Source organism: Actinopolyspora mortivallis DSM 44261 (assembly GCF_000384035.1).
Taxonomy (GTDB): Bacteria; Actinomycetota; Actinomycetes; order Mycobacteriales; family Pseudonocardiaceae; genus Actinopolyspora; species Actinopolyspora mortivallis.
The window spans coordinates 3,715,398-3,762,920 of the sequence record NZ_KB913024.1 but is presented as its reverse complement, the minus strand read 5'-3'; the positions used below and the strand labels follow the sequence as shown (position 1 = coordinate 3,762,920).

Genomic DNA, 47,523 nt, shown 5'->3' with positions numbered 1-47,523 from the left:
GGCCTGTTTCTGCGGGGTTCGCATCCGGCTGCCGCAGCAGCCCCCGCAACGGATCGTGCCGGGCTGGCACCACTACTGCCCGGAATGTCTGTGCTTTCTGATCGCTGCCAGTGACCGCCCCCTGGCGAGCCCACTGAACACCTACGAGCCCTGGCTGTGCGAGCTGGCCGCGTTGGAGGGCGACGAGCCGGACACGGACGGCCCGGACGCGGAGGTCTTCTCTTTCTCGCGGCATATGTGGGTGGCCAGTGTGTACGAGTCCCGCTGGCATGCCTACCTGTCTTGGCGGGTTGTGGGGGCTTGGCCGGTGGGGTGTGTGGGCACGTGTGTCGTGGGGGGCCGTTTCATGGTCGGATCGCGGCGCGTGCTCTCCGCCAGTGGGGGCGTGGTCCGTGTGAGCCGTGTCCGCACGTGTTGGGGTATCTGCCCCCGTCGGTGGGGTGGCGGGGTGTTCGCCCGGTGAGTCGCTGGTCCGCACCGCCGCCGGGTGTGTGATCAGCCCGGTGCCGCCTGAGCTTCCCTCCCCCGTCAGGTGGCACCACCACCCCGGCCGGGCACCCCGAGCCCGGCCGGGGCGTGTCCCGTAGTCGAGACGTGAGCGAGGACGCCCCATGCTTCAACGGTTCGTGGTTTTTCTGGTCACGGTGGGAATTGTTTTCTATCTCGGGTACTGCGTCGGGCTGGACGGAACTCTGGGGTATCCGGTCTGGAGTCCGAACATCATGGTCCTGTTCGACCGGTGACCGGCGCACAGTCGGACACCCCGATGTGCAGGGAGCGCGTCCATGCCCCGACCCTCACCGGTGACCACGATCGTGCTGCGCGAATGCGCCGGAGCAGGCCTGGCCGTGGCCGGTTTCGCCTACAGCACCTGGGTCACCCTGATCATGCTGGCCGACCTGCTCGGCCACCTCACCCAGCCGGGCCAGATCCGGTTGGGCCAGCACGCCCTACTGGCCGGGCTGGACTGCCTGGCCTGGTGGACCGGCATCGCCGGACTCCGCCTCGGCCAATGGCGCGCCAAGAAAACCACCACCCTCGGCCTGGCCCTACCGGTGGTCTACACCCTCGAACTCACCCTGCTGGCCCTGGCCGTGCATCTCGCCTGACAACCCAGAGGCGGTGTCGTCTGGTGGGAGAGGGGCCAAACCATACCTCCCCAATCACGGGGTGACTTCATGGACAGGAGACCAGTCATGCTGGAGGAGATTCGCGGCCGGTTACAACAGGTCATCGACACCGCGCCCGCCGGCGAGCTGCAAGCCGTGCGGACCACGCTCGAGGAGCTGCGGGGACAGCTACACCAGGTCGCTGGGACCAGCACGAACGAGGACGTGCAGCAAGCGTTGCACCTGTTCGGTCTCGCGGTCGAGAAGGCCGGTGAGGCCGCGCAGGCAGTGATGCAGGCCGCCGAGCACGTCCGCTCGTTCTCCGCCGTGCTGTGAAAGAGGCCTGGCATGTCCCACGTGGAAGAGGTGGGCAACACCCTCGCCGCCGTGCTCGGACGAGTACCTCCCGAACAGCTGCACCGGGTGTGGGCCTGGATCGAGGAGTACGCCCTGCCCACCCTGGCCGAGATCGGCCCAGGCAGCAGCTCGGCCGAGCTGGCCCAGGCCGTGACGCTGTTCCAGCACGCCCGTGAGCTCGTCGACGAGGTGCTGGGGCTGTGCGGGCATTCCCACCAACACCTGGTGAGCTACCTCGCCACCCTCGGCATCAGCGGCGAGCAGCCCCCACCGAGCCTGCCGCACCCCTCCACACTGGGCCGCGTCCCCACCGACGCGGCCCGGGACCGCTCCTGGGGCGAACGGGTGCGCGAGCGGCTGCCCGACTACACCGGCGGACAAACCACCGGGCTGGTCTCCGACCGGGACGGCACCGAACTCACCGAAACCAGCGGACGCGAAGACATCTCCGAACGCGCCCGACTCACCCTGCACAACTCCCCCGTGTTCCCGGCCGACGACCGTGGTGCTCCCGCCGTGTACACCCACGTGGAAACGAAATACGCCCCACGGATGAAGGAACGCGGACAGACCTACGGCGTCATCGTGCTGAACAATCGTATGTGTCCCGGTAAACAGAACTGCGAGGCCGCCGTGGCCGCCGTGGCCGCGATTCTGCCTCAGGGGTCCACGTTGGTGGTATGGCAGCCCGGCGCGTCGCAGCCGAAAGAGATCCACGGAAAGGCCCGCCCATGACCGTAGCCACTGGCACCGTCGTCACCGCCATCCTCGGTCACGAGTTCCACTATGCCCGCACCCCCGAGGAAACCGCCGAGCTCGTCGAGGCCGTCCTCCGCACCCGGTACTCGCAGGTCTATGTGTGGGACCGGCCGTGCCTGTCGTTCGACCACGACGGTGGACCCCAGTTCCCCGGGGGGCACCGGATGCGCATCACGGCTGACTCCGCGAGAGGCTGGGTCGCCCTGAACTACATGGACGCCCGGCCCGGAACAGGGGAGCAGGGACAACTCGCCGACTCCCACAACCCGCAGGCCACTGCGGACACCCCGGCTTTGTTGTTCGACCCCGAGGGCGACCTGTGGTTCCCCGCCTCGGCCTCCCTGCCGCTCGACCAGGCACGCCAGGCCATCACCGAGTACTGCCGCACCGGACAACGCCCGAGCTGTGTGCAATGGCAACCCGGCTACTGGTACTGACCGCCGCTGCTTTCCGAACCAACAGTGATTCCCACAGCGGGAAAGTATTGTTAAGATCGCAGGTCACCAAGAGTGCTCCCCGCAGGCGCGGGGATGGACCTTGTTCGAGGGCTTCGCCGACGGTTTTCAGTTCGTGCTCCCCGCAGGCGCGGGGCCGTGGTGGGCCGGTTTTAGGCAAAATCGGGACATGTACCCCGCGTAGACGGGGGACTCGGTGGTTGGGGAGGGGAAGTGTGTGGCGACACGCCGGGAGGTTCCCAAGCCTCTGCTCGGCGTGTCGGTCACGGATCGGTCACAGCCGGGATGTGGATATCCCGGACATCCCTGCTCATCTGCCGTGGCGCCAGCCCTTCGGGGCTGGCGAGGATCGCAACGCGGGAGGCCCAGGAGCGGTCGCGGCCGTGCAGCTCGTGGCGCCAGCCCTTCGGGGCTGGCGAGGATCGCAACCGTGGCGGTGTCCCAGTCCCCGGCAAGCCAGGCGTCCCGGTGGCGCCAGCCCTTCGGGGCTGGCGAGGATCGCAACCGCACCCCCACAGGGGTCCTCGCGAACACCCCCACAGGTGGCGCCAGCCCTTCGGGGCTGGCGAGGATCGCAACGCGTTGGTGGCGCTGGGGCTGGTGCTGCTGTCCCGGTGGCGCCAGCCCTTCGGGGCTGGCGAGGATCGCAACCAGCTTTTGCGTGCTGACCTGGGAAAACTCGACCTTGTGGCGCCAGCCCTGCGGGGCTGGCGAGGATCGCAACGGGGAAGCGACGCTGTACGAGTACAAGAAGTGCACCGAGTGGCGCCAGCCCTTCGGGGCTGGCGAGGATCGCAACGGGTTCAGCCCGACCGTTTCCCACTTGGCGCCGCCCTGTGGCGCCAGCCCTTCGGGGCTGGCGCGGGTCGCAATCGGCCCGCTGGTCAGTGACCCCGGCTGGCCGGACTCACCCGGTGGGGCTGGGCTCGGTGACCCGTTCCACGACCCCTTTCTCCAGGGTGACCCGCACGCAGGCGGCGGCCAGTCGGGCCAGCTGGGAGTCGTCGACCAGCTCCGCCAGCCGCGCCGCCTCGGTGGGCAGCCCCACCCGTCCGGCACCGGTCAGCGCCTTCTTGTCGAAGTAGGGACGCAGCTCCGGCCACACCTCCTGCGCCTCGCGGCAGAAGATCTCGGCCCCCACCGGCCCCAGCCGGGGGAACTCCCGCAGTCCGGCGCGCAGCTCGCGGACGTCGCCGTCGGCCTGCCGCCGCAGCCGCCGCAGATCGCCCCCGTACTTGGTGCGCAGCAGCTCGGCCCCCTCACCCAGGGCGGTGGCGGTGCTCTCGTCGTAGCGCACGTAGTGCCCCCTGCCCAGGGCGTCCACCCGTTGCTGCCACCCGGCGGCCAGCATCCGCTCGGCAGTGCCGAACTCGGCCAGCTCCCGGCAGGCGGCCACCGCTATGTCGGCCTTGATCCTGGTGGACAGCAGCACCGAGAGCACCAGCAGGCGGTACAGCGGCGCGGGCTGGTCGCGCAGCACGATCCCCGCCTGGGCCGCGTAGGTGGTGCCCGCGACCTCCAGCAGTCGGGTGGCGGTCTCCCGTTCGGACATCACACCTCCCGTTCCCGCGTTCCGGAATCCTCGACAATCCTCGACGCCCACAGCGGTACCCGCTCCGCCAGGCGGGAACACGGAGCGGCGCCACCGCGCGGGCGCTAGCGCTCCTTGAGGCCGGGCAGCACCTCGTTGGCGACCTCCTCCAGGATCGACTCCCTGCCCTCGAACGGCGCCTCGGTGCGGGGCCAGTGCACCAGCACGTCGGTGAACCCCAGCTCGGAGGCCCGGCCCAGCACGTCCCGGAAGTGCTCGACGCTGGACAGCGCGTAGGACGGCCCCGCGTCGGCGTTGAGGTAGCGCGGCACCCGGCCCGGCACCCTGCCCTGCTCCCGCAGGGCCTCGTCGAAGCGTTCGGTGTTGTCCCGCAGACCACGCCACCAGGCGGCGCTCTCGGTGACCTCGGTTCCCGGCGGCCGTCCCTCGGTGACCCACCCGTTGCCGAAACGCGCGGCCACCCGCATGGAGTGGTTCCCCTCGGCGGCCACCACGAAGGGAACCCGGGGGGTTTGCACGCAGCCCGGCGCGCGGCGCGCCTCGACCGCCGTGTAGTACGTCCCGTGGAACTCGGTGCTGTCCGAGGTGAGGATGCCGTCCAGCAGTTCCACGAACTCCGCGAAACGCTCCACCCGCTGTCCCGCGGACAGTGGCTCCTCCCCGAAGACCCGCGCGTCGAAGCCCGGGCTGCCCGCGCCGAGGCCGAGCAGGAACCGTCCGTCGCTGACGTCGTCCAGCGCCGTCACCTCCCTGGTGAAGTGCACCGGATGCCGGAAGTTGGGGGAACTCACCAGCGTGCCCAGCTTGATCCGTGAGGTCACGGTCGCCGCCGCCGTGAGGGCGGGCACCGCGTCGAACCAGGGTTTGTCCACCAGCTCCCCCCAGCCCACGTGGTCGTAGGTCCAGGCGTGGTCGAAGCCGTACTCCTCGGCCATCCGCCACAGGGGTTCGGCGGCCCACCAACGATGTTCGGGCAGAATCACTATCCCAACGCGCACACACGTGACCGTATACGCTCACCCGCCTCGGCTACGAGAGGTAGGCGCCGCGTCGACGCAACGTGCGGCGACAGTGTTACGGATCGCGTTCCACGCACCCCGCTGCCCAGGCATCATGGGGGAGTGCGTCAACCGTGTCTCGTAGCCTCCGACCTCGACGGAACCCTGCTCGATCCCTCTGAGCGAGTGAGTGCCCGCACCGCTGAGCGCGCCCGGGCGGTGGACGCGGCGGGCGTGCCGCTGGTGCTGGTCACCGGGCGGCCTCCCCGGTGGGTGCCGCGCATCGTCGGGGAGCTGGGTGTGGCGGGGCCGGTGGTGTGCTCCAACGGGGCGGTGCACTACGACGCGGCCACCGACACCGTCGTGGGTTCCCACCCGCTCGGCCCGGAGACACTGCGCGCGGCCACCGGCGCGCTCCGGCGTGCCCTGCCCGGGTGCTCCTTCGGGGTGGAGCGTTCCACCGGTGCCGCGCGGGACCGCGTCGACGAGCAGTTCCTGGGCGAGCCGGACTTCCACCGGTGCTGGCCGAACCCCGACCTGCGGGTCGCCCCGCTCGAGGAGTTCGTGAACACGGCCGCCGACAAACTGTTGGTGCTGCACGAACACATGGACAGCGCCCGGATGGCGGCGGTGGCCGAGCGGGTGCTGGGGGACGGGGTGCGGGTCACCTACTCGACCGGTTCCGGGCTGCTGGAGCTGTCCGCGGCCGGGGTGGACAAGGCCAGCGGCCTGGCCCGGGTGGCCGGGCGGTTGGGTGTGGCCGCCGAGGACGTGCTGGCCTTCGGGGACATGCCCAACGACGTCCCGATGCTGGAGTGGGCTGGTCACGGGGTGGCCATGGGCAACGCGCACCCGGAGGTGCGGCAGACGGCCGACGAGGTGACCGCGGACAACGCGGCCGACGGGGTCGCCGCCGTGCTGGAGCGCTGGTGGTAACGCCACCCGTCACCGGGTGACGGTGCCCGTGGCGGGCCGCCCGGCGCCGGGGTGTTCTCCGCGTTCACCCGGCCCGGTCGGCCGCGTGCTCGCGGATCCGGTCGAGTCGCGCGTACAGGTGCTCGCCGGGGCAGGAGGTCTCGCCGACGTCGCGGTGGGAGAAGATCCGGGGCAGTCGCACCTCGGTGCCCTCCGGATACCTGTTGCCCTGGCCGCCGCCCGAGACGAGGGTGGTCCGCCCCAGCGGGTCCCTGCCGGTGGTGCCCAGTTTCCATCCCGCCACGTCCCCGGCGGCGCGCAACGCCCGCTCGGAGGGCACGGCGGTCCGGAAGTCGCCGATCAGCGCCACCCCGAAGGTCTGCGCGTTGAACCCCCGGGTGTGGCCGCCGACCACGTGCCGGTCCAACCCGTCGGTGCGGCCCTCGAACAGCGTGCCGCACTTGTCCACCAGCACCTGGTAGCCGATGTCACCCCAGCCCAGCTCCACCGCGTGGTAGTGGTAGATGCCCCGCACGACCCGGGCCGAGTCGGCGCAGGTGTAGTCGTTCGTCTCCACCGTGTGGTGGATCACGGCGGCCCGGGTGGTGGCGGCGTACTCCGGGGGCCAGCGCATCACGCTCTCGTCGGCTCCCCACTCGGCTCTGGTGACCACGGGTGGGCGGGGCCCGCGCGGTTCCGGTGCGGTCTCCACGGGGGTGGCAGCCGGGCTGATCGCGATCAGGCGCAGGCGCCCGGTCACGTCCCGACCCGCCCGCTGGGCCCGGATCCGGACGGTGGTGGTGGGGCCGATCCAGCGGGCCCGGGTCGCCGCCGGTGGGGCGGTGTCGGTCGGGGCGTCCCGCCCGAGTGGGGTCAGTCGCTGCCACTCGCCCGGCCCGTCCGGCCGGTGGGGGCGCAGGAGCATCCGGTCCGGGGCGGGGCCGCTCCAGGTGAGCGCCACCATGCTGAACGGTTTTTCGGTGCGCACGGTGCGCGTGGCGGGTTCGGCCCGACTCCTGGGGGCCGTGGACAGGTCCACCCGCTCGGCCGTGGTGCGGTCCGGGTCCGTTCGGGCCGGGTCCTGCTGTCGTTCCGTGGTCGCTGCCGTGAGCAGTGCCGTGGTGGTCAGCACCACGGTCGCGGTGGCCAGTGCGCGGAACATGCGGCACCTCGTTCTGCGGAACCGGTGGACGGTTGGTTCCGGCGAGTATGGGACCGGGGCGTGGTGTGCGCTCGCTGGACGCGGATCGGGAGGGGGGCTCGCGCCGCGGGCCCGGGCGGTGACCCGGCAGGGCAAGCGTGGTTCACCCGGGCGTGTGGGGAGCGAGGCCGTTGTCGTGACGCGGCGCAGTCCCCGCCGCCCGCGTGGTGGAACTCGTCAAGCTACCCTCGCGGCTGTGAGCTTCGGAGGCTATGACCTGATCATCGTAGGTTCGGGATTTTTCGGACTTACCGTCGCTGAACGTGCCGCCAGCCAGCTGAACAAGCGGGTGCTGGTGTTGGAGAGAAGGCACCACATCGGGGGGAACGCCTACTCCGAGGCCGAGCCGGAAACGGGAATCGAGGTGCATCGCTACGGTGCCCACCTTTTCCACACCTCGAACAAGCGGGTCTGGGACTATGTGAATCTCTTTACGGATTTCACGGACTACCAGCACCGGGTCTTCACCCGTTACCAGGGACAGATCTATTCGTTCCCGATGAATCTCGGGCTGATCTGCCAGTTCTTCGGACGCGCCTTCACCCCCGACGAGGCGAAGGCCCTGGTCGCGGAGCAGGCGGCCGAGATCGACACCGCCGAGGCCACCAATCTCGAGGAAAAGGCGATCTCGCTGATCGGCAGGCCGCTCTACGAGGCGTTCGTGCGCGGTTACACGGCCAAACAGTGGCAGACCGACCCCAAGGAACTGCCCGCCAGCAACATCACCCGCCTGCCGGTGCGCTACACCTTCAACAACCGCTATTTCAGTGACACCTACGAGGGCCTGCCGGTGGACGGGTACACCGCCTGGCTGCGTCGGATGGCCGACCACCCCAACATCGAGGTGCGGCTGGACACCGACTACTTCGAGGTGCGCGACCAGCTGCCCGAGGTGCCGGTGGTCTACACCGGGCCGCTGGACGGCTACTTCGACTACTCCGCGGGCAGGCTCGGCTGGCGCACCCTCGACTTCGAGACCGAGGTGGTGCACACCGGGGACTTCCAGGGCACCCCGGTGATGAACTACGCGGACGAGGAGGTCCCGTACACGCGGATCCACGAGTTCCGGCACTTCCACCCCGAACGGGACTACTATCCCAAGGACAGGACCGTGATCGTCCGGGAGTACTCGCGCTTCGCGGACAGCGGCGACGAGCCCTACTACCCGATCAACACGTCCGAGGACCGGGCGAAGCTGGAGACCTATCGCGAACTCGCCAAACGGGAGGCGAAGGAGCGCAAGGTGCTCTTCGGCGGCAGGTTGGGTACCTACAAGTACCTGGACATGCACATGGCGATCGGTTCGGCGCTGAGCATGTTCGACAACAAGGTTTCCCCCTACTTCACCGAGGGCCGCTCGTTGGACGGCTCGATGGAGGACTGACGTGACTGACCGGACTACCCCAGCCGAATCGGAACCGACGGGCTCACCGGCCACGGAGACGGAGCCCACGCCGGCGGAATCCCAGCGGGAACACGGCGAGGCCGGTTCCGCGGCGGAGTCGGCCCGGGAGCAGGCCGCCTCCGCGGAGGGAGGCGACGAGACGCCAGCTCCGGAGACGTTCGACTCGCCCGAGGCGGGGGAGAGCAAGCTGAGTGACTCGGCCACGGTACGTACCGGCCACCGGAAGGTGAGCCCCACCCAGATGTTGCAGCGGGTGCTGCTGCCCAGGGCCGAGGACCCGCTCGACGCCCGCCCGCTGTACCTGGACGAGCCGAGCGAGGTGTCCCAGCGGGCCACCGTGCTCTCGCGCCGCTCGGTGCGGATCCCGGCCAACTCCAGGGTCTCCTTCGCCTCGTACTTCAACGCCTTCCCGGCCAGCTACTGGAAGCGCTGGACCCGCCTGGACGAGGTGGTGCTGCGGCTGAAGGCACGCGGCTCGGGGCGGCTGGACGTCTACCGCTCCAAGCCCGACGGGGACGTCGTCCACCTGGAGGGCACCCGGGTGTCCTCCCCGAAGTCGTGGCGCTGGCTGGAGTTCCGGATCTCGCTCAGACCGTTCGAGGACGGCGGCTGGATCTGGTTCGACCTGTTCACCAACGAGGGCGAACTGGAGATCGACGAGGCCGCCTGGACCACCGACCTCGCCCTGCCCCGCCAGCGCGTCGTGGTGGGCACCACCACGATGCGCCCCGCCGACTGCGTGCAGACCCTGCGCACGCTGGGCGAGGACAGCCAGGTGCTCGACCTCGTCGAACGGGTGGTCGTGGCCGACCAGGGCGGGCAGAAGATCCGCGAGACCGAGGGCTTCGACGAGGCGGCCCAACGGATCGGGGACAAGCTGCACGTCATCGAACAGCCCAACCTCGGCGGCTCCGGCGGGTTCACCCGCGTGATGTACGAGGGGGTGTACAACTCCGACGCCGAGCAGGTGATGCTGTTCGACGACGACATCGCGCTGGAACCGGACGGGGTGCTGCGGGCCAACGCCTTCGCCCGTGCCTCGGTGCGCCCGGTCATCGTCGGCGGGCACATGCTCAACCTCCAGGCCCGCTCCCGACTGCACACCATGGGCGAGGTGGTCGACCTGGGCGCCGCGATGTGGCGCGCCGCCCCCGGAGCCGCCACCGACCACGACTTCGCCACGTACCCGCTGCGCAAGAGCAGCAAGCTGCACAAACTGATCCACTCCACCTACAACGGCTGGTGGATGTGCCTGTTCCCCCGCGAGGTCATCGAGAACACCGGACTGCCGCTGCCGCTGTTCCTCAAGTGGGACGACGCCGAGTACCACGTCCGGGCCGGGGAGCACGGCTACCCCACGGTCTCGCTTCCCGGGGCGGCGGTGTGGCACATGCCGTGGACCGACAAGAACGACGCCACGGACTGGACCGCCTACTTCCACACCCGCAACCGGCTGATCCTCGCCGCGCTGCACAGCCCGGACTCGGTGCGCAGGAACCTGCTCAAGCAGAGCTTCAAGCTCACCCTGCGGCACCTGTTCTCGATGGAGTACTCGACCGTCGCGATCCAGCTCAAGGCCGTGGAGGACTTCCTGGCGGGCCCACGGGGGCTGTTCGAGAGCCTACGCACGGCGCTGCCCGAGGTGCGCCGGATCAGGGAGGACTACGACGACGCGCGCACCTACTCCTCGGCGGGGGAGCTGCCGCCGCCCACGGCCGACCCGATCATGGCCGAGCGGCTGCTGGACCCGCCGGTGCGCACCAGCCGGATCGCGCGGCGTGCCTCGAAGGCGCTGCTGCACAACCTCAAACAGCCCTCCGCCGAGGCCCGGCGTCGTCCCCAGCTCAACATCCCCTCGCAGAGCGCGCGGTGGTTCCTGCTGGGCGCGCTGGACAGCGCCACCGTCTCCACCGCCGACGGCAGCGGGACCGCCTTCCGGCGACGCGACCCGGAGGAGTTCCGCAGGCTCGGACTCAGGGCCGTGGCAGACTACCGCAGGCTGGTCCGTGAGTGGCCGAGTCTGCGGGAGGCGTATCGTTCCGCCCTGCCGGAGCTGACCAGCCCGGAGTCGTGGAAGCAGATGTACGAGTGAGTGCGGCGGCCATCCGGGAGCGGCGGCGCCCGCCCGGAGGGAACCCGTTCCCGGATGGCCGTGTCGTCGAGTACCGCCCGCGGCCGAGAGCACGGAAGACCCCGCCGGTGGGCGCGACAACCTCCGTGCCGCCGCCCGAGAGGAAGCCGGAGAAGAAGTGGACGCAGAGCTGACCACCGCGCCCGCCGCCGACGAGACCGAGCTGGAGGACTCGCGGCGGCAGCCGCCACGCGAGGTCACGCCCGAGACCGTGGCCGTGCGGGGCGTGCAGGAGGTGCTGGCCAAGCAACCTGTGGTTACGGTCGCCAGAGGTATGTCGAAGTTCGGTGACCACGCGATCGGATGGCTGGCCCTGGGCGCGCTCGGGGCGTTGTTCGACCGGGGACGCCGTGCCGAGTGGGTGGCCTCGGCAGCCGGGGTGGCCGCCGCGCACGGCGCTTCCATCGCGGTCAAGCGGGCGGTGCGGCGCAGCAGACCCGGAGACCCGGGGGTGCGGGTGCTGGTGAGCACCCCGAGCAGGCTGAGCTTCCCCTCCTCGCACGCGACCTCGACGACGACCGCGGCCGCGCTCTACGGCAGGTTGCTCGGCCGTCGACTGAGCCCGGTCCTGGTGCCACCGATGCTGGTCAGCAGGCTGGTGCTCGGCGTGCACTATCCGAGCGACGTGGCCGCCGGCTCCACGCTCGGCGGTGTCGTGGCGTGGGGAGTACGTCGCCACCTCGAACGGCGGAGGAACCGTGGCTGACAACAACGAGACCGGTTTTCAGCTCGACGAGGAGCCCACCGCGTCCCCGGAACGCGGACACCGGGCCGAGGAACGGGACGAGTCGGCGGGACACGGCGGCACGAAGCTGGCCACCGAACCGGGCGCCGACGGAACGGGTGCCTCCACCAACGGCGGGGGGCCCACGCGGCAGACACGGGAGACCGAGCGGCGGATCGAGACCGACTCGGAAGGGGTCATCGGCTCCGAGGCCGGAGGCGAGGCCGCCGCGCTGGAGGACGACGCCCAGGCCTCCGGGAAACGGGAGGGCACGGACAAGGCCTCCGAGGCCTACCACGCGAGGGTGGTCGCCGCGGCGGGAACCCTGCCCGGGCTGCTCAACGGGCTGGTCCGCGAGCTGCGCCCCAAGCAGTGGGTCAAGAACATCCTCGTGCTGGCCGCCCCGTTCACCGCCGGGGCGCTGCTGCGGGGGCCGGTGCTGCTGGACGCGGCGATGGCCTTCGTGGTGTTCTCCATGGCCGCCTCCGGGATCTACTTCGTCAACGACGCGATCGACGTCGAGTCCGACCGGGCGCATCCCACCAAACGCAACCGCCCCATCGCCGCCGGGCTGGTCCCGCTGCCGGTGGCCTACGCCGTGTCCGGACTGCTGCTGGTCGGCTCGCTGGCCCTCTCGGCACTGGTGAGTATGCCGCTGCTGGCGGTGATGGCCGTCTACGTGGGCGTGCAGCTGGGCTACTGCTTCGGACTCAAACACCAGCCGGTGATCGACCTGTGCATCGTGGCCTCCGGCTTCCTGCTGCGCGCCGTGGCCGGGGGCGCCGCCGCCGGGCTGGTGATCACCCAGTGGTTCTACATCGTGGTGGCGTTCGGTTCGTTGTTCATGGTGGCCGGCAAACGCTACGCCGAGGTCAAACTGGCCAACGAGACCGGTGCCAAGATCCGTAAGTCGCTGCGGGCCTACTCCGCCTCCTACCTGAGGTTCGTGTGGGCGATCTCGGCGGCGATCATGATCATGTCCTACAGCCTGTGGGCCTACGACATCCAGCACCAGGACAACTCCCGGTGGGGGATCATCTCCATCATCCCCTTCGTGATCGGCATCCTGCGCTACGCCGTGGACGTGGACAAGGGAGTGGCCGGCGAACCCGAGGAGGTGGCGCTCAAGGACCGGGTGCTGCTGCTGCTGTTCGGGATGCTGGCGGGATTCCTGTTCCTGGCCTTCTACCTGTAGTCGTTGCCGTGGGGGAACCGGTTGGTGCCGGGGCGGGGAACACCGAACCCGGCCGGGACGTCGCGGGCACGGCCGGGTTCCGTGTCACGGGCTCACCCACCCTGGGGCGAGCGCGTGGTTCACTCCCGCTCGTCGACCACGGGCAGCGAACGTCCCCCGGTGACGCGGACGAGTTCGTCGTGGGTGGTGGGGAAGACAGTGCGCGGGGTGCCTCCGGCGGCCCACACACGCGGGTAGTCGGCCAGCGCGCCGTCCACCAGCGTCGGCAGCGGCTCGGGGTGGCCGAGGGGGGCGACCCCGCCGATGGCCTGCCCGGTGACGCGGCGCACCCGCTCGGGTTTGGCCTGCTCCAGCGGTGCCCAGCCGAGCTGTTCGGCCAACCACCGCGTGTCGACCCGGTGGCGGCCGCTGGCCAGCACCAGCACCGGCTGGTCGGCGGACAGGAACACGAGACTGGCGACGATGGCCCCGATCTCGCAGCCCAACGTGGCGGCGGCGTCGGCGGCGGTGCGGGTCGAACCGGACATCTCCCGGATCTCGCCGGGGACACCGACCGAGCGCAGCGCCCGGGCCACCTCCTTGCTGCGTTCCGGCAGCATCTCCTCCGGCGGGACGCTCGTCTCCGACTGCACCTGTGAACCTCCCTGGTCTCTGCTGGTCTCGGCCTCTGCCGGTTCGACCCGCGACGACGGGTGCACGTTAGCGCACCATACTGTTGTGGTGAACGATTCGAGTGGGCGTGGTGGCCGTGGTGAACCCCTCGTGCGGCTGTGGGGGCCGCCGGCGACGCGCTGGTTCACCGACGAGGACGTCTCACGCGAGGAACTGGCCGGGATCTTCGAGGTGGCCCGGTGGACGGGTTCGGCCCGCAACCGCCAGCCGTGGCGGCTGCACACCGTGCGGGAGGCCGGGCTGCGTGCCGAGCTCAGCCGCTGCGGGGACTACGCGCTGCACCTGCGGGCGGCGCCGGTGGTGGTGCTGCTGGCCCTGGACCGGCGCTGGGCCGACGCCGAGTTCGACGGGGGCAGGATCGCGCAGGTGATCATGACGGCCGCGCGGGCCGTTGGGTTGGGCAGCTGTCCCGCCACGTTCTTTCCCGCGGACAACGTCGAGCGGGTCACCGCCCTGGCCGGCTTCACAGAGCCCTGGTCGGTGCGGACCGGCATCGCCCTCGGCAGGCCCGCACCCGCGCCCCGGGGGCGCTCGGCGGTGCCCACCGGGCGGCTGCCGCTGGAGCGGATCTGGTCGGGGGAGTGAGAGGCGGTTCCGGTGGGCGTGGCTCAGTCCACCACGTGCGGGCTCAGGCCATGTGCTTTGTGCATGTCCTCGGCGAACTCCTCCTCCGGCGTAGCGGGGTACGTAGGCGTGCCACCAGGGGTGGTGTTCGGGGGCTGTGGCTTCGTCGTTCCGGGGACGCGGGTGGGGATTCTTTCCGAGAAACGAGACCGGTCTCCGGACGAGATGGTCCCGGCCGGGGTGAAGCGAGCTTCACCGGTCCGCCCCGCCGATCGGCACGGTCAGTCCTGTTGTGTTCGAGGGTCGCGGAATTCTTTCTTTTTCTTTCTTGTTTCCTTTACGAGGCTCACGACGGCGAAAGGGATGGTTAAAATGGTGATCACTGAAATTGAGGTGAAGACCGTGAGCTCCCTTGAGCTGAAAGTGCTCGTTCCTGTCAGCATCGCCGACAAAGGGTAAACGCCGTTTACTATCGATCCGATCACCAGTGAGATCAGGGCCATGGTTGCCGACAAAACCGGCCTGGGTTTCACGGGGAACCTTTCTGCTCGGATGTCGGTACGTTCGTGTCCGACATACTGGTTGTGAGGAGGTTTCGTAAACCGGATTTTCCGGCGTCACCGGAGGAGCTCTCCGATTCCGTGGTCGGGTTTTTGTTGGTCTTTGCCCGGTGTGTCCCACCTTCTCTCGGGGTTTCCCCTTCTTCTCATGACCACGACGAGGATTCCCTGTGAGGAAACAAGAATACCTCCGGTGAGGATCGTGTAGTAACCTTGCGACGCAGCAATAATTGCTGCCGCGTAATCCAGGATCATCGCCGCGAAGCCAAGTATTTATCCCCGTTTGAATCCGCTCACAGTCTCCCTTCCCGGTACGGAAGTGCGTGAGCTCGTGACCTGCCCCGTTGTTCGTGTCATGACCGACAGGAGCCGCACGTGGGTCCACAGGGTGCTAGTCCTGGGGCATGTGCTCCTCCCACAGATGGGCGGGAGGGCCGTGTACGGCGCGCACGAGCAGTTCGGTCGCGTCTCCCGCGGCGGCGGGCTCGTGTGGTCGCCAGCGGATCACTGTTTCCTCGTCGTTGGCTGTGGCCCAGGGGCGGGTGTCGCTGTACCACATTCCGCCTTCCAGGGAGGTCATTACGCTGTCCAACATCCGCTGGCGGTCTCTGTCGAGGGTGGGTATCGACATCCGTGCCCGGTGGTTGTCGGTGTCGAGCCGCAGGGTTCGCTCGGGGATCGCTGGCGTCGGTCCGCTGGAGACACGCGACCGGAGCTCGTCGGTCAGGGACCGCAACGTCTCCTCGGCAGTGGTGGGCTCGCAGCACCGCACGTCGGCGTGGACGACGACCCAGACCTGGGCCATGGTCTCCGTCATGTCACCGAGTACCTCCAGGAACTCCTCTTGTTCTTCCTCGGTGAGTTCGTCGGCGGGCGGATCGTCGAGATTCTCGGGCTCGTCGTCCTGTTCCCGTGAGGTGTCGTTCTCGACGACTCCGAGGGGATCGGCTCCGAGCCGGACGTAGATGCCCTCGGTTCGCCGGGCGGCGCCCGACTCCCGTTCGGGGTGATGGTCCTTCGCCATGACGAGAGGTTCGGATCCCCGCCGGTCGAGGACGACGCTGTCCTCGGCTAATCCGGAAAAGCGCGCCACCCGTCGGGCGACCGAGAGCATACTCGTCTCCGGGGCGACGTTCCCGTCTCCGGCGACGGTGTGGATCAGTGCCGCGTGATAGCCCTCTTCGGGGCGAGTCCCGGCGGGCAGCAGCTCGACCGCCTTCGTGTCCAGTTCGCGCAGTGGATGCCGTATCAGGCCGACGGCCGCGCTCAGGTCCGCCGCGGCCAGCCACAGTTGCAGACGCACCACCACCTCGTCCGGGCTGTGGGCGGTGTTCCGGAACACGGAGTGCACACGTGTGGCATCATCCAGAGCGTTCTCGCGGAGAGGGTACTCCGCTGCCACGTACTTCTCGCGTGCCCAGTTCGCGGTGAACCCCGAGATCGAGGACACGGTCACTCCCGCCTTCGGGAGGAAGCGGATCGGTGCCACCAGGTCGGCGAAAGTCCCTCCTTCGTCCTCGAAGATCTCGTAGCGATGCTCGGAGAACTCGAACCTTTCGAGAGCGGGGTAGGCGGCGGAAAGCAGGCATTCGCCGAGGGAGGAATCCTGATCTGTGAGCGACGGGGAAGAGATGTGCGAACTGAACCGAAGTGCGCTCCTCTCGTCAGCGTTGTATTCGGCACGCAGCGCCGGAAAACCGATCCCCTCGGCCAGAAGGCAAGATTTTTCCACGGTTTCGACCAGCGTGTCGGTGTCGGTTTCTAATTCTACCCACGTCACCACGTGGTTTTCGTCGAAATACACTGATCCTCCTGTAGAGCGGCTTGGATGAAGTAATGCGATATCGTCGTTTGAATATTTTTCCGATCGTATCAGGAATCGAGGCGCGGGAGGGCGCAGAGATGGTGGGCTACCGCGAGCCACCGGGGCGATGATGTCCCACCCCGGTGGCCCACAGGTCGGGAACCTCCGTCGTCAGTCCACCACGTGCAGGCTCAGGCCATGTGCTTTGTGCATGTCCTCGGCGAACTCCTCCTCCGGCGTAGCGGGGTACGTAGGCGTGCCACCAGGGGTGGTGTTCGGGGGATCCGGATCGGTTGTTCGTGCAGGATGGCTCGGAGGCGCTGGTCGGCCTCGGCGACTTCCCTACGCAGCCACTCGATCTCGGGGAAGCTGTTGAGCCGTGGGTCGTTCAGGGCGTCCTCGAGAAGGTCCCGGTTCTGGAGGTCGAAGGCGTACTCGAATTCGTTGTCGTCGTAGCCTTCCTCGCACAGGGCGACGAAGTTCTGCCAGTCGCTGAGTGCGTCCTCCGGATCATAAATCTTCTCTTCTCCCCGCCTGACGAGGAACTCGTGGAATCGTGTGGTGAAGTCCGCGCTGTCTGTCATGCTGTGTCTCCGGTGCGGTGGATGAGGGGTGCGGTTCGAGGTCGTGGGTGGATCCTGCCTCCCGCGAGTCCGGGTTCATTCGTTCGTGGACGAGGTGTTCGGAACCCATTTCAGCAGCATCCGCGCCGTCGTGCCGATCAGGATCGCCACGGGTCCCACGACGGCGATTCCTGCGGGTGCCGTACCGAACCTCCGAGAACGCCACAGCACACCAACGCCCAGCAGGTCGAGGACCGCCAGGGCCAACACCGTCCCGAATCCGGTTTTCGACAGAACCCCCGACGACTCATTGCGGTTCAAGGGAATTCCCGTTCTACGGGGAGATAATTCCGAGGTTCGTCTTCTCCTGGGATCTCGGATTGCAGGGCCGCCGGGGCAGCGGTGTGTCACCCCGGCGGCCCTGATTCAGGGACGATCAGCGCTCAGTCGACGACGTGCAGGGTCACTCCATACAGCTCCTGGATGTCCTCGGCGAACTCTCTTCCGCCGTAGTAAGGCACGTAGGCGCGCCACCAAGGGTGGTGCTCGGGGTCGTCGACCGGTTGTTCGTGCAGGATCCGGCGGAAGCGTTCGTCAATCTCGGCCACTTCCCGGCGCAGCCACTCAATCCCGGGAAGGCGGTTGAGCTCCGGATCGTCCAACGCCCGCTCGAGGATGTCTCGGACCACGATGTCGTTGTAGTACTCGTACTGGTTGTCGTCGTAGCCTTCCTCGCAGCCTTGGACGAACAAACGCCACCCTCTCAATACGCTTTCCGGTTCCGCCTGGTTCCAAGCACCTTTTTCTCGCAGGATTTCGATAAATCGTGATACGAATTCGTTTTCTTTGTTCATTTTATTTGCTTTTCAAAGTATTTTATGGGATCGTCTGGTTTGAAGAATATTTTTATTGTTCCGTCGGATTTCTTTACTCCGAAGTATCCAGTTTCTTTGTCCAAGCGAAGGATATCACCATTATTTCTTGTATGTTCTCGCACTGCTTTATTGGGGTTGTTCTTCAGTAGTTTCTGTGCTTCCTCTCTGTATTGACGTAAGGACATCATGGGCATGTCTGCATTGTCTTTTTCTTTGGCGATTTTTCCGTTTCTTTCTATCTTTATATTTCTGACATGTTTCAAGTAGTGCCGGAAAAGTGCTTTACCGGATCTGAACTCTGGAAGGTTTTTTTCCTGGAATTTTACAGGAACTCTCGAGATGTTCTTGGGTTCGCCTCTGCGTTGCAGGCCCATTGCTCTCAAGGCGGGTCTCAGGGCGGCCCTGAGCAGGCGTCCTACTCCGAGGCCTGCTTCTTTGGGGAGTGTTACAGAGACAACGTCAGATAGAGTAAGATTTTCTATTAGCTTGACCTTTAGATCATTTCCGCATGCCTTTGAATGGGAAAAGCAGTACGAGGTCAGTAGGGCTGCTGTGCCATCCTTTCCTTTCTCTTCGATGGTTTTCCAGTCTAGTCTGTTGTTGCCGATCCAGATATCCAGGTCGAAGGCCAGTGACTCGCAGGATCCGGTTCCGATGTTATCGGGAAGTTCTATCCCGTTCAGATAGCATGTCCCGTTCACCCTAGCGACTACGGTGGAGTTTTCGAACTGTTTGGCCGGGATTCCCTGTTCCGCCTCGCCGTTCTTGATGGCGTCGCGGATGGCTTGCTCTTCTTCGCGCTGTTTTCTCAGTGAGGTCTGTAGCGCCTCCAACGCGGCATCCGCTGCTGCTTTGGCATCTTGGCCCGCTTCGCGAGCGGATCGGCGTGCCCGGGAAGCCGCCCCGTAGGCATCACGAGAATAACTACGGGCTTCCTGAGCGGCACTGTTGGCCGTGGCCACCGAAACAGCCGCTTGTTCGGCTGAATTCCGGGCGTTCTCAGCTGACTTCTGCGCGGTTTTTGCCGCCCGCGCCGCTCTGTCCGCGGACTCTCGGGCTTCTCGTGCTGATTGTTGGGCCTGCTCGGCGTACTGAGCCGCCTGGTCTGCGGAGTCCTGAGCCTGCTGTGCGTACTGGGCCGCTTCCTCGGCCGCGTCCCGGACCTTGGCCGCTGACTGGGCCGCCTTGTATGCGTGTTGTTGTGCCTCAGCGGCGGCCTCCATACCGCGTTTCACCAGTCGCTGCATCTCGGCGTGGTGCACAGTGGCTCGGGAGTCGCGTTCCTTGGCCAGGTGCTGACCGACATCCAGGAAGTTCCGCAGGAACTCCGGTGGCCCGTTCAGCGCTGCCTGACCGGTGGCTTCCAGCCGTGGCCCGCCACTGTCCATGATGCGCAGCACATTGATGCGGTTGTCGTGCTCACGGGCCTCGTACTGGCCGTGCTCCAGAAACTTCTCGACGTCGGCATGGGTGCCGTCCAGGGCCTCGTTGGCCGCTTTCTTCACCGTCGGCCCGGTGGCGTTGGCCAGGATCTGGGTGGCACGCAGCCGGTCGTCGTCCTCTTCACCGGGATAGTCCTGGTTTCTCAGGAACTCCCGGAGTTCCTCGTGGGATCCTCCGAGGGCCTCTTTCGCGGCTTCGCGCAACGCTTTCGGCTCGCCGGTATCAACGATGTGGTTGACCCGTTCCCAGTCGTCCTGTTTCGCGGCGGCTTCTCTGCCATGGTTCACCCATTGCCGTATGTCGGCGTCGGTGCCGCTCAGAGCATGCTGGGCTGCCTGCTTGGTCCAGGGACCGCCGGTGGTCATGAGGTTGACCGCAGCCTGCCGTCCCTTGCGAACCACCGTTTCCGCATCGGCGTCCGGATCCGTGGCAGCGTCGAGGAGTCGCCGAGTTTCCGCGTCGACGCGGGTTTCCTCGGCCTCCTTCCACTCGGTGTGGTTCTGTTCCTCCTCATACCTCTCGGCGGCTTCCTTGGCCTCGGCGATGGCTTCTTGCTTGTTCGCGCGGATGCGTTGGGCTTCCGCTTCCCGGGCCAACTCGACGACCTTCTTGGCCTGCTTCGCCGCGTCCGTGGCCGTCTTCGCCGCCTCGATGGCCGCGTTGGCGTGCTGGGTGGCCCGTTGTGCGGCGTCCTCCGCTTCACCCGCGTGCTCAGCTGCCTCCTCGGCCGCGGCAGCGGCGTTTCGGGCGTGCTGGGCCGCTGAACCCACCACCCCCACCACCGCCACCGTCGGCGGTGGTGACCTGTCCGACGGAACCGGTCACACCGTCGACGTGGTCGACCTCGTGCCCCGCACCGACCGCAACCTGGTGCTGGCCAAGCTGGGCAGCACCGTCGAGGGGGTCACCCCGGTGCGGCTGAGCGAGAACGCCGCCTCCCAGGGCGACACCCTCCGCTCTGCCGGTTACGGTCGCACCGCCACCGAGTGGACCCCGGACACCCCCCACACCGGCACCTTCTCGGTGGAAGCCGTCGAAGGCACCTCCCTGAGCGTGCTCGGCACCAGCGAGCAGGACAGTATCTGCAAGGGCGACGCGGGCGGCCCGGTGCTGCGCCAGGTCAACGAACGGGTGGAACTGGTCGGGATCAACAGCGCCTCCTGGCAGCACGGCTGCTTCGGGGAGGACACCACCAAGCGTGGTGCCACCGTGGCCCGCACCGACGACCTCGTCGGCTGGGTCAACTCCGGCATAGTGGGTTTGTCTGCGCTCGGGAGGAAACACTCCATCAATGTGAGTTGGTTACCTACCGGTGGGCAGCAGTACCGTTTGTACGGTTCTACCAGTCCCGAGGTTCCTCTCCAGGAATCCAATCTATTAGTTACTACGAACGGTACTGATTTTACCCACAAAGCTCTCTCCGCAGGGCAAACTTGGTACTATCGAGTAGTTCCCTTCTATTCTAACGGAGCTGGAACACCTTCGAATATTGTTCAAGCTAAAGTTTCCTCCGAAACCGGAACCGATTTCAATGGTGACGGTTACGAAGACGTTGCTGCCTTCAGTGTTGATGATAGTGATGATATTAACATATCTAATTCCAATGGAAACGGATTCGAAAAAGAATTCAAAAAGTCCTCGAAGTTCGTGAGCGAAGCTCAGGACAGGCTGAACGGAGACTTTAACGGAGACGGAAAGTCTGATCTTCTCATCACTCGGGTTGCTGACTACTCCGCGATTCTTGTTTATGTTGCTCTTTCTGGTGATTCTGGCTTCGATGATTTTAAACTGTGGGGAACTGTAGGAACTATAAACAATATTAGAGTTGGAGACTTTAACGGAGATGGAAAAGATGACATAGTCAGATTTCATGGAATGTTGACAGGTAAGGCCTATGTTTCGTTGTCAGACGGAAGTGGATTTATGGATGAGGAGGTCTGGCATGACGATTTTGCGATGAGCTTCAAGCCTGAGATCCCCGCTGTCGGTGATTTCAATGGAGACGGCAAGGACGACATAATTACTTTCCTGCGTGGAGATGATGGTCGAGTCTTTGTTTCCGTCTCCGATGGCCAGAGTTTTATTGAGGATAATGCTCTTTGGCATAAGAGCTTCTGTCTCAGTACTTGTCGACCACTTCCGAGTATTCCTGCTCCTACAAGCTGATTATTTTTTCTGAAACAAAAATCTCGGCGGACATTTGTATAGATGGCCGCCGAGATTTTTATGAAATAAATTATATTTTGACATTTTTGTTGATGATTTTTCGTTTTTACATCTTGTAAGTTTTTCGAAATAATGTTCCTGGATGGTGTTTAATTTTTTATTAAAAAGAACGGGAACCCGAGTTTGTCTGAGAGTTTATTCGCTGGATTTTTCCGTGGTTGGGAAAATGGAGATTTTTATTTCTTGAAAAAGTATTAGTCAATGTTGAAACGGGGAGGTAGTTCGATATTCTGGATTTGTTATTCTTCCTGACTTGTTCGTGTATTTGTGTAACTCTCACGTGCCTTGTTTATGCGGCGCCAATGGGAGTACGAAACGAATTATGCTGAACTGTCCCTTTGGTGGGGCAATCCTTTCGGGATGTGTTCCTCCTGGGGGTGAGGATGTCGACGACGAGCTCAATGATCGTCGCGCGAGATTTATAGGTGCCATAATTTAGTTGGATATCCAAATAATTCTGTCAATATTTTCGATGAATTTTCCAGTGAGGATATTTTTCCTTATTTCTTCGTCGAATGCTGGACTTAAAGCAGCGGAACCCCTAGTTTTTGTCCGAGGGCGGATGGGCCGTAGGACGGTTGTTCAAAGGATCTCACCCGTAAGGCAGGCTATTACATTCGTTGGCCGAAGCTGGTGACGGATGGGAAGAGGAGGGAGTCGACGATGCGAACCCCACGCAGTACGTTCGTCGCGGCCGTGACCGTGATGTGTGGCTTGGCCGCCGTCGTTCCTGTGGTCGTGAGGAACTCGTGGGAGCTGTCCTCGTGGCTGGACGAATCGTTGCAGCTGACGAGTCTCGTACTGCTGGGAACTGGAGCGCTCGTGTGGCTCGCCGCGGAAAAGGGAAAGCCACGGTGAACGAGGCGTGTGGTGTTTCGCCGTCCCTCACCGCCCCGAGCGTGGCCGACGTGCCCCGCTGGGAAAACGAGACCGCTACGGTGCTGGCGAGAAGGACAACGAGCACGCACTCATCGGTACCTCCTGCTCCCACGGAGAGGTCCCGACCTCAGTAGCAGGAGTACTCCGGCAGCGGCTGGCCCGAGACCTTGCGCAGGGCCTCGGCCACCTGTTGCAACCACCACACGGCGAAACGTGCCGGGGTGGTGGGATCGCTCCAGTCCGCGGTCTTGTCGAAGTGCTCGTCGATGGGTGGCCGCCCGGGTCCGAGCACACCGTGCTCCACCCCGTAGGCGATGCGCATGTTGACCAGCACCCAGAACCACGCCTCCACCTGTTCGGCGGTGTGCAGCACCAACCGCTCCCCCTGGGGCGGCAGGGTGGACAGCACCAGCTCGGCGTCGTCGCGCAGCCTGCTGACCAGGTCGGCCTCCATCCAGTCCCGCAGCGCGTCGTCGTTCACCGGATCGCACCAGGTGTCCCGCAGCGCACGCAGCATCGTCGAGTCCAGCGGGGTCACCGGCAGCGGCAGGCGGAGCCGTTCACAGAGCCAGTCGTACTCGCGGTACTCGTCCAGTCTGCCCTGGATGATGTCCCGATACCGCGGCAGTGAAGCACGCAACCACCTGAACATGGTCGGATCGAACTCAGCGACCAGCCTGTTGTCCACAATGGAGCACTTCACGGTCATATCCGAGTCTCCCATCGCCCCGGCCCTGAATCCACCGTTGATTCTCGCAGCCGACTCGAAGGGAGTCGCAACCGGCGTCCACTGTGCTGGGAAGCGGGTTTTCCGCTTCGGAGAACATGTCCGGAAAATCCCGTACCGCGACGGCGAGCGGCATCCACGTGGTGCCGACCCCGTTGTCGGCCGCGTGGAATCGCCACCCGCCGTGCCGGAAACTCAGTAGCGGTGGGCGGTCGCCTCGCCCGTGGAGGCGTTCCAGTAGACGTAGCCGCCCTCGAAGTCACTGCGCCTGCCTCCGGGCACGCTGTACTCGTTGGACTCCGGATACCCCAGCCAGGAGGTCTCGGCCCCGAGGTTCAACCAGAGCCGGCGGATGGTGCCCCGCACCGAGTGTGCCCCCGTGTCCGGACTCCAGTACACCGAGGCTCCCGCGTGGTCCTCACCACGGAAGTGGGTGTAGACCCCGTCACCCTCGGAGGTGTCCGCCGTGTCCGAGGTGGGGTAGTCCAGCCGTCCCCGCTCGTAGCCGTTCTTGGCCCAGAACTGTCGTGGCGGCCCCCAGACGCCGTGCGCTCCGGTGTCCGGAGTCCAGTAGATCGAGGCGGTGCCGATCGCGTCGGTGCCCGCGAAGTGGTTGTAACGTCCCACCTCGTCCGGGGTGGTCTTCTCGTCGGTGGTGGGCACCCCGTAGGTGGCGTGCCGGCCCAGTTCCTCGTAGCGGTCGGAGATGGCGCCGTGCACCTCGTGCGCCCCGGTCTTCTCGGTGTGGTACATCCAGCCGTACTGGAACTGTCGGTAGGACATTCCGTTGACGTCGTACTCGGTGTCCACCGGATTGCCCAGCACCTCGCGGAGGTGCGGCTCGTTCCAGTACCTCTTCTCGATCGGGGTGAATTCCGCGGGGGAAACCTCGGGAGGCTGGAGCCGTTGCCCAACGTCGCCGCTGGCGGTTCCGGACAGCCCGAGGGAAAGGGTCGCCGCGAGCATCGTGGCGGTTCCCGCCGCGCTTTTTCGGAAGATCGAACCCTTGCGCAAGGTCACGGACACTCCTGTTCGTCTCGCCGGATCAGGACGAACACCAGAGTGCGCTTCCGTCGTCGAGAACCGTGGAACGAACACGGCGGAAAAATAAGGTTTTCACATTTTTTCACCCGTTCGGGAGAAAAAAGGGGCCTTCCGGGAGAGTCCCCGGAAGGCCCCACGGCTTCCCGGTGGGCGGCGGTTCGGGACTCACCGCGACCGGGAGCGGACGGGAAGGCAATTCCCGCCCGGCGGACTCACCAGGGCTGGTCCACGATCTCTCCGGAGTCGTAGTAGAAGCTGATGTGACCGCCCTCGAAGTGGTTCCTGCGGCCGATACCGTCCCCGAGATCGAACTCGCCGGTGGTGGGGTAACCCAGGTAGGACCTCTCCCAGCCCATGCTGGCCCAGTGGTCCCGGATGCCGCCGTAGATCTCGTGGGCCCCGGTACTGGGGGTCCAGTAGATCGAGGCCCCGCCGGCACCGTTGAAGTGGTTGAACCGGCCCCGACCGTCCGGGGTGCTGCGCTCGTCGGTGGTCGGGTAGCCCAGCACGCCGTTCGGGCCGCCCAAGTCGTAGTAACGCTTCCCGATCAGTCCCTTGACCGTGTGCACCCCGGTCTCGGGGCTCCACAGGATCCCGGCCGGATTGCCGTCGACCCCGGTGAACAGGTTGAACCGGCCGATGTCGTCCTTGTCGGCCAGCTCGTCGGTGAGCGGATAACCCATCGGACCGCGCTCCCAGCCGGTGGCCGCCCACTTCTCCCGGATCAGCCCCTGGACGAGGTGAGCACCCGTCTGCTCGGTCCAGTAGATCGAGGCGTTGTTCTCGAAGTGGTTGTACCGACCCTTGCCGTCCGGGGTGATCCGCTGGTCGATGGTCGGGTAACCGATCGGACCGTTCGGGCCACCGTACTGGCCCCACTTGTCCCGGATCTCGTCCCGGATCACGTTGGCGCCGGTCTCGGCGGTCCAGAAGATCGTGGCGTTGTTCTGGAAGTTGTTGAACGTGGCACGCTCATCGTAGGTGATGTAGGTGTCACTGATCGGGTAACCCAGCTCGTCCTGGGCACCCACCGAGCGCCACTTCTCCAGCAACGGACCGATGATCACGTGGGTGCCCGCCTCGGAGTGCGCGTAGATCGCGCTGGTCACCCCGTCGGCCCGGTAGACGAACTCGTTGTAGGCGGTGCCGTCCTCGGTGGTGAGCTCGTCGGTGGAGGGCACACCGAGGGCCTGGTGCCCACCGATGTTGAGGTACTTGTCCAGCACCTCGCCGAAGACGATGGTGACGCCGTACTCCGGCGTCCAGTAGAACCGCGCGTTCTCGTAGTCCTGGTAGCGCAGCGAGTCGTCGACGACGACCTCGTCGCCCTGGGCCGCGCCGACACGGTCCTTGGTCTGCTGATCCAGGTTCTCGTAGCGCTCCTGGATCTTCCCCTCGCCGGCGGTCACCTCGGCGGCGGCCGGCCCGTCCTGGGGAGCGCGCTCGGTCGCGGCCGCGTTGCCGGGAGTCTTCGGGGTTTCCCCGTACACAGGCCCCCGCAGGGAGTCGCCGAGGTCGGCGGAACTCCGCTCGGTGGTGGAGGGGCTGTGCTCCGTGGTGGAGGTCTCCTCGGCCGTGCTCTCCGTCGTGGACTCCGCGGAGCCTTCCACGTTCTCCGCCGTGGAGTCCTCCGTGGCCGACTCCTGCTCCGTGGTGCTCTGCTCGGCGGAGGTCTCCGGCGCGGAGCTGGTCGTGGTGGAGCTCGTCGGCTGCTTGCCGGAGTCGGTCTGTTCGGCGTCCTCGGCGACGGCCGGGGCGGCGGTGACCAGCGCGGCCGCCGTGCTCAGGGCGACAGCGTGTCCCACAAGGTTCTTGACCTGCACTAAATTTCCCCTTTCGATCTTCGATTCCATGATCGGACGAAAGGGGGACGTGTGTCTCGTTTTGTTATCGTTTCGCAGCCGAATTTACCCGTGCAAAGAATCCCTTTACGGGTGTAACGCGGTGACGTGAACAACAACCATTCGGTGTCACTTCTCGTCGTCGTCTTTGTTCTCTTCGCTGTCGGTTCCCGCGTTGTCGGTGATGTTCGGGTAGTCGTTGTCGGCCAGAGTGGGCAACCGTTTCCAACCCCAGCGAATCCGTTCGTGCACTTCCGTGTCGAATCGTTCCACGGGGTGGCGGTAACGCAGGACGTAAACATGTCCCCACTTTTTGCGTTCCGGACCGCTCGGACGCAGTTCCGCCGCCAGGCGGGTCTGTTCCCATTCCCGCGCGGTCTGCACCCAGGCACCACCCCAGGAGAGGTTGCTGATGTTGTCCGGCCAGGACGGGGGAAGCAGTTGGTCCACCGTCATCCGCACCCGAGGTGTGTCGGTGATCCCGTCGTCGATGCCGACCTGGTTGGCACACGGCCACTCGGCCGCCCCGATGTGGTTGGCCAGCACCGGGCGGTCCCGGGTGATCTCCGAGATCGGGCGTGCCGAGGTCAGTCGGGGTTCGGCGGCGGCGATCCAGGTGTTGGCGCCGGTGACCCTGTCCTCCAGTGCCACGCGCACCCCCTCGGCCCGTGGGGGGACCCGCGCGGTCAGCTGCTGCCACTCCCGCAACGGCATACGTGTGTCCGGGGACAGTTCCCGCGAGCCCAGCACCCGCCATTCCGTGTCCTCGACGGTGCCGAACTCCACACGCAGTCGCTGACCTCCCAGCGCCCCGGCCAACGGGACGGTCACGTGCGTGCCCGCGCTGCTCCGGGGAATCCGGTACCAGCCCGTGGTCAGTTTCCCGGTTCCGGTGCTGGTGCCGTCCGGCACGTCATCGTGCCAGAGCTCGGTGCGCCCGTCCCAGGGACTGGTGACCATCGGGACGGGACGGTCGGTACGGAAGTCCCCCTCCAGCCGGGGCGGCCGCTCGGGCGGGGTCAGCCCACGCTCCACCGGAAGCTGCACCTCGACCGCCTCGGCCAGCCCGCACCCGTCCCCGAACATCGTGCGCACCCCGGAGGAGGCGATCGTCCAGCCGGGCCACTGGTTAACCGGCGCGTAGGAGAAACTCGCCACCAGCAGCAGCACCCCGGTCAGCGAGGCCGCCCCCAGCACGGCGCGGTCCGGGCTGAGCGGCACCGTCCGCCCCCGGTGCCCCCGCCAGGCGCCCCACGCCAGGATCATCCCGGCCACGCCCAACCACACCAGGGGGTTGCGCAGGTACAGCTCGTCGATGTGCGGCTGGGTGTTGGCCGTGTCCGGATCCGGGTCCAGATGGTTGCCGAAGGGCTGGCCCGCGTCGGAGAAGGGGATCCACCAGGTTCCCCCGGCGTAGCTCAACGAGATCACCGCGATCAGCAGCACCAGGCTCGCGCTCAGGGCCACGGGGGCGTTCCGCCGGGGCAGCGGGGAACGGATCAGCGCGGCGGCCAGGAGCACCGTGGGTGCGGCCGCCACGGCGTGGAAGTGGTTGACCCACTTGGTGGGACTCAGGGACAGCAGGGCCAGCGCCACCACGCTGGTGAGGGCGCTGGCCAGCAACAGCCTGCGCACCGGATCGCGGCCCGCCCCGGATCGTCCGCTGCCCACCGCCACCACGGCGATCAGCGCGAGCGTGAGCAGCACCGGCAGCCGCCGGGCCCAGCCCGCCGTGTTCAGCAGCGTCTCGTAGTGCTGGTACTCCTCGTACCAGGAGTACGACAGGTAGTACCACTGGTGGACGTCGTAGGCCTCGAGCACGTCCCCCAGGCTCGCGTCGGCGAAACCGACCGGAACGATCACGCTGGCCGAGGCCAGCGCCAGCAGCACCGCCCCGATCCGCGCCGACCAGGGGCTGCCGCGCAGCCAGCGGAACAACCACGGCAGGCTCAACACCAGGGGAGCGGCGGCGACGACCCCCGTGGGGGAGGCGGTGACACCGAGCACGGCGCACACCGTGGCCACCGCCAGCATTCCCACCGAACGCCGCAGCAGCGCCACCTCGGCCAGTACCAGCGTGGCCGCCGCGCACAGCACGATCACCGGCTCGGGACGCAGCGTGGTCCCGTAGGGCAGGTACCACACCAGGTGCGCCACCAGCAGCGCCCACGGCACGATCCGCAGTCTCCCGGCCCGGCCCAGCACGGTGGCCAGCAGGATCCGCAGCAGGAACCAGGTGGCGATCCCACAGACGGTGGGAACCACCCGCATCCACCACAGTGACCAGTCCCCGAGCCATCCCCAGAGTTGCAGCAGGTACTGGCTGAGCACGAACGGGTTCTCGGTGACGTTGAACATGTAGACGAAGTTGCCGACGTACCCGCTCTCGACGGCGTTGCGCGCCATCATCAGGTACCAGCCGTCGTCCATGTTCGTCGGGCCGAGGAAGATCCAGGCCACCGAGACGAGCACCAGCACCGCGTCGGCCGCGCCGGGGCGGGGCACCCGCAGGCGCCGCATCGACCTGGTGCCGCCCCAGCGTCGCCAGGCCAGCACCAGGGTCGTCGCCAGGGCCAGCGCGTGGGCCAGCAGCAGCCCGAGCTTCAGCGCACTCGGCCGGGACTCGTAGCGCGCGTCGGTGTGCAGCCGCACCGACAGCCCCTCGGCTCCGGCGGTTCCCTCCGCGGCGGTCGACAGCTCCGCCACCTGCGGGGCGAGCAGTTCCGGCCGGTGCGTCAGCGTGGTGTCCCCGCGCGACAGCCGCACGCCGTCCCGCCCGGCCGTGATCCGGTAGGAGCAGTCCCCCTCCGGCACGGGTGCGCTGTGCAGCGTCTCGCCCGAGACCCGGACACGCACGGTGCCGTCCCCGGCGGTGACCGACAGCCCCTGCTGGCCGTCCGGGGGCTGGGTGCGCAGGACCGCCGCGCGTTCACCGGCCCCGGCGGCACCGTCGACCTGGCGCACCGCCGCGCAGGGGACCACCGCCTCCAGGCTCAACGGGCGGTAGGGCGACAGCGGCACCACCGTGGAGACGGGGGGTTCCCCCTCCTCCGGCCAGGTGATCACGGGGTCGTCCACCCGCACCGGGGCGAGCACCGCGAGGGCCCCCAGCAGCACCGTCAGCCCGGCCAGCAGCGCGATCCGCCGGTTCCCACGCCGCGTGTGCCCGCCGTCGCTGGTTCCGGGGTGGGTCTCCGATGTGGGTCGTGCCGGTGGTGATTGGTGTCCCATGCCCAGTGGTCTTCCGGCCGGCCGGTTCGTCGACCGCGCCGCGGGGCCCGGTCACGATCCTGGCGAGGTTGTCGGGTGGTGTCGCCCGCCCGGGGCGGGGTTTCCCGGTACCGCCCGGGGCGGCTTCAGAAGGGGAGTCTGCGGAACACCGCGCGCGGCAGGTGCCGCAGCACGCTCATCACGTAGCGGAACTGGGCCGGGGCCCACACCAGTTCCTTGCCCTTGCGCACGGAGTCGACGATGATCCGGGCGACCTGCTCGGGGCTCTGGGCCAGCGGGGCCTCCTTCAGCCCCTCGGTCATCTTCGAGGTCACGTGCCCGGGACGCACCACGGTGACCTTCACGCCCGATGGGCGCAGCGCCTCGGTCAGCCCCGTGTAGAACCCGTCCATCCCCGCCTTGGACGAGCCGTAGGCGAAGTTGGAACGCCGCACCCGCTCACCCGCCACGGAGGACAGCGCCACGATGTGGCCGTGCCCCTGCCTGCGCATCCGCTGGGCCAGCAGCACCCCCACGGTCACCGGGGCCACGTAGTTGATCTCGGCCATCTCCCGGGCCGCGTCCACGTCGGTCCACAGCCGCTCCTGGTCGCCGAGCACACCGAAGGCCACGAGGGCGACGTCGATGTCCCCGTCGGCGAAGGCCTTGTCCAGCGCCTCGGCGTGGGTGTCGGGATCGCGCGCGTCGAACGCGACGGTGGTCACCGTGCTGCCGGTCTCCCGCAGCCGTTCGGCGGCCCGCTCCAACCGTTCGGAGGGGCGGGCGGCCAGCACGACGCGCAGCGGGCGCTGCCGGGCGTACTGCTCGGCCGTGGCCAGCGCGATGTCCGAGGTGCCGCCGAGCAGCAGCAGGGACTGGGGGTTGCCAACCGCGTCGATCACAGGTTCAGCCTCCTGGCCAGGTCGGAACGGAAGATTCCTTCGGGGTCGACGGCGGCGCGTGTCCGGCGCCACTCGTCGATGCGCGGGTACATGCGTTCGATCATCTCGGGGGTGGTGCGGGACTCCTTGGCGAAGTACAGCCTGCCGCCGACCCCGAGCACGATCTCGTCGAGCTGGTCGCAGAGCGCGTGCAGCCCCGGCCTGATGGGGAAGTCCACGGTGATCGTCCAGCCCGGCGTGGGGAAGGACAGCGGGGCCCGGTTTCCCTCCCCCATGCGTTTGAGCACGTTGAGGAAGGAGACGTGCCCGGAGCGGGCGATCAGCCGCATGATCCGGCGCAGCTCGTCCTCGGCGTCGAACGGGACGATGAACTGGTACTGCAGGAATCCCCTCGACCCGTAGGCTCGGTTCCACTCGCCGAACATGTCCAGCGGGTGGTAGAAGCTCGTCAGGTTCTGGACCAGTCCGCGCCCCTTCCTGGGGGCCTTGCGGTACCAGATCTCGCCCAGGGTGCTGAACGTGAACCTGTTGGCCAACCCGTTGGGGAAGACGTCCGGGAAGGTCAGCAGCTGCGGGGCGTCGAACTTCAACGGGTTGGCCCGTAACTTCTTCGGAAGCTGGTCGAGGCGGGCCAGCGAGCCCCGCGAGAACACGGCCCGGCCCAGCTTCGGTCCGCTGGAGATCGCGTCGAACCAGGCCATCGAGTAGTCGTAGGACTCGTCCGAGCCGTTGCCGAACAGCTCCAACGTCTCGTCGAGATCGGCCGTGCGGTCGTAGTCCGCGATGAAGTACGCCGACTCGGTGTGCTTCATCGCGATCCGCGCGCGGACCACGATCCCGGTCAGCCCCATGCCGCCGACCGTGGCCCAGAACAGCTCGGAGGACTCGCCGTCCGGGGTGAGCGTGCGCACCTCGCCGTCGGCGGTCAGCAGGTCCAGCGAGAGCACGTGGCTGCCGAAGGATCCGTGCGAGTGGTGGTTCTTGCCGTGGATGTCCGAACCGATCGCCCCACCCACGGTGACCTGGCGGGTGCCCGGCAGCACCGGTACCCACAGCCCGAAGGGCAGGGCCGCGCGCATCAGCCGGTCCAGGTCGACTCCCGCGTCGGTGTCCACCACGCCGCTGTCCGCGTCGATGGAGTGGATCCGGTTGAGCGCGGTCATGTCGACGACGGTGCCGCCCGCGTTCTGCGCGGGGTCCCCGTAGCTGCGCCCCAGGCCACGCGCGATCACTCCGCGCTCACCGGCCTCGCGCACCGCGCGGGCGATGGCCTCGACGTCCGGTGTGCTGACGACGCGGGCCGTGGTGGGCGCGGTGCGCCCCCAACCGCTCAGCCTCTTGTGCTCGTTGTTCACCGATCCCACTGGAGGGAGTCTATCGACGCGACACCGCACCGACCCGCCGGGTGACCGCGGCGGGTCGCGCCCGTCGCACCGGGTGACCGACCCGCTGTGCGCTGCCGGGAACACGCCCCGCGGCCGTGCCGTGGCGGGCGGTGTGTCGAGGACACGTCGGTGCCGGAGGCCGAGGGCGACTACACTCGCCGGGAAACCGGGGGAGGCGGGTGTCGTGCGCGGTCCCCCGCGCCGCCCGTCGGGGAACCCGCGCGATGTCGTCGACAGCTGAGGTGAACTGGTGGCCGTGGCCGAGAGCACCGCCGAACCCGAGGTGAAGAAACTGGGGATCGTCAACCAACTGGTCCGTTTCGGACTCATCGGCGCCGTCTGCGCGTTGCTCGACTACGGCTCGTACATGACGCTGCTGTCCCTGGAGCTGCCGAACTGGCTGGCCCGGTCACTGGCCTTCGTGCTCGGGACCTCCGCCTCCTACGTGGCCAACCGAAGACTCACCTTCGCCGGGGCCAACACCGGCAACACCAAGGCCAAGGCCGGGGCCTTCGTGGTGGTCTACGTCATCACCTTCTTCGTCAACATCGGCACCAACCAGCTGCTGTTCGTCTCCCTGCCCGAGTTCGGGTTCGGGTTCGGTGAGCAGCTCCGGTGGTCGCTGTGCTGGCTCGCCGGACAGGCACTCGGCACCGGGATCAACTTCGTGATGCTGCGCTGGGTGGTCTTCCGGGAGTGAACCCCGACTTCCCCGGGTGAGCGGGTTTCCGGAACCGCGCCGGTCGACGAGGATCCACCCCGTGGGGAAACCGGCTTCCGGCCGGACACCCGCCCGGCTGCCCCGGGGTTTCCGGGTGACGACCGGGCGGGTGGTGCGGGCACCTACTGGTCACCGGCTCCGCGCTGGTACTTCTTCCCGTCCCGGAACCCGATGTCGTCGCCGTTCGAGCTCTGCCGGGACGTGTCCCTGTTGTCGGAGCTGGGCACGTCGCCGGGCAGCTGCACCGGCCTGCTCACCGGCCCCGGACTCCAGGTGCCCCAGTGGGTCTGCCGCTCGATCCGCATGGCCGCCTGCGCGGGAAGTGCCTCCGGGGCGTAGGGGTCCACCGCGTAGAGGGTTCCCCAGTCCCGTTGCATGTCCCCCCGCAGATAGGTCGGCAGCTCCCGCATGCTGGTCGTCAGGCTCATCCAGCCGAACGGCCCCGCCGCGTCGGGGGAGGACCAGCCCTGCCCGACCGAGCGCAGCGCACCGCCCGCCGACACCCGGAAACGGGGCACCTCGGCCACCCCGTGACTGATCTCCGGCAGTCGCAGGCAGGGATGCTGGAAGGCGGCCGTCCACTCCACGAAGGTCGGGGCGTCGCCGATGAACTCGGTCATGTTCGTCAGGCGTGGGGCGCGCGGCGCGCTCACCGCCAGCCAGCCGTCCTCGCCCAGGGCCTGGTCCACGGCGATCACGCGGACCTGTTCGGCGTCGCCGGCCTTGCCGTCGACACTGATCCGCGCGTCCCGCCACTTGAGGGTGGGGCTGGTGACCACGGGTCGGCGGTCGGTGATCTCGAAGCCGTCCTCGGTCTGTTTGCCGAACTCGACGAACAGGCTGTTCGCTCCGCTCACCTTGCCCGCCAGGGCGAGCACGAGCGGCACCTCGCCGTCGCGGGCACGGTCGGGCAGGTCGTACCACTGGGTGCGCAGTTCGCCGGTTCCGAGGTGGCGTTCGTCGTAGCTGCCCCACACCGGTGCCTTGTCGGTGCCCAGGCCGTAGGGGGGCTGCCAGTCGCGTTCGAACTGGTCGCTGCCGTCCCCGGGCGGGAGTCCGTTGTGCCGGTAGCCCTCCATCTTCGCCCCGAGGTACTCCTCCGGGGTCTCCCGGTCCTCGAGCCGGTCGGGTACCTCCAGGTCCGGTTCGGGAGCACGGGGCTGCTGCCCAGCGACGGACAACATGCCCTCCAGCGGGTTCTGTTCCACGTAGACGTAGTCCGAGAGACCGCAGCTGCGTCCGGCGAGCTGGCGGACCGAGTCCCAGCTGAGGCTGTAGCTGCCCCACTGCTCCTCGATGACCTTGCCGAAGATGGCCACCTCGCCGATGACCAGCAGCGCGCAGATCACCGACAGCGGGGCGGTGCCCAGCCGCAGCGCCCGGCTGCGGCGTTCGAGGCCGGTGCGGCCGTTGCGGTCCAGCTTCGGCGGGTTGGTCACGTGGGGCCGGTGCTCGTCGATGCGCAGGTGCTCGATGAAGGCCACCACCAGGGCGATCCCGGCGACCACCAGCAGCGCCGTGCTGGCGTCGTAGCCCGCCAGCGAGGGTGGCTTGTCGTACCAGGGAACTCCCCAGCCGGAGACGTACCACCAGGCGTTCGGGCCGGTGGCCGCGAACGCGCAGATCAGCATCAGCCCGGCGAAGAAGGCCGCCCGGTTGCGGCGGGAACGCAGCACCGTGCTGCTGGTGGCCAGCGCGGTGAGCGCCGCCAGCGCACCCCCGACGGCGGCGAACACGCCGAAGTGGTGGGTCCACTTGGTGGGGGTGAGCATGAGCACGAAGAACGACAGTGCCGTGAGCCCGAGCAGCCTGCGGCTCGGGCCCAGCGCGGCTCCGCGGATGCGTCCGCGCCGCAGCAGCACCACGGCGCAGGTGACCAGGCACAGGATCACCAGCAGCACCGGGAAGCGCCGGGTGAGCGAGCCGTCGGCCGAGGCGCTGAACAGCAGTGAGTAGCGACTCAGCTCCTGGTACCAGCTCAGGCTCGGCCCGATCTCGCCGCGCAGCTGGGTCGACTCGATCACCGACTGCCAGGTCTGGTCCCAGTAGACGATGTTGAGGATGAAGAAACCACAGGTCGAGATCGGAGCCAGCACCGGCAGCCAGCCGAACTCCCTGATCCGCTGGCGCACCAGCCGCAGCAGCGGCTTCAGTGCCACCACGTAGGGCAGCACCGCGATGAGCCCGTGCGGGTTCGCCCCCAGTGCCAGGGCCGCGCCGAACAGTCCCAGCGCGGCGGGCAGCAGCCTCCTCGTGGCCACGGAGCGTTCCACGGCGGCCAGGGCCAGCAGGGAGAAGAGCACCACCACGGGCTCGGGGCGCAGCCCGTTGTTGTACGGCAGCCAGAAGGCGAGGAACACCGCGGCGGCGGCCCAACCCGCCGCGCGGCTGCGCCGTACCTGCTGTCCCAGCCGGGGCAGGATCTCGCGGCTGATCAGCAGCCAGCTGACGATGCCCATCAGCAGGGCGGGCAGACGCACCCACGGGGTGGCGGTGGACACCTGGACCCACTGCGAGTAGAGCTCGTAGAACCACCCGAAGGGGGATTCGGGGGCGCCGAACCAGCGGTAGTAGTTGCTGATGTAGCCCGCCCCGTCCCTGGACCGGGCGATGGAGAGGATGTAGCCGTCATCGGAGGTCATCGCACCGATGAGCCACCAGATCACCAGGGCGATGATGACCGAGGCGTCCCGCCAGGTCGGTTTCCACCAGCCGGCGGGGACCAACCGGGGGGCTCTGCGCCCAGCACGCCGGTCGAGTCGGCGCAGCACGACCGCACAGCCGACGAAGCACAGGGCCGCCAGGACGATGACCGTGAGCTTGAACGCCGTGATGGCGGTGGACCAGCGGGTGTCCACCTGGGCCCGGAAGGAGACGTCGGTCATCGGGTCCAGCTGGTCGTCGAGCTGGGAGAAGATCCCGGTGAGCTGGGGGCGCCGGTCCTCGCCCCGCACACTGGCCAGCGTCTGGTCCCCCACCTCGGCCACGGTGCGCGAGGCGTCGGAGGAGACGGACAGGGTGCAGTCGCCGCTCGGCAGGGGCGTGGTTCCGAGCTGGCGGCCCTTGGACAACAGGGTCAGCCTGCCGTCGTCCACCCGCAGCACCATCCCGGTGAGGTTGCCGTACTCGGCCGAGGGGGCGTTGGTGCTGAGCAGGGTGGCCGCGTTCTCGGTCCGCTCGTCCAGGCTCCGCACCGCCGCGCACGAGGCGGTGAACTCCAGGTCCACCGGTGAGTAGATCACCAGCGGCGCCGAGACCGGCTCGGTGCCCTGCGCGGTGGGCCAGCGCAGCTGCGTGATGTCGTGTCGCACGGGCAGGAACGGCACCGACAACGACAGGATCGTGCCGACGACGCCCAGCACGGCGGCGATCACACGGAGGCGCTTCGCCCGTCTGGTGTTCGACGCTTCGCCACGCCCGGAGGGGTTGTCGGGTTGCTCCCCCGGATCCGGTCGCTCGTCTTCTTCCCGCCCGACGTTAAGCACGTGTGGAGAATAGTATCCCGTTCAGGCGCACTGATCCTCGGTACTGGCCGGTGTGGGAGGCGACACGGGGCGGGTGCACTGAACTGGAGTTTCACTCCTTCGGGCGATGCGGTGCGTTTCCGTTTCGTCGGCGCCGCACCGAACGTCCGGTGTGACCGTTCGAGTCGTCTCCGCCCGGCCGAGGGACAACGGCCGGGCGGAGACGCCCCTCAACGGCGGTAGAAGTGCTCGCGCCGTCCCTGCCGGAGCAGCCGCAGCCACTCCAGGAAGGTGCGCGGGCTGCGGCGCTGCCCCACGAAGTAGAGTCCGAAACGGACGATCTCCAGAGTGCCGATGAGCCGCATTCCCGGCTGGGACAGCAGGTAGCCGCGGTTGCGGTAGGTGTAGTAGCGCTTGGTGGGGTTCTCGGGGTCCTGGGCGTGGAACCTGCCGCCCAGCATCGGTTTGAACTCCGCCGACCCGTCGGGGTGCAGGAAGCGGGTGCGCAGCGTCGTGCCGAACGGCAGCCCCGAACGCACCAGCCTGCGGTGGACCTCCACCTCGTCGCCGCGGACGAACAGCCGGTAGTCGGGCACCCCCACCACGTCCAGCGTGCCGGCCCGGAACAGCGCGCCGTTGAACAGCGAGGCGATGCCGGGCAGGAAGTCCCGCTCGGAGCCCTGTCCACGCAGTTCCTCGGGGCGGCGTTTCCAGCTCAGCCCGCGCCGCAGCGGGAAGGCCAGCCGGTGGGGACGGTCGATGTCGACCACCACCGGCGAGACGGCGGCCAGCCCCCGGTCCTCGGCCTCCTCCAGCAGGGTGCGCAGGGCGTGCTCGTCGGCCGGGCGTCCGTCGTCGTCGCCGAGCCACACCCACTCGGCCCCCAGGGCCAGCGCGTGCATCATCCCGAGCGCGAAACCCCCGGCTCCGCCGAGGTTCCGCCGGGAGGGCAGGTAGGTGGACGGCACCGGGCACCGCTCGACCGTCTCGGCGGCGGGCTCCTCCGGCCCGTTGTCCACCACGACCAGGTGGTCGGGCACCCGGGTCTGGTTGGCGAGCACCTTCAGGGACTCGGCCAGCGACTCCCTGCGGTTGCGGGTGACGATCACGGCCACGACCGCCCCGGAGGGCAGCGGGGCGGACTGTTCGGGTGCTGTCATCAGGTCTCGTTGCTTCCGATGGTCGCGGCTCGGTCGGACTCGCTCTGCCGCATCCGTTCCAACGCCTTGGGGCTGAGGTTCTCGAAGGGGTCCTTGCCCTTGTAGTGGGTCAGCACCTCGCGCAGTGAGCCCTGCTCCCTGATCCCGCCCTTCTCCATCCAGATGGCGGAGTCGCACAGTTCGGCCAGGAACTCGTCGGAGTGCGAGGCGAACACCAGCAGTCCGGAGCGCTTCACCAGCTCGGTGAGCCTGCCCTTGGCCTTGTCCAGGAACTCGCTGTCCACGGCGCCGATGCCCTCGTCCAGCAGCAGGATCTCCGGGTCGATGGAGGTGACCACGCCCAGCGCCAGCCGCACCCGCATCCCGGTGGAGTAGGTGCGCAGCGGCATCTCCAGGTAGCGGCCCAGCTCGGAGAACTCGGCGATGTCGTCGATGCGCTTCTCCATCTGCTTGCGGCTCATGCCCAGGAAGAGCCCGCGGATGATGATGTTCTCCAACCCCGAGATCTCCGGGTCCATGCCCACGCCGAGGTCGAAGACCGGGGCGACCTTGCCCTCGATGCGCGCGTTGCCCCTGGTGGGCTCGTAGATGCCGGACAGCAGGCGCAGCAGGGTGGACTTGCCCGCCCCGTTGTGGCCGACCAGGGCGACGCGTTGGCCGTGCCGCAGCGAGAGGTTGATGTCGTGCAGCGCCTCGATGATCGGAACCTTGTTGTCGGTTCCGATCTTGCCTCCCGTCTTGCCCAGGACCGTTTTCTTCAGCGAGCGCGACTTCGCGTCGAAGATCGGGAAGTCGACCGCTGCGTTCCACACATCGATGCTGACCATGTGACGTGCTCCCGATCAGATCCAGTAGGTGACGCGGGCGCGGTAGTTGCGCAGCACGAGCAAGGCGATCATCCATCCGAGCACCGTGATGCCTGCCACCACGGCCCAATTGGTCCATACGACCTCGGAGCCCAGCAACGGATCGCGGACGATCTCGATGTAATGGTACAGCGGGTTGAGCTTGGCCAGGCTCAGGTCACCGCCGCGTTGTTCCAGGATCTGGGCGTTCCACACGATCGGCGTCATGAAGAAGATCAGCTGCATCAGGCTGCCGACGACCGGCGGGATGTCGCGGAAGCGGGTGCTGATGATCCCGAACAGGGTGGCCACCCAGGCGCCGTTGGCGAACAGCAGCAGCACGGCCGGTATCGCCAGGAAGAAGGACCAGCCGATCGGCATCCGCATGATCGCCAGCACGATGAAGTAGATGATCAGGTTGTGCCCGAACAACAGGATCTGCCGCCAGGTGAGCCGCAGGATGTGCACGGTCAGCGGGGCGGGCAGATGCTTCATCAGCCCCTCGTTCTGGATGAACACCTCGGTGCCGTCGGTCAGGCAGCCCGAGATGAACCCCCACACGATGAAGCCGACCGCCACATAGGGCAGGTGGGTGTGGAGGTCCTGGCCGAACAGCTTGGCGTAGAGGATCCCCAGCGCGGTGACGGTCATGCCCATGCTGATGGTGATCCACAGCGGGCCGATCACCGAACGCCGGTAACGCTGCTTGATGTCCTGCCATCCGAGATGCGCCCACAGTTGCCGCTGCTGCGCACCCTCGACGATGTCGGTGAACGCTTTGCGCCAGCTTCGAGATGATGTCTCCGGCGGCGCGGCCGGTCGCTCTTCCGTGCTGGTTGCCTGCACGATGTGCAGCGTACCGACCGGGCCGTGTCGCGTTGCGGTGGGATTGCCCCCGACGGATCCGTCCCGTTCGTCCCCGAGGGACCGGGTGAGCCCCGTTCGTCCGGTTCGAAGGGACACACCTAGCCCCGCTCCGGGCCGGTGCGGGGCGGAAGGAGGGGATGGTTGCCCCGGAGTGAGATCTCTCGCCTTCCCGTTCAGAGATACTGGCCGGGGGAGCCGCGGTGTCCCTGTCCCGGGGAACCCTCCGTCTCCCCGGAGGGGAGGGCACCCTGACGCATCTTCTCCAGCTGGGTGCGGGCGGCCAGCTGCTGGGCGTACAGCGCGGTCTGCAGCCCGTGGAACAGCCCCTCCAGCCACCCCACGAGCTGGGCCTGGGCGATCCGCAGCTCGGAGTCGGAGGGGGTTTCCTCCTGGGTGAAGGGCAGTGAGAGCCTGTCCAGCTCCTCGATCAGTTCCGGGGCCAGTCCCTGCTCCAACTCGCGGACGGAGGAGCGGTGGATCTCCTTGAGCCGGTTGCGGCTGGCCTCGTCCAGTGGAGCGGCCCGGACCTCCTCGAGCAGCTGTTTGACCATCGTGCCGATGCGCATCACCTTGGTGGGCTGTTCGACGAGTTCGCCGAGGTCCTGCTCCTGGCCCTGCTCCTCGGAGGAACCCGCGCCGGAGCCACGGGCACCCCCCTCCGAGGAGCCCTCCGAGCCGGAGCCGCCCGGCGCGTTCTGCCCACCGACCACGAACATCTTTCCTGGTTCGATGTCCCTACCGTCCATGTCCCCATAGTGGCCGCCCGTCCCCCCGGAGTGCGAACGCGGCCCCTCGGAAGAGGGAGGGATACCGGTGGAAGGACCCGCCGGGCCAGCCCCGTTCGAGTCTCATCCGGTGGTGAGCAGCACCTTCCCGTGGACACCGCCGGCCTCCAGCAGCTCGTGCGCCCGGGCCGCCTCGGGCATGGGGTAGGTGCTGTGCACCACGGGGCGCACCTCGCCGCGCTCGATCATCGGCCACACGCGCTGCCGCACGTCGGCGACGATGCCGGCCTTGCCGTTCGGGCCCTCCAGCGGACGACCGCGCAACCCGAGCGCGGAGACGCGTATCCGCTTGACCAGCATCTTGCCCAGGTCCAGCTCGGCCTTGCGACCGCCCTGCAGGCCGATCACGGCCAGGTGCCCGTCCTGGGCCAGGGCACTGAGATTGCGGTCCAGGTAGGAGGCCCCCATGTTGTCCAGGATCACGTTGGCCCCGCCCATCTCCTTGACCTCGGCCACGAAGTCCCCGTCGCGGTAGCTGACCGTGGTTTCCGCGCCGAGTTCGGCGCACAGCCGCAACGAGGCCTCCGACCCGGCGGTGGCGGCCACCCGCGCTCCGAGCGCGCGGCCGATCTGGATCGCGCAGGTTCCGATGCCACCGGAACCGCCGTGCACCAGCAGCACCTGGTCGCGGGAGAGGCCGCCCTCCTGCACCACGTTGGACCACACGGTGCACACCACCTCGGGAAGCGCGGCGGCCTCGACGAGGTCGACGCCCTCGGGGATCGGCAACACCTGGGTGGCGGGCGCTATCACGCGTTCGGCGTAGCCGCCTCCGGCCAGCAGGGCGCACACCCGGTCGCCCACCTGCCAGTTGGTCACTCCCTCGCCGAGCGCGGCCACGGTTCCCGAGCACTCCAGGCCGGGCAGTTCACTCGCTCCGGGCGGGGGAGGGTAGGACCCCTGGCGTTGTGCCAGGTCCGCCCGGTTGATTCCGGCCGCCGCCACGTCGATGGCGACCTCGCCCCGTCCGGGCTCGGGGGTGGGCTGCTCCCGCCATTCCAGTACCTCGGGGTCGCCGGGTTCGCGGATCGTGATCGCGTGCATGTCCCGACCGTAGCGCCGTCCGGCGGAGGCGGCGGGCACCCGTGTGAGCCGGTCGGCGTGTCGGAGGTTCCGCGAAAGACACGCGGAAACACTCCTCACGTTTTCGGGAAAAACGGGAAACGTCGTTCGGGAGGGCTTTTTTCGTGTTCCCGCCGCCCGGTGTCCGGTGTGGAACTCTTGACTTATCCGGATCGTTCCCCGAATTTTTGAGCGGCACGTATTCACCCGATACGGGGAGCATGATGACAGTGCACAGAGTTCGTAGTGGACGGCTGGCCTCCGCGCTGTTCGCGGCGGGCGCCGTCGCGGCGGCCACGGCGGCCCCGGCCGCCGCGTTTCCGCAGCAGAGACCGGCTCCCGTGGACACACCCACGGTCAACGACGTGAACAGGCACCTGGTGGCCTTCCAGCGCATCGCCGACCGCAACGGCGGGACACGCGCCTCGGGAACCCCCGGTTACCGGGAGAGCGTCGACTACGTCGCCAACAGCCTCCGCCGGGCCGGATTCCGGGTGTCCACACCCGAATTCGACTTCACCAAGTACCAGCTCGACTCCGTCTCCCTCGACGTGGCGGGCGAGCCGGTCGAGACCGACGCTCTGGAGTACTCCCCCGCCACTCCGGAAGGCGGGATCCAGGCCCCGCTGTCGGTGACGCCCGTGGACGACTCCACCGGTTGCCAGGCCGCCGACTACGACGGTGCCGACGTGGCCGACACCATCGTGCTGATCAAGCGGGGAGCCTGCACCTTCGCCAAGAAGCAGCGTCTGGCCGCCGAGCAGGGCGCCGAGGCGGCGATCATCTACAACAACGTCGAGGGTGAGCTCAACGGAACCCTCGGCGGTGCCGAGGCGGGCGTCATCCCGACCGCCGGGGTCACCAAGGCCACCGGGGCCGAGCTGGTCGAGCGCGCGGGCAGCACCGCCACCCTGGACCTGCGGGCGACCTTCGACGAGATCACCACCCAGAACGTGATCGCCGAGACGCGCACCGGCCGTAGGGACAACGTCGTGATGGCCGGGGCCCACCTGGACAGCGTGGACGAGGGGGCCGGTATCAACGACAACGGAACCGGCAGCGCCGGTCTGCTGTCCACCGCGCTGAGCATGGGCGGCACCCCCGACGTGAACAACGCGGTGCGCTTCGCCTGGTGGGGAGCCGAGGAGTCCGGGCTGATCGGTTCCACCGAGTACGTCAACGGGCTGAGCTTCCAGGAACAGCTCGACATCGCGATGTATTTGAACTTCGACATGATCGGCTCGCCCAACGCGGGCTACTTCACCTACGACGGTGACGACTCGGACGGGGTGGGCGCCGGGCCCGGGCCGCACGGCTCCGCCCAGATCGAGCAGGACTTCGTCGAGGCCATGAGGAACCAGGGCATCGAGGTCGAGGGCACCGACTTCAACGGCCGCTCGGACTACGGACAGTTCATCGCCGAGGGGATCCCCGCCGGAGGGCTGTTCACCGGCGCCGAGGGGGTCAAGACCGAGGAGCAGGCCGCCAAGTGGGGCGGTGAGGCCGGAGTCGCCTACGACCCCAACTACCACGCCGCCGGTGACGACCTGAGCAACGTCGACCGCGGCGCGTTGATCCGCAACACCAGGGCGATGGCCGAGGTGGTGGACCACTACGGCCAGACCACCGAGGAGGTCAACGGGATGCGGAGCAGGGCCGAGCGGGCCCAGCTGCGGCGCATGGCCGCGGCCGAGCCGATGTCCTCGCACGAGGCCCGGCAGTCCCACGGGCACTCCTGCCAGCTGCCGCTGAAGTGACCCCGCGGGCACGCACCGCACGGTGAGACACGGCGGGGCACACCTCGTGCCCCGCCCCGCGCGGAAGGACCGCCCCCGTTCCGCCGCCGGGCGGCTCAGTCCAGTGCGCGCCGCAGGAAGAACCCGATGCCCAGCGCCCCGAAGATCAGGCAGGCCAGCACCAGCGCCAGGACGCACACCCACGGGGGCATGTGCGGGATCCCGGGAAGCAGCGCACCCCGCATCCCCTCGCTGACGTAGGTCAGCGGGTTGAACGCGCACACCACCTGGAACCAGCGCAGGTCCTCCAACTGGGCCCACGGGAACTGGCTGGCTCCGGTGAAGATGAGTGGGGCCAGGATCACGGCGAACATGATGTTGATCCGGCGCGGCGGAACGGCGGCTCCGACGGTCAGCCCCACGGCGCCACCCGCCAGGGAACCCAGCACCATACACAGCACGGCGAAGGGCAGCCCGGACAGCTCCCAGGCGACGCTGCCCAGCATGAGCAGTCCGATCGGGAACATCAGCAGCGCGGCGAACAGGCCGCGCAGCGCTCCGAACAGCATCTTCTCCACGGCCACCCAGGTGATCGGCAGCGGCGCCAACAGCCGGTCCTCGATCTCCCGCGAGTAGGAGAAGTCCAGCACCAGCGGGAAGGACGTGTTCTGCAGCGCGACCAGGAAGGCGTTGAGCGCGATCATGCCCGGCAGCAGGATCTGTGCGTAGCCGGGCTGGGTGTAGCCGAGCTGGCCCAGCACCTTGCCGAAGATGAACAACAGGGCCACCGGCTGTACCAGGACCTGTGCCAGAAAGCTCGGCAGCTCCCGTCCGGTGACGAACACGTCCCGCCCGAGCACGGCGGCGAAGGCACGAACCGATCTCGCCGTGGTGGTCAACGCAGATCCCTGCCCGTCAGTTCGATGAACACGTCCTCCAGGCTCGCCGAGCCCAGCGCCAGGTCGGTGACCGCCACCGCCCGCTCCTGCAGGCGTGCCGCCACCGGACCGAGCAGGGGACCCGCCTCCCCGTCGACGTACAGCCGCAGCCGGATCCGCTCGGTGGCCTCCGTACCCGCCGGAGGCCCCAGGTCCTCCACCCGCTGGACTCCCGGGATCTCGGACAGCATCCCGGTGATCTTCTCGGCGGCCGTCCCGTTCGGATGGACGGTGGCGTCCACCGTCCCGCTGCCGGGCAGGGACCTGATCAGCTCGTTCGGGGTGTCGACCGTGAGCATCCTGCCGTGGTCGACGATGCCCACCCGGTCCGAGAGCTTCTGGGCCTCGTCCATGTCGTGGGTGGTCAGCACCACGGTGATCCCGGCGGAGCGCAGGTCGCCGATCCTGTCGTGCAGGAACAGCCGCGCCTGCGGGTCCAGGCCGGTGGAGGGCTCGTCCAGGAAGAGCACCTCGGGGTGGTGGATCAGGGCCCGGGCGATCATCAGTCGCTGGGACTGGCCCCCGGAGAGGTCGTCCACGCGGGCCCTGGCCTTGTCCGCCAGCCCCATCCGGTCGAGCAGCTCGTCGGCGAGGGAGTGTCGTTCGCGACGCCCTATCCCGTGGTAGGTGGCGTGGAACAGCAGGTTCTGGCGGGCGTTCAGCGAACGGTCCAGGTTGACCCGTTGGGGGACGACCGCCACCTTGGTCTTGGCCGCGACCGGGTCGCGGCCCACGTCCACCCCGCCGATCAGGGCTTTTCCGGAGGTGGGCACGATTCTGGTGGTCAGGATGCCCACCGTGGTGGTCTTGCCCGCCCCGTTGGGACCGAGCAGTCCGAAGATCTCGCCGCGTCGTACCCGGAAACTCAGCCCGTCCACGGCGTTGTGCCTGCTCTTGGGGTAGCGCTTGACGAGGTCCGCCACGTCGACGGCAGCGGTCACGTTCTCCCCTTTCGTCCACGTGGCTGGTGCCCTGGGCCCCGGACGGATTGTACTCCCGTGGGCCGGTACGGGGACGGGTTCTCCGCCGAGTCCGTCGGGTGTCGGCCGCGTGTGCGGGGCGCCCCCGGTGTTGGTCGATTCCGGTGCGGGTCGCTACGCTACGGGACCGGAAGCGTGGCAGAGCGGCCTAATGCACTCGCCTTGAAAGCGAGCGGCCCGAGAGGGCCCGCGGGTTCGAATCCCGCCGCTTCCGCCAGTGTGAGCGGGGAAGACGAAGCCCGGTGGACGGACGTTCCGCCGGACTTCGTTCGGTTCCGTCTCAGTTTTCGTCTCAATCACCTTCATCAGCGGCACGTGCGGGGAGGGCGACCTTCCGCACCGGGGTGGGACTTCCCGACCACGCCGACTCCGATCAGCGGGTCACGTGCACGGTGCTGCTCGACGGTTCCTCGGCGGCGCGGCCGGTGACGGTCTCCGTCGGGGGGGACGGAGGAACTCGGGTCGACGTGCGGGGCGGTTTCCGGGTGCGGGTGAGCGCCGCTCCCACGAGTGACCGCGTGAGTTCGGCGGTGCTCATCGATCCCGTGTTGCTCCCCTGAGCCCGTTCCGCCGGGCGGCGAGGGAAGAGGTTCAGTCCACGGGAGGGCGGGTGTTGGACTCGCCCGGTGGGGCCACGTTGGCGCTGAGACGGTCGAGCAGTCCCTCCAGACACGTGAGGTCCCGTTCGTCGAGGCCGGTGTGCAGTCTGCGGTCGAATTCCACCGCCGCCTCGCGCATCCGGTGGAAGGCCTTCTCGCCCTCCTCGGTGAGCTCCACCAGATGGGTGCGGCGGTTGCGCGGGTCGCGTCTGCGGGTCAGCAGCCCGTCGGCCTCCATACCGTCGAGGTGCTGGGTGAGGGTGGCCGCGCGGATTCCCACGGCGGCGGCGAGTTCCCGCTGGTTGGCGGCGGGGTGTTTCCGGAGGGCCATCAGGACCAGCCAGCGGGGGCGGGAGCCCCCCACCGCTCCCAGGGCCTCGTCGAAGGCGCCGCTGACGATCTTGGCCGTGTTCGCCAGCCGCAGTCCGAGGGGCGGTCCCGGTGGTGGTGCCGACATACCCGCAGTCTACTACGAACGGTTCGTTGTCTTACCGATTGGCCCCTTATCGTTAGGTTCCTAATATTGTGGTGAACGTACCGACGGTGCGCGGGGACTCCGGCGGGGTACGACCTGCCAGGACGGTCCGAGGTCGGAGAGGTTCACACACGGGGATCCGGTGGTGTTCGCGGTGAACAGTCTGGCCTTCCCTCCGGTCGTCTCCCTGCTGGGCCTGCTGGTCGCCGTCATCCTGGCGGTGTACAAGCCGTGGGGGCGGATCCGGCGAGGCGGGAGCTGAAACGGCTCCGCACGGTTCCCGGAGCGTGGTTTTGAAAATCGTTCTCCGTGGTGGGAATGAGCGCGAAGTCTCCCCGAAAGGGTGATCTTGTATCACCCTCCAGAGTGAATTTTTCTCTCTTTTTCTGCGAAAGGTTTTTTGTTCAGTACTGCCATTTCGCTGTACCGTGATTGTTTGGGCAGGTCACGTGTTTTCCTCCGGCGGCGTGTGACCGGCTGTGCCGTGTGTATCCCCGCTTGCTCGACGTCGCTGATCGGTTAATGTTCGTCCGGAATCCGATCTTTCGGCAGATCGGCTTTCCACAGTTGTCGAAGCCGTGGCACGGATTCCGGACCAAGGAGCGGCAGCTGTGTACCGCGAAGGCAGTCGCAGTCACGAGGACGTTTCGATGGAGTTCGCGAGAATCGGCTTCCGGGGGACTCTTCCGGGGACACGTCCGGCGCGTCGACTGGTGGCGATTCCCGCCGTACTCCTCGTCCTGTTGGCGGGTGGTTGTGCGGAACGGAACCCCGATCCGGTTCCGGCGGAGGCGGCGACTCCGTCATCCACGGTGGACTTATCCACGCTTCCGGAGGCGACCACCTTCGGCAGGACCCCGCGGGCTCCGCGGGATCCGGATCCGCAGGGGACGACCGACGGGGTGGTGCTGCGCGTCGAGCAGGACATCGCGGTGTACGACTCGGTGCGGGGGAAGGCGATCGCGCGTCTGCCCGCCCGACAGTTCAAGTCACCCACCTGGGTTCCGATCGTCGCCGAGCGCGGCGATTGGGCACGGGTTCTGCTGCCTTCACGGCCGAACGGTTCGACCGGCTGGGTCCGGGCGGACAGCGACAGAGTGCGCAAGGCACGTTCTCGACACGTCGTGGACGTGGACGTGGACGCCCGCCGACTGGTGGTGTTCGAGGACGGTCGCGAGATCGGGTCCTGGGAGGTCGGAGTGGGTAAGGAGGACAGTCCGACCCCGCTCGGACGCACCTTCATCCTCGCCTCCGTCCGGGAGACCGTCACCGACTACAGCCCGATCATCCTCCCGCTGGGCACACACTCCGAGACCTTCACGACCTACGGAGGGGGTCCCGGAACGGTGGCGTTGCACGGCTGGCCGGATCCGGGCGTCTTCGGCACCGCCAGCAGCGACGGGTGTGTCCGTGTCCCGGCGGACGCGTTGTCCCTGCTGAGGTCGTTGCCGCTGGGAACGCTTGTCCGACTGCGTTGAGTGGTGGACGGCGGGTCGTCCGAACGGCCCGCCGGATGAGTGTCCGCACGTATTCGACGAAGGAAGTGTGAGAGTGGGTAAGAAGAAGTACTTGGCGGGGAGCGTGGCGGCCACCGCGGGTCTCCTGCTCGCCGGGTCCCCGGCCGTGGCCGACAGCGTCGACAACGACGGGATCAACCTCGGCAACGACAACAACGCCAGCCTCGTTCCCGTCCAGCTCTGCGGGAACGACGTGGCGGTGCTGGGCGCGGTGGTCCCGCTGCTGTCCCCCGAGGCCTCGGAGTGCGTCAACGCCCCCGTGGTGGACCACCCCTCGACCGGCGGTGGTGAGGACAAGCCCGAGAAACCGGACGAGCCCAAGGAGCCGGAGAAGCCCGACGAGCCCGAGAAACCCGAGGAACCCGAGAAACCGGACGAGCCCGAGAAACCCGAGGAACCCGAGAAACCGGACGAGCCGGACAAGCCCGAGGAACCCGAGCAGCCCGGTGGCGAGGAGGACATCCCGGTCGCTCCCACCCCGGAGAGCCCCGAGGGCCACGCGCCGGTCACCGGCTGACCCCCGGTACCCCCTTTCGGTCTTCGATCACTCGAACGGCCGGCCCTCGCGCGGGGCCGGCCGTTCGTACGCGGGACGGATGCGGCCAGCGGCCGTTCCGGGCAGGACGCCGCACGTTCGGCAACGGGCGGAGCGAACCCGGCAGTCAGCCGGAGAAGGAGGCCGCCGCGGAGAGCAGAATGTCGTTCTCCTCCGGCGTGCCGACCGTGACCCGGGCCCCGTCCCCCGGGAAGGCGCGGACCACCACACGGTTGTTCAGGCAGTGCTCGTTGAAGGCCCCGGTGCGTTCACCGAGCGGCAGCCACACGAAGTTCGCCTGGGTGGGGGGAACCCGGTAGCCGAGCTCCAGCAGCCGGTCGCG

General features: G+C 67.7%; 45 protein-coding genes, 1 tRNA gene, 1 pseudogene and 1 CRISPR repeat array (1 of these 48 cut by a window edge). Of the genes and pseudogenes, 20 read left to right on the top strand and 27 right to left on the bottom strand.

Going from position 1 to position 47,523, the window contains the following annotated elements; all coding sequences use genetic code 11:
* From ACTMO_RS23335 to ACTMO_RS0117600, 6 genes and pseudogenes are all read left to right on the top strand, one after another.
* Positions 1 to 463: pseudogene (locus ACTMO_RS23335) on the top strand (hypothetical protein); the annotation flags it as partial.
* Positions 464 to 611: 148 nt separating this feature from the next.
* Positions 612 to 743: a hypothetical protein gene (locus ACTMO_RS23965; protein ID WP_019856002.1), complete on the top strand. Its 132-nt coding sequence runs from the start codon at positions 612 to 614 to the stop codon at positions 741 to 743.
* Between the two features lie 42 nt (positions 744 to 785).
* Positions 786 to 1,109, top strand: a complete 324-nt coding sequence (locus ACTMO_RS0117615; RefSeq protein WP_084792214.1) for a hypothetical protein — start codon at positions 786 to 788, stop codon at positions 1,107 to 1,109.
* A 69-nt stretch (positions 1,110 to 1,178) separates the two neighbouring features.
* Positions 1,179 to 1,445: a hypothetical protein gene (locus ACTMO_RS0117610; RefSeq protein WP_245556225.1), complete on the top strand. Its 267-nt coding sequence runs from the start codon at positions 1,179 to 1,181 to the stop codon at positions 1,443 to 1,445.
* A gap of 12 nt (positions 1,446 to 1,457) precedes the next feature.
* Entirely contained in the window at positions 1,458 to 2,201 is a 744-nt protein-coding gene (locus tag ACTMO_RS0117605) for a DddA-like double-stranded DNA deaminase toxin (RefSeq protein ID WP_019855999.1), read from the top strand.
* Positions 2,198 to 2,662, top strand: a complete 465-nt coding sequence (locus ACTMO_RS0117600) for an Imm1 family immunity protein (protein WP_019855998.1) — start codon at positions 2,198 to 2,200, stop codon at positions 2,660 to 2,662. The genes ACTMO_RS0117605 and ACTMO_RS0117600 overlap by 4 nt, the downstream gene beginning before the upstream one ends.
* Positions 2,663 to 2,998: 336 nt before the next feature.
* A CRISPR array of direct repeats spans positions 2,999 to 3,553; the repeat unit is 38 nt; unit sequence GGTGGCGCCAGCCCTTCGGGGCTGGCGAGGATCGCAAC.
* Positions 3,554 to 3,587: 34 nt separating this feature from the next.
* Here ACTMO_RS0117600 and ACTMO_RS22585 read toward each other — a convergent pair.
* Positions 3,588 to 4,232, bottom strand: a complete 645-nt coding sequence (locus ACTMO_RS22585) for a hypothetical protein (RefSeq protein WP_026449363.1) — start codon at positions 4,230 to 4,232, stop codon at positions 3,588 to 3,590.
* 104 nt (positions 4,233 to 4,336) lie between these two features.
* Positions 4,337 to 5,215, bottom strand: coding sequence for an LLM class flavin-dependent oxidoreductase (locus ACTMO_RS0117590; protein ID WP_019855997.1), 879 nt, complete (start codon positions 5,213 to 5,215; stop codon positions 4,337 to 4,339).
* A 138-nt stretch (positions 5,216 to 5,353) separates the two neighbouring features.
* On the opposite strand from ACTMO_RS0117590, the gene ACTMO_RS0117585 reads away from it, so the two are divergent.
* Positions 5,354 to 6,166 (top strand): HAD family hydrolase, encoded by an 813-nt coding sequence (locus ACTMO_RS0117585; RefSeq protein ID WP_026449361.1) that lies wholly within the window; start codon positions 5,354 to 5,356, stop codon positions 6,164 to 6,166.
* A 64-nt stretch (positions 6,167 to 6,230) separates the two neighbouring features.
* Here the strand turns inward: ACTMO_RS0117585 and ACTMO_RS0117580 are convergent, their stop codons facing one another.
* Complete coding sequence (locus ACTMO_RS0117580; protein WP_019855995.1) at positions 6,231 to 7,307, bottom strand: peptidoglycan recognition protein family protein; 1,077 nt, start codon at positions 7,305 to 7,307, stop codon at positions 6,231 to 6,233.
* 235 nt (positions 7,308 to 7,542) lie between these two features.
* Between ACTMO_RS0117580 and glf the strand changes: the two genes are divergently transcribed.
* The 4 genes from glf to ACTMO_RS0117560 all read left to right on the top strand — a co-directional run bounded on the left by glf (position 7,543) and on the right by ACTMO_RS0117560 (position 12,801).
* A complete protein-coding gene (gene glf, locus ACTMO_RS0117575; RefSeq protein ID WP_019855994.1) occupies positions 7,543 to 8,730 on the top strand; it encodes a UDP-galactopyranose mutase in 1,188 nt (395 codons plus the stop codon).
* Between the two features lies 1 nt (position 8,731).
* A complete protein-coding gene (locus ACTMO_RS0117570) occupies positions 8,732 to 10,843 on the top strand; it encodes a glycosyltransferase (protein WP_019855993.1) in 2,112 nt (703 codons plus the stop codon).
* A 157-nt stretch (positions 10,844 to 11,000) separates the two neighbouring features.
* On the top strand, positions 11,001 to 11,588 hold the full coding sequence (locus ACTMO_RS0117565; RefSeq protein ID WP_019855992.1) for a phosphatase PAP2 family protein: 588 nt from the start codon (positions 11,001 to 11,003) through the stop codon (positions 11,586 to 11,588).
* Entirely contained in the window at positions 11,581 to 12,801 is a 1,221-nt protein-coding gene (locus ACTMO_RS0117560; RefSeq protein WP_019855991.1) for a decaprenyl-phosphate phosphoribosyltransferase, read from the top strand. The genes ACTMO_RS0117565 and ACTMO_RS0117560 overlap by 8 nt, the downstream gene beginning before the upstream one ends.
* Positions 12,802 to 12,920: 119 nt before the next feature.
* On the opposite strand, the gene ACTMO_RS0117555 is transcribed toward ACTMO_RS0117560, so the two are convergent.
* On the bottom strand, positions 12,921 to 13,400 hold the full coding sequence (locus ACTMO_RS0117555; RefSeq protein ID WP_051099354.1) for a YbaK/EbsC family protein: 480 nt from the start codon (positions 13,398 to 13,400) through the stop codon (positions 12,921 to 12,923).
* A gap of 121 nt (positions 13,401 to 13,521) precedes the next feature.
* Between ACTMO_RS0117555 and ACTMO_RS0117550 the strand changes: the two genes are divergently transcribed.
* Positions 13,522 to 14,058, top strand: coding sequence for a nitroreductase family protein (locus ACTMO_RS0117550; RefSeq protein WP_033402050.1), 537 nt, complete (start codon positions 13,522 to 13,524; stop codon positions 14,056 to 14,058).
* A gap of 260 nt (positions 14,059 to 14,318) precedes the next feature.
* Here ACTMO_RS0117550 and ACTMO_RS23130 read toward each other — a convergent pair whose 3' ends face one another.
* The 7 genes from ACTMO_RS23130 to ACTMO_RS22580 all read right to left on the bottom strand — a co-directional run bounded on the left by ACTMO_RS23130 (position 14,319) and on the right by ACTMO_RS22580 (position 20,061).
* Positions 14,319 to 14,570: a hypothetical protein gene (locus tag ACTMO_RS23130; RefSeq protein ID WP_157062939.1), complete on the bottom strand. Its 252-nt coding sequence runs from the start codon at positions 14,568 to 14,570 to the stop codon at positions 14,319 to 14,321.
* Positions 14,571 to 14,654: 84 nt separating this feature from the next.
* On the bottom strand, positions 14,655 to 14,852 hold the full coding sequence (locus ACTMO_RS23125; RefSeq protein ID WP_157062938.1) for a hypothetical protein: 198 nt from the start codon (positions 14,850 to 14,852) through the stop codon (positions 14,655 to 14,657).
* 136 nt (positions 14,853 to 14,988) lie between these two features.
* A complete protein-coding gene (locus ACTMO_RS0117540; RefSeq protein ID WP_019855988.1) occupies positions 14,989 to 16,401 on the bottom strand; it encodes a hypothetical protein in 1,413 nt (470 codons plus the stop codon).
* Positions 16,402 to 16,592: 191 nt separating this feature from the next.
* Positions 16,593 to 16,985 carry a hypothetical protein gene (locus tag ACTMO_RS0117535; RefSeq protein ID WP_019855987.1) on the bottom strand — a complete coding sequence of 131 codons (393 nt, stop codon included), beginning with the start codon at positions 16,983 to 16,985 and terminating at the stop codon, positions 16,593 to 16,595.
* 75 nt (positions 16,986 to 17,060) lie between these two features.
* Positions 17,061 to 17,285, bottom strand: coding sequence for a hypothetical protein (locus tag ACTMO_RS0117530; RefSeq protein ID WP_019855986.1), 225 nt, complete (start codon positions 17,283 to 17,285; stop codon positions 17,061 to 17,063).
* A 122-nt stretch (positions 17,286 to 17,407) separates the two neighbouring features.
* Complete coding sequence (locus ACTMO_RS0117525; RefSeq protein ID WP_026449360.1) at positions 17,408 to 17,818, bottom strand: hypothetical protein; 411 nt, start codon at positions 17,816 to 17,818, stop codon at positions 17,408 to 17,410.
* Positions 17,815 to 20,061, bottom strand: a complete 2,247-nt coding sequence (locus ACTMO_RS22580) for an ALF repeat-containing protein (RefSeq protein ID WP_169509081.1) — start codon at positions 20,059 to 20,061, stop codon at positions 17,815 to 17,817. Before ACTMO_RS22580 ends, ACTMO_RS0117525 begins: the two co-directional genes overlap by 4 nt.
* Positions 20,062 to 20,116: 55 nt before the next feature.
* Between ACTMO_RS22580 and ACTMO_RS22575 the strand changes: the two genes are divergently transcribed.
* Both ACTMO_RS22575 and ACTMO_RS23540 read left to right on the top strand, forming a co-directional pair.
* The gene (locus tag ACTMO_RS22575) at positions 20,117 to 21,448 is read left to right on the top strand and encodes an FG-GAP-like repeat-containing protein (RefSeq protein WP_169509080.1); all 1,332 of its coding nucleotides are present in this window, start codon (positions 20,117 to 20,119) and stop codon (positions 21,446 to 21,448) included.
* A gap of 723 nt (positions 21,449 to 22,171) precedes the next feature.
* Positions 22,172 to 22,366: a hypothetical protein gene (locus ACTMO_RS23540; protein WP_019855981.1), complete on the top strand. Its 195-nt coding sequence runs from the start codon at positions 22,172 to 22,174 to the stop codon at positions 22,364 to 22,366.
* A gap of 148 nt (positions 22,367 to 22,514) precedes the next feature.
* Here ACTMO_RS23540 and ACTMO_RS0117500 read toward each other — a convergent pair whose 3' ends face one another.
* From ACTMO_RS0117500 to dprE1, 6 genes are all read right to left on the bottom strand, one after another.
* Complete coding sequence (locus ACTMO_RS0117500) at positions 22,515 to 23,096, bottom strand: DUF2017 family protein (RefSeq protein ID WP_019855980.1); 582 nt, start codon at positions 23,094 to 23,096, stop codon at positions 22,515 to 22,517.
* A 213-nt stretch (positions 23,097 to 23,309) separates the two neighbouring features.
* Positions 23,310 to 24,134, bottom strand: a complete 825-nt coding sequence (locus ACTMO_RS0117495) for an LGFP repeat-containing protein (protein ID WP_157062935.1) — start codon at positions 24,132 to 24,134, stop codon at positions 23,310 to 23,312.
* 236 nt (positions 24,135 to 24,370) lie between these two features.
* Positions 24,371 to 25,981: a hypothetical protein gene (locus ACTMO_RS0117490; protein ID WP_019855978.1), complete on the bottom strand. Its 1,611-nt coding sequence runs from the start codon at positions 25,979 to 25,981 to the stop codon at positions 24,371 to 24,373.
* A 147-nt stretch (positions 25,982 to 26,128) separates the two neighbouring features.
* Complete coding sequence (locus ACTMO_RS0117485) at positions 26,129 to 29,230, bottom strand: arabinosyltransferase domain-containing protein (RefSeq protein ID WP_019855977.1); 3,102 nt, start codon at positions 29,228 to 29,230, stop codon at positions 26,129 to 26,131.
* 125 nt (positions 29,231 to 29,355) lie between these two features.
* The gene (gene dprE2 / locus ACTMO_RS0117480; protein ID WP_019855976.1) at positions 29,356 to 30,111 is read right to left on the bottom strand and encodes a decaprenylphospho-beta-D-erythro-pentofuranosid-2-ulose 2-reductase; all 756 of its coding nucleotides are present in this window, start codon (positions 30,109 to 30,111) and stop codon (positions 29,356 to 29,358) included.
* Entirely contained in the window at positions 30,108 to 31,475 is a 1,368-nt protein-coding gene (dprE1, locus tag ACTMO_RS0117475; protein WP_019855975.1) for a decaprenylphosphoryl-beta-D-ribose oxidase, read from the bottom strand. Before dprE1 ends, dprE2 begins: the two co-directional genes overlap by 4 nt.
* A gap of 271 nt (positions 31,476 to 31,746) precedes the next feature.
* Here dprE1 and ACTMO_RS0117470 point away from each other — a divergent pair, with 271 nt between their 5' ends.
* Complete coding sequence (locus ACTMO_RS0117470) at positions 31,747 to 32,196, top strand: GtrA family protein (RefSeq protein ID WP_019855974.1); 450 nt, start codon at positions 31,747 to 31,749, stop codon at positions 32,194 to 32,196.
* A gap of 143 nt (positions 32,197 to 32,339) precedes the next feature.
* Here the strand turns inward: ACTMO_RS0117470 and ACTMO_RS21390 are convergent, their stop codons facing one another.
* The 6 genes from ACTMO_RS21390 to ACTMO_RS0117440 form a co-directional block, all read right to left on the bottom strand.
* Complete coding sequence (locus tag ACTMO_RS21390) at positions 32,340 to 35,702, bottom strand: arabinosyltransferase domain-containing protein (protein WP_084792207.1); 3,363 nt, start codon at positions 35,700 to 35,702, stop codon at positions 32,340 to 32,342.
* Positions 35,703 to 35,911: 209 nt separating this feature from the next.
* Positions 35,912 to 36,841, bottom strand: a complete 930-nt coding sequence (gene glfT1 / locus ACTMO_RS0117460) for a galactofuranosyltransferase GlfT1 (RefSeq protein WP_019855972.1) — start codon at positions 36,839 to 36,841, stop codon at positions 35,912 to 35,914.
* Positions 36,841 to 37,668 (bottom strand): galactan export ABC transporter ATP-binding subunit Wzt/RfbE, encoded by an 828-nt coding sequence (gene wzt / locus ACTMO_RS0117455; RefSeq protein WP_019855971.1) that lies wholly within the window; start codon positions 37,666 to 37,668, stop codon positions 36,841 to 36,843. The genes glfT1 and wzt overlap by 1 nt, the downstream gene beginning before the upstream one ends.
* A 15-nt stretch (positions 37,669 to 37,683) precedes the next feature.
* Positions 37,684 to 38,532, bottom strand: a complete 849-nt coding sequence (gene wzm / locus ACTMO_RS0117450; protein WP_026449358.1) for a galactan export ABC transporter permease subunit Wzm/RfbD — start codon at positions 38,530 to 38,532, stop codon at positions 37,684 to 37,686.
* A gap of 194 nt (positions 38,533 to 38,726) precedes the next feature.
* Positions 38,727 to 39,299 (bottom strand): bacterial proteasome activator family protein, encoded by a 573-nt coding sequence (locus ACTMO_RS0117445; RefSeq protein WP_019855969.1) that lies wholly within the window; start codon positions 39,297 to 39,299, stop codon positions 38,727 to 38,729.
* 102 nt (positions 39,300 to 39,401) lie between these two features.
* Entirely contained in the window at positions 39,402 to 40,382 is a 981-nt protein-coding gene (locus ACTMO_RS0117440) for an NAD(P)H-quinone oxidoreductase (RefSeq protein ID WP_026449357.1), read from the bottom strand.
* 242 nt (positions 40,383 to 40,624) lie between these two features.
* On the opposite strand from ACTMO_RS0117440, the gene ACTMO_RS0117435 reads away from it, so the two are divergent.
* Positions 40,625 to 42,157, top strand: a complete 1,533-nt coding sequence (locus ACTMO_RS0117435) for a M28 family metallopeptidase (RefSeq protein WP_169509079.1) — start codon at positions 40,625 to 40,627, stop codon at positions 42,155 to 42,157.
* Positions 42,158 to 42,252: 95 nt separating this feature from the next.
* Here the strand turns inward: ACTMO_RS0117435 and ACTMO_RS0117430 are convergent, their stop codons facing one another.
* Together ACTMO_RS0117430 and ACTMO_RS0117425 are read right to left on the bottom strand one after the other, a co-directional pair.
* Positions 42,253 to 43,035, bottom strand: coding sequence for an ABC transporter permease (locus tag ACTMO_RS0117430; RefSeq protein ID WP_019855966.1), 783 nt, complete (start codon positions 43,033 to 43,035; stop codon positions 42,253 to 42,255).
* Positions 43,032 to 44,015, bottom strand: coding sequence for an ABC transporter ATP-binding protein (locus tag ACTMO_RS0117425; RefSeq protein WP_019855965.1), 984 nt, complete (start codon positions 44,013 to 44,015; stop codon positions 43,032 to 43,034). The genes ACTMO_RS0117430 and ACTMO_RS0117425 overlap by 4 nt, the downstream gene beginning before the upstream one ends.
* Before the next feature lie 168 nt (positions 44,016 to 44,183).
* Between ACTMO_RS0117425 and ACTMO_RS0117420 the strand changes: the two genes are divergently transcribed.
* Together ACTMO_RS0117420 and ACTMO_RS0117415 are read left to right on the top strand one after the other, a co-directional pair.
* Positions 44,184 to 44,271 (top strand) — tRNA-Ser (locus ACTMO_RS0117420).
* Positions 44,272 to 44,398: 127 nt separating this feature from the next.
* The gene (locus ACTMO_RS0117415) at positions 44,399 to 44,614 is read left to right on the top strand and encodes a hypothetical protein (protein ID WP_019855964.1); all 216 of its coding nucleotides are present in this window, start codon (positions 44,399 to 44,401) and stop codon (positions 44,612 to 44,614) included.
* A gap of 31 nt (positions 44,615 to 44,645) precedes the next feature.
* On the opposite strand, the gene ACTMO_RS0117410 is transcribed toward ACTMO_RS0117415, so the two are convergent.
* Positions 44,646 to 45,110 (bottom strand): MarR family winged helix-turn-helix transcriptional regulator, encoded by a 465-nt coding sequence (locus ACTMO_RS0117410; RefSeq protein WP_019855963.1) that lies wholly within the window; start codon positions 45,108 to 45,110, stop codon positions 44,646 to 44,648.
* 668 nt (positions 45,111 to 45,778) lie between these two features.
* On the opposite strand from ACTMO_RS0117410, the gene ACTMO_RS0117400 reads away from it, so the two are divergent.
* Positions 45,779 to 46,606, top strand: a complete 828-nt coding sequence (locus tag ACTMO_RS0117400; protein ID WP_019855961.1) for a L,D-transpeptidase — start codon at positions 45,779 to 45,781, stop codon at positions 46,604 to 46,606.
* A gap of 73 nt (positions 46,607 to 46,679) precedes the next feature.
* A complete protein-coding gene (locus ACTMO_RS23790; protein ID WP_019855960.1) occupies positions 46,680 to 47,162 on the top strand; it encodes a hypothetical protein in 483 nt (160 codons plus the stop codon).
* Between the two features lie 145 nt (positions 47,163 to 47,307).
* Here ACTMO_RS23790 and hisC read toward each other — a convergent pair whose 3' ends face one another.
* Positions 47,308 to 47,523, bottom strand: the end of a protein-coding gene (gene hisC, locus ACTMO_RS0117390; protein ID WP_019855959.1) for a histidinol-phosphate transaminase. It continues 837 nt past the right edge of the window; 216 of the gene's 1,053 nt are visible here — the last part of the coding sequence; its start codon lies off the right edge, out of view — the gene reads right to left on this strand; its stop codon occupies positions 47,308 to 47,310.

Coding starts and splice junctions, on each gene's coding strand:
- ACTMO_RS23965 (WP_019856002.1), top strand. CDS start 612: ATGCTTCAACGGTTCGTGGTTTTTCTGGTCACGGTGGGAATTGTTTTC.
- ACTMO_RS0117615 (WP_084792214.1), top strand. CDS start 786: ATGCCCCGACCCTCACCGGTGACCACGATCGTGCTGCGCGAATGCGCC.
- ACTMO_RS0117610 (WP_245556225.1), top strand. CDS start 1,179: ATGGACAGGAGACCAGTCATGCTGGAGGAGATTCGCGGCCGGTTACAA.
- ACTMO_RS0117605 (WP_019855999.1), top strand. CDS start 1,458: ATGTCCCACGTGGAAGAGGTGGGCAACACCCTCGCCGCCGTGCTCGGA.
- ACTMO_RS0117600 (WP_019855998.1), top strand. CDS start 2,198: ATGACCGTAGCCACTGGCACCGTCGTCACCGCCATCCTCGGTCACGAG.
- ACTMO_RS22585 (WP_026449363.1), bottom strand. CDS start 4,232: ATGTCCGAACGGGAGACCGCCACCCGACTGCTGGAGGTCGCGGGCACC.
- ACTMO_RS0117580 (WP_019855995.1), bottom strand. CDS start 7,307: ATGTTCCGCGCACTGGCCACCGCGACCGTGGTGCTGACCACCACGGCA.
- ACTMO_RS0117555 (WP_051099354.1), bottom strand. CDS start 13,400: ATGCTGCCGGAACGCAGCAAGGAGGTGGCCCGGGCGCTGCGCTCGGTC.
- ACTMO_RS23125 (WP_157062938.1), bottom strand. CDS start 14,852: ATGATCCTGGATTACGCGGCAGCAATTATTGCTGCGTCGCAAGGTTAC.
- ACTMO_RS0117535 (WP_019855987.1), bottom strand. CDS start 16,985: ATGACAGACAGCGCGGACTTCACCACACGATTCCACGAGTTCCTCGTC.
- ACTMO_RS0117525 (WP_026449360.1), bottom strand. CDS start 17,818: ATGAACAAAGAAAACGAATTCGTATCACGATTTATCGAAATCCTGCGA.
- ACTMO_RS23540 (WP_019855981.1), top strand. CDS start 22,172: ATGCGAACCCCACGCAGTACGTTCGTCGCGGCCGTGACCGTGATGTGT.
- ACTMO_RS0117500 (WP_019855980.1), bottom strand. CDS start 23,096: ATGACCGTGAAGTGCTCCATTGTGGACAACAGGCTGGTCGCTGAGTTC.
- ACTMO_RS0117485 (WP_019855977.1), bottom strand. CDS start 29,230: ATGGGACACCAATCACCACCGGCACGACCCACATCGGAGACCCACCCC.
- glfT1 (WP_019855972.1), bottom strand. CDS start 36,841: ATGACAGCACCCGAACAGTCCGCCCCGCTGCCCTCCGGGGCGGTCGTG.
- wzt (WP_019855971.1), bottom strand. CDS start 37,668: ATGGTCAGCATCGATGTGTGGAACGCAGCGGTCGACTTCCCGATCTTC.
- ACTMO_RS0117445 (WP_019855969.1), bottom strand. CDS start 39,299: ATGGACGGTAGGGACATCGAACCAGGAAAGATGTTCGTGGTCGGTGGG.
- ACTMO_RS0117440 (WP_026449357.1), bottom strand. CDS start 40,382: ATGCACGCGATCACGATCCGCGAACCCGGCGACCCCGAGGTACTGGAA.
- ACTMO_RS0117435 (WP_169509079.1), top strand. CDS start 40,625: ATGACAGTGCACAGAGTTCGTAGTGGACGGCTGGCCTCCGCGCTGTTC.
- ACTMO_RS0117410 (WP_019855963.1), bottom strand. CDS start 45,110: ATGTCGGCACCACCACCGGGACCGCCCCTCGGACTGCGGCTGGCGAAC.
- ACTMO_RS0117400 (WP_019855961.1), top strand. CDS start 45,779: ATGGAGTTCGCGAGAATCGGCTTCCGGGGGACTCTTCCGGGGACACGT.